This is a genomic window from Flavobacterium sp. PL02 (genome assembly GCF_035013205.1).
Taxonomy (GTDB): Bacteria; Bacteroidota; Bacteroidia; order Flavobacteriales; family Flavobacteriaceae; genus Flavobacterium.
The window spans coordinates 634,386-681,496 of record NZ_JAYGJP010000002.1 but is presented as its reverse complement, the minus strand read 5'-3'; the positions used below and the strand labels follow the sequence as shown (position 1 = coordinate 681,496).

The following is a 47,111-nucleotide window of genomic DNA, read 5'->3' as shown; positions in this document are numbered from 1 at the left end:
AGTGTTCTACTAAAAAATCAGGCAGCATAAATTTTAAAAGGTCTATAGGAGTCATCTCAAATTCTTAGATTACAAAGTTCTTATTTTATTTTGACATTCCTCCCCAGGTTTTGTTCTTGATCCTAAATAGGTAATGAAAACCAAATTTCAAATACGTTTATTCCAATTATGCGTTAAAAAGAGGATATCTGCCCTAGTATTATTTATATGATGGGAAAATAGTATTTTCTACTTTAATAGAAATCAATGGATTAAAAAAATAACGATTTTTTTTGTTTAAAAAACACGAAAAAAGCTTGTAGAATCACAACTTCTGTTGTACTTTTGCCCCACAATAAAGCGAGTTGGTTTGGTAGTTCAGTTGGTTAGAATACATGCCTGTCACGCATGGGGTCGCGGGTTCGAGTCCCGTCCAGACCGCAATATTAGAAAAAGCCTTTCTTAACGGAAAGGCTTTTTTATTTTATAGTAATTCCACTCCGCTTAATTATCTTCCTTATATTTATATATCGCAAAAAGTCTGTCGATATACACGTACTACAATGGAACATTCAATTCATAAAGAACATAAGTACTATATTAAAACGGTAGATACTGATAAAAAAAGTATTTATTGTTATCATGATTTGATGGGGGAATTATATGTTCCTACACATAAACATAATAAAGCACAATTTCTTTATACGGAAGGCGATGTTGTATTTGTAACAACTGAAACCAAAACGTATTTTTTACCAGCAAGACATTTTATATGGATTCCAAGTGGAATTGAACACAGCATTCATCCAAAGTCTGAAAACGTGATGATGCGAAATTTATACTTTCCTGTAGAGAAAGATGAAGATGTTTTTTATCAAAAAGAAGGTATCTATCCAGTTAATAATTTACTGCTTCAGATGATGCTTTTTACGAATCAATGGAATGGTGATCTTAAAAAGGGAAGCCCGAATTTTGTGATTGCTAAAGCTATCAAAGCAATATTACCTCAAATTTGTTTAACCAATTTACCACTAGAATTGCCTCTACCTAAAGATGCTCGCTTGAGTAAAATCTTGCGTTATGTTGAAAACAATTTAGGAGAAACGATTCTGTTTGGAGAAGTTGCACATCAATTTGGATATAGCGAGAAGTCTTTATATCGTTTGTTTCAGAAAGATTTAGGAATGTCTTTTATTCAATATTATACAATCAGAAGAGTATTAAAAGCAATTGAATTGTTGCTTGATCGAAAATTATCTGTAAAAGAAGTAGCTCAAGAAGTAGGATACAGTAGTGTGCCAACATTTAGCAATACGTTTTTTAAGATATTAGGACAGCGGCCTTCTGATTATCTTAATGGAGAAAACATTCTGAAAAAAGGGAAGTTGTAAAAGAAATCTACTTATGGGTATTGGTTTTTTTTAGCGAAATCAGTATGAGTAAAATGTTTTCACGCAGATTCTGCAGATTTAGCAGATTTTTGAATCGCAAACTTGTCTTTCTGAGGAACGAAGAATCACCACAAGAATATCCATAATCTTTGTCGAGCTACTAACGGAGATTCTTCGTTCCTCAGAAAGACAATATTGAGGCTTGTGCTACTAAATCCATATGAAAAACTCAATTGTTAAAATTTGTCCGAAATGAATATGTTATTGACTTTTTAGAATTATCAGGCAATTATAAAATGAAAGAACTTTGCAGTGAATAAATCACACTACTTTCATGTTCCTTAAAAAATGGTTTTCGATACAGTGTTATCGTCCAAAAAAAATAGCTTTAATCCTGATTTTATTTGGGATAACTACACTACAAGCTCAGCAAATAAATCCGATTTCATTACAAGAAGCGATTAAAATTGCAAAAGAAAACAACAAAAACATACTTAAATCTCGCATCGAAGTCGATATTTCTAAAGAGAATATCAAAGAAACCAAAGAACTTCGTTTGCCTGAAATAGATTTTAATGGAGGTTATTCTCGTGTTACAAACTTAACAGAGTTTAAAGGTGGGTTTCTAAAAGATAAAGATGTAACCCATACAATTCCAGAGATGTATAATATAGGAACGGCTATTAAAGTGCCACTATATGCTGGAAATAAGATAAACAATGCTATCGCAATTGCTAATCAGGAAAGTAAGATTGCTCAGGTAAAAAGCGAAAAAGCTGAAAATGATATTCAGTTAGAAGTGATTGCTACTTATTTGGGAATTCAGAAAATGATGGAACTTCAAAAAATCATTGATGAAAATATTAAAGAAGAACAAAGCCGACTTAAAGAAGTTCAATCCTTAAAGAACCACGGTACAATTACCAAGAATGAAGTTTTAAGAGCAGAGCTTCAACTTTCGGATCGTGAATTGAATGCCTTGACAAACTCTAAAAATATCAAAATAGCACTTCACGAATTAAAAACAATTCTTCAGTTACCCGAAGAACAAGAAATAGCGATTGATACAACTGCAAGTTTTAATGAAGATGTAAAGATGGATAATTACAATTTCTATTTAAATAATACACTTCAAAATGAAGAGATGCGAATTGCAAATCAGGAAATCGAAATCAAGAAGACAGAATTGAAATTGGCAAAAGGAAATTATTATCCAACGATAAATTTCTTTGGAGATTATAATTTAAAATATCCCAATTATATGTTCTTTCCACCAAATCCTTATTTGTATAGTCTAGGGCAAGTTGGTATCGAAGCTACATTTAGTTTGTCGGGATTATATAAAAATAAAACCAAAGTACATATTGCAAATTCTAGAATTGAATTACAGAAAACCCAATCGGAAATTGTAAAGAATAAAGTTCAGGATGAATTATTTAGAAATCATACGCAATATGAAGAAATCACGGAGAAGATTAAAGTTGTCGATAAAGCATTAAAATTAGCAACCGAGAATTATCGTATTGTTAAGTTAAAATACCTGAATCAATTGGTTCTGATCACCGAAATGGTCGATGCTGATAATGCGTTGCTGCAAGCAAAATATAATAAAATCGCAACGAGAATTGATGCTGAAATGAAACATTATGAATTGCTTCATACTGCAGGATTATTAAAATAATTGAATTTTAAAAAGAGAATAGAATTTTATGGTAAAGATAAAAAATGAAACAAGAGCTAGTAAGTCGTTTCATACATTGATAACTGTTATTGCATGTGTGCTTGTTTTAAGCGGAATCGTTTTGGGAATTTGGTTTTATGTTTTTAATAAAAATCACGAAGAAACCAATGATGCTCAGGTTGAACAATATGTTACACCTATTATGTCCAGGATTACTGGGTACGTTCAGGAAGTTCGCTATGAAGAAAATCAGTTTGTGCATAAAGGAGATACTTTATTAGTTATAGACAATCGCGAGTATAAATCAAGACTAGATGTGGCTTTGGCAGATGTAGAAAGTGCTAAAAGAAATAGCGTTGTTGTTGAGAAAAATGTGGCAACAACCGCAAGTGCAACTACAATTGGAAAGTCACAATTGGCTGCAGCCAAAACCAATCTTTGGAAAACACAATTAGAGTACCAACGATACAAAGCTTTGGTAAAAGAAGAAGCTGCAACCGAACAACAATTAGAGAAGGTAAAAGCAGATTACGAATCGGCTCAGGCACATTATCAGGAAATGAGTAACCGAATCGAATCATCGACTTTAAATACATCTCAAGCTGCAGCAAATGTACCTACTGCACAAACAGTAATTCAGTCCAAACAAGCTTTGGCAGACAATGCTGCTTTGTTTCTTTCGTACACAGTAATCACTGCGCCTTATGACGGATGGGTTGCTAAAAAAACAATTCAGCCAGGACAAATGATAAAAGAAGGACAGACTTTGTTGTCGATGGTGAGTAAAGAAAAATGGATTACAGCAAACTTTAAAGAAACTCAAGTTCAGTTCTTAACTATCGGTCAAGAGGTAGAGATACACGCAGATGCGATTAATGATAAAGAATTTGTAGGGGTAGTTACTTCATTATCTCCAGCCAGTGGCGCACGATTTTCGTTATTGCCGCCAGATAATGCCACGGGAAATTTTATCAAGATAGAACAAAGAATCCCAGTAAGAATAAAATTAAAAGACACAAGCGAGCAAACGGATTTCCTTCGTGCCGGAATGAATATAACTGTAGTAGCCGAACACAAATAACATAATGTTAGACAATACAAGCGTTTTTAAATCATGGGTTCCTAATTGGGCAATCATTGTAATCTTGTTTTTTTGCATGTTGCATTCCATGATTTTGTTGGGAGTTTACTCATCAAATGTTACTTATGCATCAAGTTTTCTAGATATAGAACCAGAGGACTTGCAATTCTCTATGTGCGTTACTTACGGGACTTTACTTGCCACAATATTAATAGAAAGCCGATTTTCTAAATTTTTCCCCACTAAAAAATATCTGATTGCGGTATTTTGTTTGGTAGCCATTACTATAATGTTGTCGGCTTATGTAAAGAACTTTTCATTGTTTATAATGATAAGAATGGCCGAAGGTTTCCTAATGGCATTACCTGGAGTTCCGTTAAGGCAGTTATTAATTACCAGATTTAAATCTAAAAATGCAATTATAATTGGCTTCACCTTTAATTATGGGGCGCTACTATTATCATCACCTTTTATAATGAATATTGCTGTTTGGCTTTTAGAAAATTACGATTGGAGATACATGGCGTATGGTTCGGCATTATTCCAGATTATTTGCGTTTTATTAATAATGATAACGTTTAATGATAGTCGTCTCCATCGAAAAATTCCTCTGTATCAAATAGACTGGACAAGTTTTGTTTTATTGCTGATTGCCATATTATGCGGAGCATATTTCTTTGTATATGCCGAGAAAAAATATTGGTTTGAATCTTTCGAAATCCGATTTGCATTAATTGCATCATTAATTTCGACCGGTTTATTTATTTTTAGACAATTGCACGTAAAACGACCTTGTTTTGATTTAAATGTTTTTCGATATGCCAATCTAAGAATCGGTTTCTTGTTGTTTTTCCTTTTTTATATCGGTAGAGCAACACTTAATATTTGTCATAGTACAATGTTTAGTGTTTGGAACTGGGAGCCATCGCGTGTGGCGCATATTCAGTTTCTTAATGTAATAGGTAATGTAATCGGGATGGTTTTGGCGGCAGTATTTCTTGCAAAAACAGTAGCTTCGAGATATATCTTTATGCTCGGGTTTTTTATTCTTGCTGTATTCCACTTATGGTTTACGTTTCTTTTTGTGTCCGATATTTCATTATCGGCAATGGCAATACCGTATATTTTGCAAGGAGTTGCAGTAGGAGTTTTGTTTGTGCCGTTGGTTTTATTTACAATGTCATCGGTTCCTACAGGTTTAGCGCCATATTCTGGAGCAATTGGAGTTTCAGGGCGTTTTTGGGGAAGTACAATTGGGTTTTGTATTATGCAAAATGCAGAGAAGTTTTTTCAGAAATCACACTTTACAAAACTGACACAGTTTATTGCGCCCGAAAATCCCGAAACGCAAAGCAGAATCGCACAAACAGCACAAAGCTTCCTGAGTAAAGGTTTTAATCCAGACGAGGCTAATCTTCTGGCGATGAAACAAATTTTAGGTTCAGTAACCAAGCAATCTATTCTGTTATCAAATATGGAGATTTTCACCGCTGTTGGGTACGGATTATTAATTGTTGTAGTCTTGTTAGGAATCAATCAGCATTTAAAACAAACATTTGATGTTTTTAAAAACCGAGTTTGGAATAGTTTCTAAATTCAGAACAGTCCAGCGCGATTTTGCCATACAATCGTAAGGAAAAGTCCGAAGAATATAATGCAAAGCATAAAGTTTATAAAACTCGATGCCAGAAAGCCAATAAAAGAGCCTGTTGCAGCTTTTAGCGCGCGATTATGATCTTTAGAATCGTAGATTAATTCTCCGATAAACGCTCCTGCAAATGGGCCAATAATAAAACCAAACGGAATTGGGGCAAAAATACCAACGACCAAACCGATATTAGTCCCCCAGACTCCATAAGTACTTCCGCCAAATTTCTTAGTTCCTTTGGCGGGAATGATATAGTTTAGGACAGAAATGATGATTGTTACAGCAAGTGTAATGCCTAAAACCCAATAATTCATTGAGACAACTTTTGTCATATAAAGCAATAATAAACCAATCCAACTAAGGCTTATTCCGGGTAAAACAGGTAAAAAACTACCTAAAATACCAACAATCATGTATATAAAGCCGAGTAACAATAATAGTGAATCCATATAAATTTTTTGTAATTTTGCGCCTACAATCCTTTAGTTAGATTCGTCCATGTTTAGATTTTTGCAATTTGTATTGTTTTGTTCCTTGATTTTTTCAATCAATACAAGTACGTATGCACAAACTAAAAAACTTTCAATAGACGATAGATTACTTCAGGATAGCATCTATAAAAGTAATAAGAAAAAAGTATTAAATTTTTCAATGAAAGATTTTGATGCACTTTTTTTTGATTTTTTTAAAACTAAAAGCAATCCAAATGTAGTTTTAACTAAAACACAGTTTTATAATTATACAGTACAAATTGCTACTTTCTCTGACCGATTGGCTAGTTTATATCCTGCTCAAAAGGAGATTGCGGCAAAAAATAAAGAAGAGTGGCTATCAGAAAGCTATGAAGATTATTTATTATACAAAGCTTCTCAAAAAAAATAATTGTATTTTTATAAATTAATAGTTTAATTCAAAATCAAATCCTTGAAGCAGTTTTCCCTTTTATTAATAATCTTTTTATTTAACTCTTGTCAATATTTTGAGAAGCAGGTTCCTTCTGAAAAAGAATTATTGCAAAAAGAGTTAAAATCGATTAACTGGAAAGAAGTCGATGAGTTTCCATCTGTGGTCGATTGCGAGAAAATTGAAAATAAAAAGCAACGTCAACAATGTTTCTTCGAGATAATGACACAACTTATCCAGCAAAAACTAAGCAGTGACACCCTTGCAATACTTTATCCAGAACTAGATACTATCGAAGTAAAAGTGACAATTTTTCCAAATGCCACAATGAAATTCGAACCTCAGTTCCCAAAAGATTCAGTGGCTTACGATACAGTAAAAATTGATAGCATTTTACGCGCCCGTTTAGTCGATTTTCCAAAAGTAAATCCAGCTATTAAACGCGGAATTCCTGTAAAAACACAATTTATACTACCTGTAATTCTAAAAGTAGAATAAGTAGTGCCATTTACTTTTTCGCACCCAGCTATTGTTCTGCCATTTTTAAAGAATAAAAAACTCTCAGCAACAGCTTTGGTAATTGGGTCTATGTCTCCCGATTTAGAATATTTTTTCAGAATGAAAATGCAAGGCGATATCGGGCATACTTTTTTAGGAGTGTTTCTGGTAGATATTCCTTTAGGTGTTTTAGTAGCATTCTTATTTCATCAAATAATAAAAAGACCATTAATAGCCAATTTGCCTGATTTTATTAAAGAAAGATTATATGTTCTTAAAGAAAGCAACTGGTTAAATTACTTTAAATCTAATATCTGGATTGTTATAGTCTCATTTATATTAGGAATTTTTTCTCATATATTTTGGGATTCATTCACACATATAAATGGGTATTTTGTACAAAGAATACACTTTTTGGGAGGAGAGTTATATTCAATTCCTGTTTATAAAATCGCTCAGCATTTAAGTTCTTTAATTGGGATGGTATTAATTCTTTTTTATATCTATAAATTGCCTGTACGAATTGAAGAACATAATAAAGTCAATCTTAAATATTGGTTTTCTGTAATAGGTATTGCGGTAATAATCCTAAGTATACGATTTGCATTAGGAATGACATTTAAACAAATAGGGAGTGTAGTTGTAAGTGCAATTTCCTCCATGTTTTTGGCGCTAACTTTTGCAGGATTGATTTTCAGAAACAGAAAAATTATTTAGAAGCTATTCCTGCTGTCCGCTATATCTTTTCATTTTTAAAGAAAAAATAAAAAGGATGCCGCTTCCATCAGGGCTAGAGCTGTCATTTTCATCAGAATATTACTTAGAGAACTGTCTTCCTTTCCATTCATAACTCCCTAATAAACTATATAAAGCAACACTAGTACTAAAAAACGGATACCATAAGTTCGAGAGAATAAAGAAACGCATTTGCTTTCCGGTCAAAAATGAATTGGTTTGATAAAGCAAGACCCAGTCTAGTATAAATTTCAGAATTAATATACTCAGAAGATGAATGTAGTTTATTTGAAGTGCTAGAAATATAATCCAAGTTATAATAACGCTTAAATTGGCAAGGAAAACAATAATACCCAATAATTTCCCGAACGTACTTTGGTACGAACCCGTTTTAGCTGCCCAACGAACCCGCTGATAAAACAAGCTTTCCCAATCGGGAGTTGGCTTTGTAATTATAATATTAGCTTCAGATTTTAAATAATGTACTTGTTCTGGAAACGCTGCAATTGCCTTTTGTAATAAAAAAACATCATCGCCACTGGCAATTTTGCTATTACCATCAAAACCATTTAGTTTTTCAAATAAGGATTTAGTATAAGCAAAATTAGCACCATTGCACATAAAACCTTTGTTTATACCAAAACTTCCAATTGTTGCACCTTGTAAACTCGTTAAATCCAATTGCTGGAAATGATCCAAAAATGAATTATCACATTCGTACGTAACCGCGCCAGCAATCATCGAAACATCATGAAGCTGGATATAATTGTCTAGAGTTTGTAGCCAGTTTTTAGGAACAATGCAATCGGCATCGGTTGTAATAATCCATTCCGTCGATGCATGTTGCATAGCTGTAGTAATAGCATCTTTTTTAGGAGAATTTGAAACACGAATATTCTCAATTATTCGAATACTAAATTTCTGAGACAGAATACAAAATGCTTCTTCAGAATCATCATCAACTAAAATCACTTCAAATAGTTCGATAGGATAATTTAATCTCGAAATACTATTTAAAAGAGTCGGTAAATTTTCTGTTTCGTTTCTAAAAGGAACAACAATCGTAAAACGTGTTTTAGGAGATAATTCGGCAGATTGATATTTCTTAATTTTGGTAAAACCATAACTAAGCCAAGCTATAACAAGACAATAGATTAGTATTATGGCATGCAGAATTACCATTATTTAGCGGTTTTAGTTTTAAAATTTAAGACATAATAACTTCCAATAACCACTGGTAAAACCACATTTAAAAACCACATTAAGGTGGATATAAAAATCACGATCCATTCGTTTACACCAAGAATTCCGAAGAAATATACAGCAACACTTCCTTTTACAGCAAAATCCAAAAACTGAAAGGTAGGCAGAGATGAAGCTAAGAAATAAACAGCCGAGATTGTAGCTATCATTGTAAAGTAAGGTAAGTCGACATCAAAAGCCAGAAACAAAAAATAATATTGATGTGAGAAAACAAGATAGCGACAGATTCCTAAAAGAATATTTCTTTGATGAATCGGTTTTGGAATTTCGTTAATCTTATGAATTAGCCTTTCGATAGAATATCCTTTGATTGTTATCTTTTTTAATAGAAAAACCACAAGAAATAGAATAAATAGAAGTCCGAAAAGTAAAGCAACCGTTGTTGGCGTAATCACATTGTATTTTGAGTTAAAATACATCAAGCCAAAAATACCAAATATAACCGTTAGAACCATTTGTATTCCGTTGCAAATCAGGTTTAAGAATACGACTTTTTTAGTGTCTTTTTTATCAAAAAACAATGCTTTTCCAGCATATTCCCCAATTCCGTTTGGCGTAAAAAGACCAGCTGTTAAAGCCCCAAGAACTTGTTTTGTAGCTTCAGATACCGATATTTTATGGATTACCTGAGCCAGGTTTTGCCATTTTAGGATTTCGAAATACCGATTTAAAACGCTAAACAATAAAATGAAAGCAATCCCCGAAACCGATTGGTTCTTTTTGAATAAAATTAGAAACTTTTGCCAATCTAGTTTGTCATTCTGTGCAAGTTGATTATAAATAAAGTAAAATGCGCCACCTACAATCAAAAGTTTGATTACAAGAACAAGGAATTGTTTAGCTTTGTGAGGAATTGAAATCATGCTGCAAAAGTAATCAATTTGAAAATGTGGCAATTTGAAAATTTGAAAATGAATGATATTCGTTTCAATGATTAAAACCGACAATTTTACGCCTCAAAATATGATAAAATTACCCCTTAAATTATTTCTATTATTACTTCTATTTAATTCATGTAATAAAGTTGATATTAAAAATCAACCTAAAATGTATGTTAGAATTATGGGAGAGAATTCTTGGGGATACAACGATGAAAAGGGAAACCCTATCATTCCGTTAGGAAAATATAAATTCTTAAATCCAATTGATGATAAAGGAATGATATTAGCTGAATTAAAAAATAAACATGGTTATATTGATATTCATGAAAACATAATTATTCCTTTTGAATATGATGATATAGGTGTTTTTTCACAAGAATTGGCTTTCGTAAAAAAAAATAATCAATTTGGATACGTTAATCGAAAAGGAAAAATTATAATTCCAATTCAATTTGATAATGAAAGTTATTTCCAAAAAACAGGATTAGCACTGGTTAAGAGAAATAATCTTTATGGTTTTATCTATAAAAATGGAAAAGAAATAATTCCGATAATTTATCAAAATGCTGATGAGGCTACATTTGACAGTTTAGTTACTTTGGAGAAAAAAGGAAAATGGGCTTTTTTTGATTATACTGGAAAACAAAAAACAGATTTTATATATGATGAAATCACTACATCCAAAATTAATTTAAACGGAGAAGATGGAAGTACTTTTTGGAAAAATGGATTAGTTTTAGTTAGGAAAAATGGGCAAACAGGATATTTAGATAAAAATTTAAAAGAACTCGTTCCTTTCGGGAAATATGATTATGGAGAGGGGTTCAATCAAAATAGATTAGCTATTGTGTCTAAAAAACATCATTACGGAATTATAAATGAATTTGGTAAGGAAATTATTAAAACAGAATATGATACAATAGAACATCCAACAGAATATTATAACGAATCAGATATTTTTGCTGGACAAAAAAATAATTATTTTGTACTATTTGATGAAAAAGGAAATAAAGTAGCAGACCAAATAAAAGATTTTCATTTTGATGGTTGTAAGTTAGAGAATAAATATAAAAAGATTTACCAGATTAAAAGTTTAAGTGGACTTTATGGTGTAATTGATAATGCTGGAAAAACATTGATTCCGAGTATTTACGATGAGATTCAGGATTTTCACGGAGATAATAATACTATTGTTAAATACAAAGGAAAATTTGGTATAATTGGTTCTAATAACAAGATTGTTTATCCTATTGATAATGACAATATATATACATGGAAAGATATAGATTACTTCATTATTAATAAAAATCAAAAAGCAGGAATACTTGATAAGAACTTGAGAATAGTATTAAAATTTGATTATCAAGATTTATCACCTTGCCATTATGATGCAAATAGATTTATCGCAAAGCAAAATGATAAATATGGTGTTATAGATAAAATGGGAAGAATTATTATTCCATTTGAGTACAGTGAAATGTCAAATTGGGTCGAATATGGTCCAGGTTCCAACTATCATTTTGTAACAAAAAACAATAAAAAAGGATTGATTACTAAAGAGGGAAAAGTAGTCATTCCAATTATTTACGATAGTTTATTTTACCACAACGATAATATAATTATTCTATCTAAGAGTGGTAAATATGGCGTAATAACTATTACAAACAAAACAATAATTCCTTTTGTTTATGAAAAAATCTATACAGATTTCAGCTTCTTCTCAAAAAAGAAAGAAACTGAATTTTATGTTTTGCAAAAGGGTAAATATTCGATAGTAAACAATAAAAATCAAATAATTAAAGAGAATATTTCTAAAGCTGAAGTTGAAAATAAATTCTCTTATTTGAATTGAAAAATAATGACAAAAGAACGCATCATATTAGGAATCGACCCAGGAACAACGATAATGGGTTTTGGATTGATAAAAATCGTCAATAAAAAAATGGAATTTTTGCAGCTTAACGAATTGCAATTGTCTAAATATGACAATCATTATCAGAAACTAAAAATCATTTTTGAACGTACCATCGAATTAATCGAAACGCATCATCCAGACGAAATCGCAATTGAAGCTCCTTTCTTTGGTAAAAACGTTCAGTCGATGCTTAAGTTAGGACGAGCACAAGGAGTTGCAATGGCAGCTGGACTTTCGAGAGATATTCCGATAACGGAATATGAACCTAAAAAAATAAAAATGGCAATTACTGGTAACGGAAATGCTAGTAAAGAGCAAGTTGCTAAAATGCTTCAGCAGCTTTTAGGATTAAAAGAATTGCCTAAAAATCTAGATAGTACTGATGGATTAGCTGCTGCCGTTTGTCATTTTTTCAACTCAGGAAAAGTAATCGGAACAAAGAGTTACACAGGTTGGGATGCATTTGTAAAACAAAATGAAGAACGAGTAAAAAAATGAGATAATGTGTTAATTAGAAAATTAGATAATTCTTGCATTACGAATATTTAATTTTCTAGTTTATTAACCTATTAGTGATTAACTATCACATTATCTAATTGACACATTATCCTAATTATCTAATATATGTCCGGTATCTACATTCATATTCCTTTTTGCAAGCAGGCTTGTAATTATTGTGACTTTCATTTTTCGACTTCGATGAAGAAGAAAGAAGACATGGTTTTGGCTATTGCCAAAGAAATAGCCATGCGCAAAAATGAGTTTGAACTTCTCGACTCCAAAGGAAATGAAAATCAAATTGAAACCATTTATTTCGGTGGCGGAACTCCTTCTGTTCTGAGTAATGACGAAATAAATTTTTTAATTTCAGAAGTTTATAAAAATTATAAAGTTGTCGATAACCCTGAGATTACACTCGAAGCAAATCCAGATGATTTATCGAAAGACAGAATAATAGAATTGTCTATAAGTCCGATAAACCGCTTGAGTATAGGGATTCAGTCTTTTTTTGAAGATGATTTGAAGATGATGAACCGTGCCCATAATTCGGTGGAAGCCAAAAAATGTCTGGAAGAAGCAACTAAATACTTCGATAATATTTCTTTGGATTTAATATACGGCGTTCCGGGAATGAGCAACGAAAAATGGAAACATAATATCGAAACGGCATTAAGTTTCGGAATCCCGCATATTTCGAGTTATGCTTTGACTGTTGAACCCAAAACAGCTTTGAGTAAATTAATACAAACAGGTAAAGTTGCTAAACCAAATGACGAAGTGGCTTCGGCTCATTTTATGATTTTGGTAGAAACGCTTGAAGCAAACGGTTTTATTCATTACGAATTATCAAACTTCGGAAAAGAGAATTACTTTTCTAAAAACAATTCGGCTTATTGGCTGGGTAAAAAATATATTGGTGTCGGGCCTTCGGCACACAGTTATGATGGGGTTTCCAGAAGTTGGAATATTTCTAACAATTCACTTTATCTCAAATCAATTCAGGATAATCAATTGCCAAATGAAGTAGAAGTTCTCTCGGTATCCGACCGTTATAATGAATATATTATGACCGGATTACGAACCATTTGGGGTGTTTCACTAGATAGAATCGAAAATGAATTTGGAACCGATTATCTAGTTTATCTAAAAAAACAAGCAGAGAAGTTTCTAAATGATGAATTGGTTTCAATTGAAAATAATATTCTAAAACCAACACCAAAAGGAAAATTCCTGACTGATGGAATTGCTAGTGATTTATTTTATTTAAATTTATATTAGAGATTTAACCGCAAAGGGCGCAAAGGTTTTACGCAAAGATCGCAAACGTTTTTAACTTAAAGGTTCACAATCCCGAAGCTTCGGGATACACAAATGTTACAACGCTTTATGTTTTTAACTGTTAGGCGCGCCTTATTGTAAGAATAGTTTTATTTTCAGCGATTTAAATATTAGATTTACGTTATCTAATATTAAGAAAATTGCGTATCCTAATCCCGAAATGTAGGGATGGGATTGTACCCTTTTCGGCTAAATAAAAACTTATGACAGAGAATGAATTGTCTAAAATTGTATTCGATTGCGCATTAAAAGTACATCAATCATTGGGTTCTGGACTTTTAGAAAGTGCTTATGAAGAGTGTTTGTTTTATGAATTGAAAAAAACAGGTTTAGTAGTTGAAAAACAAAAAGCATTACCTTTAATCTATGAAGAAGTTAAATTGGATATTGGTTATCGATTAGATATTATTGTAGAAAATAAATTAATTTTAGAGATAAAATCTGTAGATGCTTTAAATGATATTCACTTTGCTCAATTATTGACTTATTTAAAATTAACAAACTGTAAGTTAGGTTTACTTATAAATTTTAATGTTGTTTTAATAAAAAATGGAATCCGTAGAGTAGTAAATAATTTGCAATAGCCTAGCATTGTTAAACCTTGCGACCTTTGCGTAAAACCTTTGCGACCTTTGCGGTTAAATACAAATAAGATAATGAAAATTACCATATTAGATGATTATCAAAATGCAGTTGCAAAACTAGAATCTTTCAAAATGTTGAAAGGATTGGATGTTACAATTCTTAACCATACCGAAAAAGACAATTCAAAGTTGGCGGAGTTATTAAAAGACTCCGAAATTATAGTTTTAATTAGGGAAAGAACAGAGATTTCAGCCGACTTGCTTTCGAGATTACCTAAATTGAAACTCATAAGTCAGACAGGAAAAAAGTCCAATCACCTTGATATTGCTGCGTGTACAAAATATAAAGTCGCAGTTGCAGAAGGTATTGGTTCGCCTGTAGCTCCATCTGAACTTGCATGGGCATTAATAATGAATACAGTTCGTCAGATTCCGCAGGCTATTCAGGGAATGAAAGAAGGAAAATGGCAGACTAATATTGGTTCGACTATTAGAGGTAAAACAATTGGTATTTGGGGTTATGGAAAAATAGGCCAACAAATAGCTAAATATGCAAATGTATTTGGAGCAACGGTTTTGGTGTGGGGAAGTGAAAATTCAAGGAGCCAAGCTGTTGCTGATGGATTCCAGAAAGCAGATTCTAAAGCAGAATTTTTCTCGCAAAGTGACATCATCACATTACATCTTAGGCTTAATGAAAGTACCTTCGGGATTGTTAAGGAAACCGATTTAAGTTTAATGAAATCAAACGCAGCTTTAATTAATACTGCAAGAGCCGAATTAATAGAAAAAGGAGCTTTATTAAAATCGCTTAAAAACGGAAAACCAGGATTTGCAGGAATAGATGTTTATGAAGAAGAACCTATTTATGATGTAGATTTTGAATTGCTGAAAATGCCAAATGTTGTTTGTACGCCTCATATAGGTTATGTCGAGAAAAACAGCTACGAACTTTATTTTGAGAAAGCTTTTGAGAATGTAATTAATTATATCAATAGCAATCCAACAAATATTGCAAATCCCGAAGCATTGCTTTAAATTTGGATGATATGTTCAACCGCAAAGGTCGCTAAGTTTTACGCTATGAACGCAAAGAAACAAAACTTAGCGACCTTTGCGTAAAACCTTTGCGAACCTTGCGGTTAAAAAAAATGCTTAAGAATATGAAAGCACTCATTGACAATAAATATAAAATCGATTTATCAAAACCTATCGATATTTCGATTCCGCTTACAAATACAGATGAAAACCCGATTGCGTGGTATATCGAAAAACCAGTAATCGAGCCAGTAGTTTTTGGCGATTGGATAGGGAAGGTTTCGGAAGGGAAATCATCTACCAACTTTAATAATATTTTCTTTAATCCGCACGGACATGGTACTCATACCGAATGCCTGGGACATATTACACGAGAATTTTATAGTATTAATCAATCTCTAAAAACGTTTTTCTTTTTGGCCGAATTAGTTTCGGTTGAACCAGAAGTTCAAGGGGAAGATTTGGTGATTACTAAGGCGCAAGTTCGAAAAGCCATGATGATTTCTCCCGATAGCTATCGGGATTCGCTCAATGGGACAGCTCCGGAAGCAATAATTATCAGGACGAAACCAAACTCAAAGTCGAAAAAAGCTGCAAAATATTCGAATACGAATCCTCCTTATTTGTCGGAAGAGGCAGCGATTTTCATACGCGAAAGCGGAATACAACATTTGTTAATTGATTTGCCAAGTGTAGATAAAGAACATGATGAAGGGAAATTATTAGCACACAAAGCATTCTGGAATGTAAAAGACGTGAATAAACTTAATGCAGATGCAAGATTGAATGCTACAATTACCGAAATGATTTATGTTGATGACGAAATAAAGGACGGAAGTTATATATTGAATTTGCAAATTGCATCGTTTGAAAATGATGCAAGTCCATCCAAACCTATTTTATATAATTTAATCCGTTGATTGTAATTAATTTTAACACATAGGAACATAGATTTTGTATTCTCAAAAAAAGGCGTTTCACTTGTTTTAATGCGCAAAGCTAGCTATGTGAAAGAAATGTATTTCTTTTTATTCTCTTTTTTGCACATAAAATCTATGTTCCTATGTGTTAAATAAAAACTTTATGGATTACATCCAATGGGTTAATTTAATATTTTTGACTAAGGATCAAAGATTTCTTATCCTTCTAAAATCTAAAATCGTTAATTTAAAATCGACAATCAAAATGATTATAGTTAGCACTGATAAAAACAAATTAGACGTTCCGTTTATTCAGCATTTCTTAAAAGATATTTATTGGGCCGCGGGTCGTACAATGGAAGAAGTTCAGACTACGATTGACAATTCGTTTTGTTTTGGGATTTTTCTGGATGATAAACAAATCGGTTTTGCCCGTGTTATCACCGATTATGTGGTTTTTGCTTATGTAATGGATGTTTTTATTACCGAAGAACATCGAGGAAAAGGGTATTCGTCTGTTTTAATAGAACGAATGATAAATGAACCTGCATTAAAAGAGGTTAAAATATGGAGATTGGCAACGACAGATGCTCATTTTTTATATAAGAAATTTGGGTTTACAGCATTAAAAAGTCCTGAGAAAATGATGGAAAAAGTGGTATTATGAAAACAGTTATAAAACTAGAAGAGTTAGGCTTATTTGTTCTCGGAATATATTTGTTTAGCCTATTAGATTATCAGTGGTGGTGGTTTCTGGTATGGATTTTAGTGCCCGATTTTTCTATGCTAGGTTATGTAATAAATGCTAAAGTTGGTGCTTTTTTATATAATATATTCCATCATAGAGGAATTGCTGTTTTGGTTTATATTTTAGGCTGCTATTTAAAGTTAGAAGCGGTACAGCTTATTGGAGTTATTTTATTTTCTCATGCTTCGATGGATCGTATTTTTGGTTATGGATTAAAGTATGAAACAGGTTTTAAGTACACACATTTAGGTGAAACCCACAACAAAAAAGAGCTTTCTTCTGATGAGGTAAAAAGTGGGTTCCTGACAACCAAAATTTAAATATTTTTCGGAAGAAATTGGTAAATAAGAAATGATATGAATTTAGAAACGTATTATGAATATTGTCTTTCTAAAAAAGGAGCTACAGAGCATTTTCCTTTTGATGAAGAAACTTTGGTGTTTAAAGTTGGCGGAAAAATGTTTGCATTGTCCTCTTTGACCCAATGGGAAAAAAACATTCCTTCGGTAAATTTAAAATGTGATCCGGAGCGTGCTCAGGAATTGCGTGCCGAATATGATGATATAAAACCAGGGTATCATATGAGTAAAGTACACTGGAATACTATTACGATGAACGGAGATTTGCCTACGGCTTTTATAAAAGAACTTATAGACCATTCGTATGATTTGGTTTTCAAAAGTTTGACAAAGAAAATTCAGAATGAAATTATTGAATTAGAAAATTAGGCATTACATTTGCAACATAAGAGAAAAAACTAGCAACTCAGTTACTTTGTAACTTAGCAACTTATAAAATATGAAAGAACAATTTAAAAAGTTTTTAAACGAAGAACAAGACCCAAAAGCGATTGAAAAAATCACTTCTAAGCTCAATGATTTATTAATGAGAGGAGAAGAGATTGGATACATTGCAGTTCAAAAAAAACCGGCAATTACTGTTTTTCCTGATAGCATTGTAGTAACAAACAAACGAATCATTGTATGTAAGCCTAAAAATTTAGGGCTGTCAATGGATTTTACAGATTATACCTGGGATGATATCGTTGGGACTTTTGTAAAAGAAAATATTCTTGGATCAGAGTTTTCTTTTTCTACAAAAACAGATATTCAGTTTTCTATAGATTATATTCCTAAAATTCAGGCAAGAAAAATTTTCACTTACGCAAAAGAACAATTGGATATACTTAAAAACCCGGTTGTAGCTGCTCCAACTCCAGTTGCTGAGGTTGCAGAACCAGAAGAAGTTGAACCTGTAGAGGAAGAGGAAGTAGTAGAAGAAATCGAAACTGAAGAAGTAACGAACTATGCTGAGATTATGCCGGCAGCGCCGATTTATAACGAACCAATTCAAGAAACTTCATTCGCAACAGGCGAGAGAAGATTAAGTGATATGTCGCAAGATGAGCTTTTTGAAAAATTACAGAATTACAAGAAGTTATTAGACAACGGATTGATTATGCAAGGAGAATATGATGTATTCAAAAAAGAGATTTTGAGTTATATGTAGCATTTAACCGCGAAGTTCAGAAAGTCCCACGCAACGGGCGCAAAGAAAAAAAGCATAAAAAAACCAACATTATAAATGTTGGTTTTTTTATGAAATTTTGCGAACCTTGCGTTTTAAAGTCTTGCGATCTTTACGGTTAAACTCTTATAAAGTCGCTTTCTGCTTTTCTACAAAACTATGTGCTTGTAGTTCCAGGAGTTCGGTAGCTTTCTTTCGTTGTAGGTCGTATAACTGTTTATCTTGTGCTATATCTTCATAAACTTTGTCGTGCATTGCAGCGCTGGTTTTTACTAATAAACTACGTTGGTATTTATTTTGTTCCAGAGTAGCTTTTAATGCTGTTTCCAGCTCTTCCTGTTTAAAATCGTATTCTCCTCTCGGAGATAATAATTTGGCTATTATAGGAGATGTTTCTATGGCAAGGAACAAAAGCATAATAAAGAAAGATGGAATCCAAGGTAACTTGTTTAATGCGTTTATTCGCGCCATTAAGCCATCAAAACCATCAATGATAGGTTGTGTTTCAGTTACCTTTTTATCTACATCGGCTTGGAGTGTTTTTGCTACTTTTTCCTTTTCGGCTATTTTTGCCTCATTTTCGGTTTTTAGCGTAGCAAATTCTTTTAAAGCAGCATCGTGTTTGTCACGTTTCTCTTTATAAACAGGACCTTTTCCTAATCGTTTTGAGCCTGCTGTACCTTCGGCTTCAGTGATGTAAGTTGAGTATAAGTCATTTACCTCTTTTTCTTTTTTAAGGATATCGGCTTTTAATCCAGCTATTTCGGCTTTGTTCTTGTCTAAATCGGATTTATAATAATTACCAACTTCTTTTTTATTGGCAAGAGCCATAGCATTTTTCTCTTTTAATAAAACGGTGTTGATTTCCTTTTCAAAAATTTTAATTTCTAATGGTTTCGAAATTACGATTGCGATAATAACCGCCAGAATAATTCGAGGTGTCGCTTGCAGGAATTCATCCCAAACACGGTCTCTTTTTTTTATTGTAGATACAATAAAGCGGTCAAGGTTAAAAATAAGTAAACTCCACACAAATCCAAAAGCCATAGCAGGATATACAGAGTCAAAAACGGTAAATAAGGCATATGCACTTGCAATAAATGCCATTACTGCGGTAAAGAAAACGGTAGCTCCAATACCAACATATTTGGTTTGTTCACTTTCTGAACAGTCCTCGAGGAGATTTTTATCTGCTCCTGAGCAAAGGATAAAAAATTGTTTCAACATGATTGATTGTTTTTGATTGATTGATAAGGCAAATTTAACGCCAAAAAATTAATATTGAGGTAAATAGTTGATATGTTTTTGGTTATGTCACTATTTTAGTTTTTCAAATGTGGTTTTGATAGCACTTTCAACCGTTGGTAATGTTAATTTTAATCAATATTTTCAAGGGGCTATGTTATTTTTAAGTAAAAGAAATAGGCTTAAAAAGCAGAAGCATAACGATATGTTAAATTTTTCAGGAGGTATAGTTAATATGCAGCAACTAGTTTCGCATTATAGAAAAACAACCAAAACCAAAATGAAAAAAAATTGTTTAGTATTAGTTCTCTTTTTAATAACTTTAGTAGGTTATGCTCAAAAAGGAATTGTTTCTGGGAAAGTATTGGATGCAGACGACAAACTGCCTTTACCAGGAGCAATGATTGAAATTGTAGGTCAGAATAAATATACTATTTCTGATTATAACGGAAGATACGAATTGCTTAATGTAATGTCGGGATCTTATCAGGTAAAAGTAAAATACATGGGATATACAGAGAATATCCAAGATGTAGTTATTGCTGATGGGAAAAATGCTGTGATAGATTTTGCTCTTAAATCTTCGGGGACAGAATTAAACGAAGTTGTTGTAGGTGATATCCTGAAAGGACAAGCAAAAGCTTTAAACCAACAAAAAACGAATAAGAATATCGGAAATGTTATTTCGGCTGATCAAATGGGGCGTTTTCCTGATGCCAATGTTGGAGATGCCTTAAAGCGTGTACCAGGTATTACTATGCAGAATGATCAAGGTGAAGCAAGAAACATCATTATTAGAGGTTTGGCTCCTTCATTAAATTCTGTGACTTTAAACGGAGATCGTATTCCATCTGCCGAAGGCGATAACAGAAATGTACAAATGGATCTTATCCCATCGGATATGATTACGACAATCGAGGTGAATAAAACACTTACGCCAGATATGGATGCAGATGCTATCGGGGGTTCTGTAAACCTGATTACCAGAGCAACTCCTAATGGCGAAAGAATCTCGGCTACAGTAGCGGGAGGTTATGCGCCAATACGAGATAAACCTATTTATACAGCAGGATTAGTTTATGGAAATCGCTTTTTTGATGATAAACTTGGAGCAGTTGTAAGTGGTTCTTATAATAATGTAGATTATGGTTCGGATAATGTCGAAGCTGCTTGGACTAAAGATAAATTTGGGAATGAATTTTTGAGTAAATCAGAAATCAGAAAATATGATGTGCAGCGTATTCGCCGAAGTGCAGCTCTAGCTTTAGATTATAAATTTGATGAAAACAATACCATCTTTTTTAACGGAATTTATAACTGGAGAGATGATAGAGAGAATCGTTATAGAACGACTTATGATGATATGAAACCTATTTATAATGGTGAACAAATTACTGGTTTTACAGGGAGAGTAAAGCGCCAGACAAAAGGTGGTGTTGATAATAATCGCAATAAAAACAGAAGACTCGAAGATCAGCGTGTGCAGAACTATGCATTGCGTGGAGAACATTTAATAAATTCTAGTTTAGATCTTGATTGGTCAGCAAATTATTCGACAGCAAGAGAATACCGTCCTCAAGAACGTTATATCGAATACCGTCAGAAAGGATTGAATACAACACAAGATTTATCTGATTTAGAGTTCCCTTTGGTTACAGCAACTGGCGAAGCTTTAGATAAATTTAAATTTGATTCGACTACCGAAAATACAGATGAAACTAAGGAAAGTGAATTTGGAGCTAAAGTAAATATCAGGTTTCCTTTTTCAATTATCCCTTCGGAAAAAGGAAGATTAAGAACAGGACTTAGATTAAGAATGAAAGAGAAATCGAGAGATAATATTTTCTATTCTTACGAGCCAATAAGCGGAATGGAAACTTTGGCTGATGTTCAAACTAGTTATTATGACGGAAACGGATTTAATCCAGGGAGTAAATACGTACCGGGAACGTTTGTTTCTAATTCGTATTTGGGAGGTTTAGATTTAAATAATCCTGCTTTGTTTAATAAAGAATTAAATCCAGCTGAGTTTTTGACTGTAAATTACCAAGCCAAAGAAAATATTTATGCTGCTTATGTAAGATGGGATCAGGATTTTAATGATAAATTATCTATGATTTTAGGTTTCCGTGTAGAGAATACGCATATTGATTATACTGGTAATCGTGTTCTGGACGAAGAAGAGTTAGAAGGAAAGATAAACACGACAAATTCTTATACAAACGTAATGCCTGGGATTTCGTTTAAGTATAATGCGACCAAAGATTTAGTGTTGAGAGCTGCTGCTACAACAGCTTTAGCAAGACCAAATTATTATGCTTTGGCTCCTTATATCAATAATATTGCTGCCGATTCTCAGATATTAGCTGGTAATCCAGATCTTAAAGCGACTTATTCTTATAACTATGATTTCATGGCCGAGAATTATTTTAAATCGGTTGGTTTAATTTCTGCAGGTGTTTTCTATAAAAACCTAAATGATTTTATTTATACTTATAGTGATAATCAATATACAACTGCAAAGTTTGCTGCGGATTTTCCTAACCAACAAAATCCAATTCCAGCGGGAGATAATTGGACACTTATACAACAAAGAAATGGTGATAATGTAGATGTATTTGGATTTGAAGTAGCATTTCAGCGTCAGTTAGATTTCTTTACAAGTCCATTTTTAAAAGGATTCGGGATTTATTTAAACTATACTTACACAAAATCTACAGCCAAAGGTATTGCTGATGCAGAAGGAAATGAAAGACGTAATATAAGCCTTCCGGGAACATCTCCACATATGTTTAATGGATCATTGTCATGGGAAAACAAACGTTTTTCGGCTAGGGTTTCGACTAATTTCACTTCAGATTATTTAGATGAATTAGGTTCTAATGAATACAATGATAGTTATTATGATAAACAACTTTTTGTAGATGCTAATGCAGCATTTAAAATTACACCTAAGATTCGTGTTTTTGCAGAAGCAAATAATTTAACCAATCAGCCGTTACGTTATTATCAAGGTGTAGAGTCGCATACTAAACAGGTTGAGTATTACCAAGCGCGTTATAATTTAGGATTGAAATTTGATTTTTAATATAGAATGAATTAGTTAAAATTGGCAGGAATGCAATGTTCCTGTCAATTTTTTATAAAAATAGAACATGAAAAATAAATTTATATTACTCTTAGTGAGTGCCATTTTAGTTTCTTGCGATAGCAAGTTAGCGCCAGTTCGTAAAGATGCTATTAAACCAACAGCGGTAACAGAACCACTTCCGCATGATACCGATGATCCATCTATTTGGATACATCCTACAGATCCATCTAAAAGTGTTATTGTAGGTACAGATAAAGATACCGATGGAGGATTGTATGCTTTTGATTTAAAAGGTAAAATCATAACCAAGTCGGAAACATTAAAAAGACCTAACAATGTAGATATAGCTTATGGTTTAATTGTTAATGGAAAAAAAATAGATGTAGCAGTTACTACTGAAAGAGAAACTAATAAAATTAGGGTTTTTAGCTTGCCAGATTTAAAACCCATAGATAATGGTGGAATTTCTGTTTTTGATGGTGAGACATTACGTGATCCTATGGGAGTTGCTTTGTACACCCGACCAAGTGATAACGCAATATTTGCTATTGTAGGTAGAAAATCAGGAACTTCGGGTAGTTATTTGTGGCAATATCAGTTAACTGATGTTGGCAACGGAACAGTTGGTGGTAAAGTAGTTCGCAAGTTTGGTGCATATAGTGGGAAAAAAGAGATTGAAGCTATTGCTGTAGATAATGAGTTAGGAATGGTGTATTACTGCGATGAGCAATTTGGTATCAGGAAATATGTTGCTGATCCTGAGAGTAAGCAAAAAGATGTTGAGCTAGCTATTTTTGGAAAAGGAGAGTTTAAAGCAGATAATGAAGGAATTGCCATTTATAAAAAAACAGCAACAACGGGTTATATTTTAGTTTCTAACCAACAAGCTAATACGTTTATGGTTTATCCTAGAGAAGGGGCTAAAGGAGATCCGAATAAGTATCCTTTGCTTGCCGAGATTCCTACGTCGACAATTGAGTGCGATGGTGCCGATGTTACGAATGTAAATTTAGGAGGAGTTTTTAAAAATGGTCTTTTTGTGGCAATGAGCAACGGAATGACGTTTCATTATTATAGCTGGGATTCAGTACAAAAACGTATTGATGAGCAAGTGAAGAAATAAGTTTTCAGTATTTAGTTTTCAGTACCAGTATTCAGTATCAGTTTCCTGTTGCACTCTTAAGATACAATTGCTGTTTAAAAATAATAAGCACATTGAGAGTGAAGACTGACACTGCGTACTGGTACTGAATACTGTGACTAGAAACTGTAGCAAATAAAAAAGAGCTGTTCGATTGAACAGCTCTTTTTGTTTGAATTAGTAAAGACCTTATATTATGCTAATGGTGCTCCTGCCATAATTTCGGCATTGGCAAACTCTTCAAATTTTGCAAAGTTAGCTTTGAATTTCTCCGCTAGTTCTTTTGCTTTTACATCGTATAATTCTGGATTTGCCCAAGTGTTTCTAGGATTTAATATTTCGCTAGGTACATTAGGACAACTTTGTGGTTTTGCAATTCCAAAAACAACGTGGTTTTCGTATGCTACGTCGTCTAATTCTCCATTTAAAGCGGCAGTAATCATAGCACGAGTATATTTTAGTTTCATACGAGTTCCTGTTCCGTATGCTCCACCAGTCCATCCAGTATTAATAAGCCAAACTTTTACATCGGCATCTTTCATTTTTTTGCTCAACATTTCTGCGTAACGAGTTGGGTGTAACGGCATAAATGGCGCTCCAAAACAAGCAGAGAAATTAGGTTGAGGTTCGTCTACACCAGCTTCTGTTCCAGCAACTTTAGCAGTATAACCAGAAATAAAGTGATAAGCAGCTTGTCCAGGTGTAAGTCTCGAGATAGGAGGCAAAATACCAAAAGAATCGGCTGTTAAGAAGAAAATATTTTTAGGGTTTTTACCTATAGAACCTGGCTGAATATTATCAATGTGGGTAATAGGGTAACTAACTCTTGTGTTTGGTGTAATTGAGATATCATCATAATCTACCTCGTTTGTACCTGGTTTAAAAACAACATTCTCTAATAAAGCACCTTTTTTAATTGCTCTAAAAATGTCTGGTTCATTTTCTTCAGTAAGGTTAATTACTTTAGCATAACAACCACCTTCAAAATTAAATACTGTATTTTCATTAGTCCATCCGTGTTCATCATCACCGATTAATTTACGGTCTGGATCTGCAGATAAAGTTGTTTTTCCTGTTCCTGATAAACCAAAGAAAATAGCTGTATCGCCATCTTTACCAACATTAGCACTACAGTGCATTGGTAATGTGTTCTTAAATACTGGCAAGATGAAGTTTAAAGCCGAAAAAATTCCTTTTTTCATCTCTCCTGTATATCCTGTTCCGCCAATAAGAGCAATTTTTTTTGTAAAATCCAAAATTGCAAAATTGCTTTGTCTTGTTCCGTCTACAGCAGGATCTGCCATGAAGCTAGGAGCACAAATTACTGTCCATTCTGGAGTAAAGTTTGCTAATTCTTCTGCTTCTGGTCTCAAAAACATATTGTAACAAAACAAGTTAGACCATGCTGTCTCAGTAACAACACGTACATTTAATCTGTAATTAGGGTCTGAACAAACGTAAGAATCTCTAACAAATACTTCTTTGTTAGATAAATATTGAGTTACCTTGTTGTATAATTTTTCAAAGGCAGCTGGTTCAAAAGGAATGTTTACTTTTCCCCACCAAACTTGGTCTTCTGTAATACTATCCTTTACAATAAAACGATCTTGAGGCGAACGTCCTGTAAATGTACCAGTATTAATTGCTAATGCACCTGTTGAGTCCTCCACACCTTGACCTGATTGTATCGTAATGTTGTGTAATTCGTCAGCTGATAACTGATAATGAATTGTTGCATTTTTAATCCCTAACTCATTTAGCGAAATCGATTGCGTAGATAACGTTTGATTGTCCATAAATTTATAAGTTGTGTATGTTTTACTTTATAGACTGTAAAATTAGATATTATATTTCAGATAAAATTTTATATAACGAATTTTATGACTTTTGTTTAATAATTTTAACAAATAGCACAGTCCAAGCAAGAATTAATAGGAGTCCGCCTATTGGCGTTACGAATCCGATAATTTTGAAGTCAAATGTTGTAAGGTTATTCGTAGCAAGTAAGTATATTGAACCCGAAAATAATATAACACCAGCTACAGCAAGATTGTAAATAACCTTTAATGTCTTTTGTGAAAGTTCTTTTCTTGTGGCTACAAAGAATAAAAATAATGCATGGTACATTTGGTAACGTACACCAGTTTCAAAAGTTACAAGTTCTTCTATTGATAAAACTTTTTTTAGAGCATGAGCTCCAAAAGCTCCTAAAATGATAGCTAACATTCCGAAAAAAGCACCTGTTGCAATTATTTTTTTATCCATTACAATATTATTTTAGTTGTTACAAAAATAGGTTTAAAACTTTCATCATGAAAAAAAATTAAGAGAACTTTTGGAAATATTTAGCTTTCTTCAGGATAAATAAATTCTGCTTATTTTTGGTTTAAAATAATGTATAGTTCATTTTTTTAACATTTTTTAATTGTTATGAATATAACATTATTGTATGTTTGTGTTATATATGTAAAATATGAGAGTAGTTTTAGTCATTGGAGCAGGCAGATCAGCGTCGTCATTGATACGATATTTATTGGATAAGTCCGAAAAGGAGAACCTGCATCTTATTATAGGTGATTTGTCTTTGGCTCTTGCCGAAAAGAAAACGAATAAACATCCTAATGCAACTCCTATTGCATTGGATATTTTTGATGAAGAACAGCGAAAGCTTGCGATACAAAAGGCAGACATTGTAATATCGATGTTGCCGGCTCATTTACATGTAGAAGTTGCCAAAGATTGTTTGCTTTACCAAAAACATATGGTTACTGCATCTTATATAAGTGATGCGATGCAGGCATTGGACAAGGAAGCAAAAGCTAATAATTTGATTTTTATGAATGAAATTGGGCTTGATCCTGGTATCGATCATATGAGTGCCATGAAGGTAATCGATGAAATTAGGGAGAAAGGTGGTAATATGTTATTGTTCGAATCTTTTTGTGGCGGACTTGTAGCTCCTGAATCTGATAATAATTTATGGAATTATAAATTTAGTTGGTTACCGCGTAATGTGGTTTTAGCAGGGCAGGGAGGAGCAGCCAAATTTATACAGGAAGGAACTTATAAATATATCCCGTATTGTAATTTATTTCGCAGAACTGAATTTCTTGAAGTAGAAGGATATGGGAAGTTTGAAGCGTATTCTAATCGTGATTCTTTAAAATATAGATCTATTTATGGTCTTGAAGATATTCTTACTTTGTATCGTGGTACAATAAGAAGAGTTGGATTCTCGAAAGCTTGGAATATGTTTGTACAATTAGGAATGACAGATGATAGTTATGTAATGGAGAATTCCGAAAACATGAGTTATCGTCAGTTTGTGAATTCTTTTTTGCCTTATCACCCGACGGATTCTGTAGAAATAAAAATGCGTTTGATTCTTAAAATAGATCAGGATGATATAATGTGGGATAAACTTGTCGAGCTTGACTTGTTTAACGCGAATAAAATTGTTGGATTAAAAGATGCTACTCCAGCTCAAATACTTGAAAAAATACTTTCGGATAGTTGGACTTTAGAGCCACACGATAAAGATATGATAGTGATGTACCATAAATTTGGATACAAATTAAATGGTGTAGACACGCAAATAGACTCCAAAATGGTTTGCATTGGAGATGATCAAACGTATACTGCAATGGCAAAAACAGTTGGATTGCCTGTTGCAATGGCCACTTTATTGATATTGAATGGTAAGATTACAACGCCTGGAGTTCAGTTACCAATAAATAAAGAGGTGTATTTACCGATTTTAAAAGAATTAGAAGAATACGGAGTAGTATTTCATGAGCAGGTTATGCCTTATTTTGGATATAATCCCGATAAACTTCTTAATTAGTAGTTTTTGAAAATTTTTTTTAGAATTTTTTTTAGTTTTTTATTTGATCCGCTTCTTGAAAAAGAAGCGGATTTTTTTATTTGTTATTATTTATAGATAAAACAAGAAAACAATCCTATGGTTTAGTTGTAAAGTAGATTTCATGATTATATCTAAATATTATTTTCTAATAAAAAGAGCGTTTTTTAATCAGTACAGTCAATAGCTATTGGTAACGCAAATATTTGACTTATTGGTTTACCTTTATATAAAGCTGGAACCCAGTTAGGCAATTTTTTTAAAACGCGAACGGCTTCTTCTCCCAATCCGTAGCCTAAATCTTTGCTGACTTTAATATCTGATAAAGAACCATCTGTTTCTATGTTAAATGTAAGCATAAGTGTTCCTTTAACTTTGTTTTCGTATGCTGCATCAGTTACATTGAAGTGGGTGTAGAAAATCTTGTAAAAGCCTTTCATACCTGTCTGAAATTGAGCTTGTCTTTCAAATTTACTAGGATGAACAAGAGTCTCATTTTGTTCATCGTTTTCAATTGTTTGGGCGATACCTTCTGTATTAAAAACAAGCAGTACGGTAAAAAGAACAATAACTTTGTAATCTAGCTTTGTTATTAATTTCATATTTTTTTTCTAGCTAAATTACTTTTTTTATTTGTTTTCTTGTACCGTTATTGGTAATTTGTACATTACTCTCGCTGGTTCATTGTTTAATGTGCCTGGTTTCCATTTTGGAGATAGTTTTAATACGCGTATAACTTCATCGCCTAATCCGTAACCTAAGTCATGAGCTATTTTATAATCAGATAATGAACCGTCTTTTTCGACATAGAAATCGATGATTACTTTTCCTGATACTTTATTTTTAGAAGCATCTTTAGGGATTTTGAAGTTTTTACCAATGAATTTGTAAAATTCTGTCATTCCGCCTGGAAATTCTGGTTGCTGAATGTTTTCGGTAGAATCAGCGCGTAATGTTGGTGGTTCGTTCAGTGCTTTTCGATTGCTTCCTTGTGCAATTGTTGTTGTGTTAAAAGCAAAAAATAACGTGGCAAATGCAAAACCTACTATCGTAGTTTTTAATATTGCTCTTAATCGGGATTCTTTTTTTGTCATCATAAGTAAACGTTTTTTGGTTATTTGAAAATTAATAGAACTTGCAAGCGCAATTTGGCTTTGGTTTGAAGCCATTTTTAATAGTAAATTTTGATAATGAGAAACAGACTCTGATTGTGTTATTACGGCTTCATCGGCTAGAAATTCATGATTTAATTTGATAGCTCTTTTGTAAAGTATAAAGATTGGATTAAACCAGAATAGGATTTGTATAGCTTCAATAAGAATAATATCCAACGAATGTTTTTGCTTTATATGTGCCGTTTCGTGAGCAATAAGTTGTGTGTCGATTAGATTGTTTTTTAAATCACTTTCGTTTAAAAATATGGTGTTTAAAAAGGAATGTGGCAATATCGAATCTTCAATCAAAACCACTTTTTGGTTATTGATGATTTGTGATTTGTTGTATTTTATTTTTTTATGAATGGAATACAGATTCAACACAAAGCGGATGGTTAGTAAGAGCGCAATAATTAGATATAGAGCAAGTAAGCTATAAGTAATTGTCTGATTATTGGTTAGTGAATTTAGGTTTTGGGCATTGTTGTTAATTACTATTTCGGGTAATCGAATAGCGTTTATTGCCTTGGATATTTTTGTATCGAATGAAAATAACTGTAACGGAATGGTTAAGCCAAAAACTAAACTACTCAACAAATAGAATCTGTTGAAGCCATGCATTTTTTCGTTTTCTAACCAAAGTTTATATATTATAAACAGGATTATAAGTAGTAATGACGATTTTAGGATATAAGCTATCATTTTTTCTTTTTTTGAATTTGACTATCAATGATTTTTTTGAGTTCTTCTAATTCCGAAGTAGATAAATTAGTTTCGGTTGTAAAGAAAGAAGCAAATTGCGATGCCGAATTGTTAAAGAAATTACTAATCAATCCGTTTACGTGTTTAGAGAAATAATCGGTTTTCTTGACCAATGGATAATATTCTCTAGAGTTTCCAAATTCGTTGTAAGCAACAAATTTTTTGTCGATCATTCTTTTTAATAAAGTGGCAACGGTTGTTGTAGCCGGTTTTGGGTCAGGATATGCTTCGAGTAAATCCTTCATGAACGCCTTTTTTAGTTGCCAAAGGTGTTGCATTAATTGTTCTTCGGAGTTGGTTAGTTGCATTGTGGGTTATTTTTTAATTTTTTCTAATTTTTCTAACTCTGGTAATTCCTTTTTATAGGCTTCTACATCCCAAACAATTCCCCATTTTTGAGCATATTCGGCTATGGTTCCTAAGCCAACTTCTGCGCGTCTTTTGTCTACATTATCGGGGTCTTCTAGTGGTGAAATGTATTGCTTGTTTGTTGCTGGATTTTTGGCAAGTTGGCTTCCGTAAATTTGTTTTCTTCCTTCTCTTAGTGCGATGCGGTCTTCTAGTAATGCTAATGAACTTGCTTTTGCATTTCCTTTTTTGACAGCGTCTCTCATCATGGGTAAATATTTTTGTTGCGTTTCTAAGTCTGAATGCTGTATTACCAGAAACAAAGTTTGGTTTGCCTGACTGCCTACAACGTTTTCACCGACCCATCCTTTTTCATCAAGTATCTTGGATATTTTAATTAGGTTCAGGCTGTCTTTATAATTTATGATTTTACCAATGCTATCTATTTTTTTCTTATCATAATTTGGGCTTCTATATATTGTCATGAATACCTTTCTTATGTTTTGATCCTCTTCAAAAATAGAGAGTAATTCTTCTTGTAGAGGTTTGTCATAATTTGCTTCCATGATGTTAAGTTTCTTTTGAAGCTTGGTTATTATTTTTTGCCATTCTTTCTCGGGATGCAATATTGTTAAGTCGTTATCTTTTTTTAGATGGTATAAATTTTCATAACCATTATCGATTGCTAAGTTTAGCCATTCGAATGCTTTTTTAGTTTCTAATGACCTTGCTGCTGAGCATGCTCCATTGTATAATTGTGTCGAATTTTTATGCTCTAGTTTAAATGCCTTTTCGTAATATGTAACAGATGATTTGTAATCTTTTCCTTTGTAGCAGGAGTCAGCTTTTTGGATATATTCTTTGTAGGATTGTGCTTGTAAGGAAGTAATACCCAACAGGAATAAAAAAATGGCACTTATTTTTTTCATAATTTTTAAATAGAAATTTTGGTTATTTGTTTTTTGTAGTAGATGTTAACTCTCCGTTGTCGTATTTTTTTATTTCGATTAGTTTGCCTGTTGTGTCGTAATATTTCCAATCATTATAATAAAACCAATGTATTTGTTCTTGACTCTTTTCTAATTTAGTTTTTCCTTTTGATTGTAATTTTCCATTCGGATAATAATATTTGACTTTGCAACTGTTGCCTTGATGTTTTTCTGTTTTATATAGCGTATTGTTTACGTAAGATTTCCATTTTTTTACGGGTTCGTCTTTCCGGTAGTATTCAAATGATTTGTATGTAACACTATCTTGTGTATAAATGTCTATCCACACGCCTTCTTTCTTTTTGTCAATCTTCTGATTGATTGGATTGCTCTTGCATCCAGAAAGCAGTGTCATGTAAATTAATAATAGGATATATCTACTCATAAAACTTATTTTGCTCTACAAGATAACATCTTGCTCTACAAATATAGAGTTAATTTTTTAATTTCCAAAATTATTTTTTTGAGGGTCAAAGGTTTAGAGGTGCAAAGGGACAAAGGTAAAAGGAATAGAGGCTCAAAGGAGCTAAGAGGCAAAGGTATTGTGAGTACCAAAAATGGTAGAAATTTTAAATCCAGCTATTCAGTTCCGAACCTTTGGGACGATCGGAGAGAACGCCCATAAAAAAATCCGCTCATTGCTGAACGGATTTTGAGGTTTTATACCTAACAGATTTTAAAAACCTGATAGGAAAACTTTGCGAACTTAGCGAAAAGACTTTGCGCGCTTTGCGGTAAATCTTCACTTAGCAGTTAGCTTATTTTTTAGATAGCTCTACAAAATATTTGTAAAACAACGGAATAGTTTCGATTCCTTTTAGGTAATTGAAAATTCCGAAATGTTCGTTTGGTGAGTGAATCGCATCGCTATCAAGACCAAAGCCCATAAGGATTGTTTTGCTTTTTAATTCTTTTTCGAATAATGCTACAATCGGAATACTTCCACCTGAACGAACTGGAATTGCTGGAACTCCAAATGTTTCGGTGTAAGCCATATTTGCCGCTTTGTAACCAATACTATCTATTGGGGTTACATATCCCTGACCACCGTGATGTGGAGTAACTTTTACAGTTACGCCTGCTGGTGCAATGCTTGTAAAGTGTTTTGAGAATAACTCGGTAATGTGCTCCCAATCTTGGTTTGGAACTAAACGCATAGATATCTTTGCGAAAGCTTTGCTTGCAATAACCGTTTTAGCTCCTTCGCCTGTATATCCGCCCCAAATTCCGTTTACATCAAGTGTTGGTCTTATAGAGTTGCGTTCGTTGGTTACATATCCTTTTTCGCCATAAACATCGTTTAAGTCTAAGGCTTTTTTGTATTTCTCTAAGCTAAATGGTGCTTTTGCCATTTCGGCTCTTTCTTCTAATGTTAATTCTTCGACATTGTCGTAGAAACCAGGAATTGTAATATGGTTGTCTTCGTCATGTAATGAAGCAATCATTTTGGCAAGTACGTTAATAGGGTTTGCAACTGCACCACCGTATAAACCGGAATGTAAATCGCGGTTTGGTCCTGTAACTTCTACCTCTACATAACTTAAACCACGTAATCCTGTTGTGATAGATGGTTGCTGATTAGAAATCATTCCAGTGTCTGAAATTAATATCACATCGTTTTTAAGTTTTTCCTGATTGCGCTCTACAAACCAACCTAAACTTTTAGATCCTACTTCTTCTTCACCTTCTATCATGAATTTTACATTACAAGGCAATGTGTTGCTTTGTACCATATATTCTAATGCTTTTACGTGCATGTACATTTGCCCTTTGTCGTCGCAAGCACCACGAGCAAATATTGCTCCTTCTGGATGAATTTCGGTTTTTTTGATAACTGGTTCAAATGGGGGAGATGTCCATAATTCCATTGGATCTGGTGGCTGAACATCATAATGTCCGTAAACTAATACGGTAGGTAAATTTGGGTCGATTATTTTCTCTCCATAGACAATTGGGTACCCCGGAGTGTCGCAAATTTCGACAAAATCGCATCCCGCTTTCTCTAAACTTGCTTTTACAGCCTCGGATGTGTCAATTACGTCTTGAGAATATGCAGTATCGGCACTTACGGATGGAATTTTTAATAATTCGATTAACTCATTGATAAAGCGTTCTTTGTGTTCTTGAACGTATGCTTTTATAGTGTCCATTTAAATTGATTTTTATAGAATTTCAAAAATACGAAAAATAGAATTAATATTTTTTTTCAAAAAAGCTTTGAAAATTAGAAGTTATGATTATCTTTGCACCCACAATTGAGCGGATATGGTGAAATTGGTAGACATGCCAGACTTAGGATCTGGTGCCGCAAGGCGTGTAGGTTCGAGTCCTATTATCCGCACTACTTACTTTAAAAACCCTTAAAATATAGTTTTAAGGGTTTTTTTTATGTCTTTACTTTACTAAATTATTGGTTTTTATAGGTCAAGATTCAAAAGTTGGGGATTGAGTAAAAAAATTTACCGCAAAGTACACAAAGAGAAAAACGCAAAGGTTCGCAAAGTTTAATCAATAGCTTCAACTTAGTTTGTCCTTAAAAAAAGTAACGCTGATGAAACGGATTTACTCTGTAAAGACGCGGATTAACCACGGATTTTTTATTTAACATTATTAAATCCGTCTTTTTCTGCGTCTTCGCGATAGCGAATCCGTTTCATCAGCGTTCCATTTTTTGCGTAACAATTTGCACGGGCTGCGTTTTCCCGGTAGCGAATCCGTTTTATCAGCGTTCTATTTTATGCGTAACCAAACAAAGGTTTCAATTTCATTTAAGCGTGTTCAATTCTTTTCTTTATAATTTCCAGCAATTCTTCTTTTGTCATAAAAGTGTTTAGGAAATCTTCTAAGTTTCCTTGGTTAGAAACTTCTCTAAAAAAGACTTCGTGATCTGTGCCAAATAATGTTGGGTTTTCGGGATTGGGATCGGATAAAGCGATGTAATAATGGTCTGGAAAACCATAACTTGAAATAAGCAGAATAAAATCTAGCGAATGATCATTTGTTACTTTAATGATTTCGCTTAAATCTGTTTCATCATCTTTAAAATCATCGTTCCATTCGGCGTAATCTTCTGTGCCTTCTTTAAAGGGGGTAAAAGGTGAAACTTGCCAAAACATCTGACCGAATCCTTCATCTGTTAATCTGAAATATTTTTGAATTATTGCATCGTAAAAACCTTCTTTGTTTTCTCTAAAAAGTGCTTGGTTCTCGTTGATAAAATCGCCTATTCCGTAAATGGGTTCTTCTTCTTCGGCGGTTGCCCAAGGTGTATCTGTTGGTCGGCGATACAAAACGGTATCAAAAGTTATAGATTGTAAATCTTCCTGAAGTGATTTGCCTTTTACATTGTCGATATTTCCGCCTAATTTTTTGATTTGCTCCAGGATCTCTTTTTTCATCTTTTCATTTTTATTAAATATTATTTAAAAATAGGAATTCTTAGTGTATTAAAAAAGGAATGTGGATTTAGTGATGAAATTGTTAGGTTATTTATTATGAGGAACTTGGAATTGCGTGCGCAAATCGATAAAGATTGGTTTTTGTAGATAGCATTTGTATTGTGTCTTTTTTAGTGGGCACGGAAGGAATTTCCACGCTATCGGATTTTGAAAATTAGAAGTTATGATTATCTTTGCGCCCACAATTGAGCGGATATGGTGAAATTGGTAGACATGCCAGACTTAGGATCTGGTGCCGCAAGGCGTGTAGGTTCGAGTCCTATTATCCGCACTAAAAAAGCTTCTGAGAAATCAGAAGCTTTTTTGTTTTAAAATAAAAAATAATTGACATTATAGCGGGCGCGGAAGGAATTTTCACGCTATTTGGTTTGGAAGTTTTCTGTTTTATTACATTTTTTGTTGTTAAAGTTGTTGATAAAGATATTACTACAATATCATTTAAATGTTTTCTATTTTTACTTTTGAGTAATTATTAAGAATAATATTCGAAAAATAATGCGATTTCTTCTTCCTAAATAAATATTTAAAATGAAATTAAAAGTATTAGAGTTAAAATTATCTGATGTTGAAAAATCGGGTCTTGGTGAATTTTATTCAACTAAATTCAATACAACTATTGCATTAGTTGGAAAAAATGGATCAGGAAAGACTAGATACCTTAAAGCTATTGAAAATTATCTCCTTGGATGTGATGTGACTACTGATTTTTCAAACTGTTTTAGCAATTTTCCTCATGCATTCTTGAATATGCACGATGAATACAAAAAATACAAAGGAAAATTTGATTTATATAAAGAGTTTACATTATCCCAAAATTATTACAATAGTAATCCGAAGGATTTTGACGCTAAAGTTCGTTTGAACGAAGTAGCGACGAAATTTAATCAAGCTTCTGTAAATATGAATGAGATAAATAGAATAGATGATTATTCAAAAACAATCAAAAATGAGATTTCTAAGCGCCTTAAAGTGATTAATCCTGATGATTTACGAAAATTACAATCTAGTTTTAATGGAGAGGGTAAAGTTTCATTTCAAAACATTATTGATTCTACGTTAGAAAATGTTGATGTAAATGAATTTAATTTAATTTCCGAAAGCTCTTTAAGTTTTTTACAAAGGTTACCTCATAAACTAGCTTATGATGAAATTGACTGCAAAGGAGATGAAAAGAAATTTAGAGCAAGAGTTTCTTTTCAACGTTTTACTCTTTTAAATGGCTTAATCCAAGATTTTTTAGACAAAGAATTAAAATGGCATTCAAAGACAGCAGATGTAAGTGAACACGATGATCATGTAAATATCAAAACAACTGGGTATTGGACAATAGGTGGAAGAGAATTTAATTATAATGACTTTTCTGATGGTGAAAAAGTATTATTTACATATGCGCTTTTGCTCTTTTTACTTAATATAAATCCTAGAGTAAAATTTAAAGAATCAATAATTATTATTGATGAACCCGAACTGAACCTTCATCCAAGAGCTCAGATTAAGCTTATTCAAAGTTTAGAAAATTTAGTCGGCGAAAGCGGACAAATAATTATAGCTACACATTCATTGTCAATTGTAGCAAATTTGGACTATGGTTCAATTTTTTTAGTAAGAAAAAATAATCTTTTGACTCCTTCTTCTTCCGTTCCGTTTAATGCGATAGAAGATTTAATGGGTTTCGAAGAACACTACAAAAAAATTGTTGAATTTTTAGTATCAACTCCCTCTTGGGCAATGACAAATTTCATGGGACAATGTTTTGAAGATCCAGAAGTCTTTGAATCAGCTAATAAAAATGATCCACAACTGGAGATTTTTCAAAAATTAATCTTAGAAAAAGATAAAATTCGACTTCTAGATTTTGGTTCAGGAAAAGGTAGGCTTATTGATCGTATTAGAGAAAATGATGATTCTTGGAAAAGAATTGAAACCTATGATTGTTTTGATGTTGATGAATCATTTAATGAATTAGTAATATCTAAGGGAGCAACTTCAATAGTTAATAGTTTAAAAAAAATACCTGATAATTCGTATGATTTAATTATAATGGTAAACGTTCTCCATGAAATTCATATTACTCATTGGAAGGATAGTTTAGTTAAGGTAAAAAAAGCATTGTCTTTAAATGGCTACCTTGCTATTATAGAAGATATAGAACTTCCGGTTGGAGAGTTACCTAATGAGTTAGGTTTTTTATTATTAGGAAAAGAAGAAATGAAAATTTTATTGGGAGAAAAAATAAAATTTTTATCACCAACAGTCAACCGATATAAAAATCGTATAATATGTGGGATTATTGATAAGAAAAATTTAAATACAATAAACAAAAACTATTTAGTTAAATGTCTGGAAAATTTGAAGGCAAATTCTTTAGCAAGTATAAAAGAATATAGACAATTAAAAGATAATGATCTAGGATTAGGTAGATTATACGCTTTGAAATCTAATCTATATGTAAATAGTGAATTAGCTCTCGAATTTTTAGAAATGTAAGTTTTTGTAAAATAAAACTTAAGTAAAATTAATCTCGATAACTCGAAAATGCTTTCTGTACAAACCTTGTATATCCATAAAACTGCATTTCTAGCCCTGATAGAAGGGAAAATCCTTTTTTATTGTTTTTTACAATAAAAAAGATTGGAATGATAGCAGGAAATAGCTCCTAAAAAAAATCATTAGAGAATAAATTGTTTTCTTGATTGTCGAGTTACTGGCGGAGATTGCTTCGCCAGTTCACTATCGCTTGTGTCTTCGTTCCTCAGAAAGACAAGTTTGCGGTTATTTTATGTGTAAGCTGGGAGTTTTATGAGAAGCTAACACAAATTATTTCCTGATTGTCGAGCTACTAGCGAAGATTTCTCATTCTTCGAAATGACAAACTGGACGAAAAAACAAAACTTTCTTCACTCCACATCTAAATAAGGATCTAGAGCTTCGGCTAATTTGTTGAGCCAATAAAAATTATTTTCAATGTTTTTTATTTCGGATGCTGCAGTTTCGCATCCTCTCATTAAGCATAAAGCAAGCAAATGATTTACTTGGCGTATTGTTTTTGCCATGTCTTTGGGATCCATAACATCTATAAAAAAATATTTTAGCCTGATTTCAACCTCTTTTGGTAAGCCTTCTGTAATCATTGTCTTATTTTTTGGATTCATCAAATATAATAAATTGTAGGCAAATTTGCCTATATGTTCAAAATAAATCTTGTGACTTTTGAAATATGAATATTTCAGAAGAAACTTTTATTATAAATCTCGGAATTCACATCAGACAACTGCGTGAAAAGAAAGGCTTATCCCAACAAGGTTTAGCTGACGACTGTAATATTACAAAATCTCAAATAGCACGAATAGAAGTTGCTAAAATAAATACTGGGGTAAAAACTCTTGTAAAAATTGCGAATGCTCTAGATGTTGAACCTAAAGATTTACTAGATTTCTCCGTAAAATAGGAAAGGGGAGGAGTTACTTAAAAACAAAGAATCAAGAAACTATAACGCATAAAAAAAGACCTCAATTGAGGTCTTTTCTTTATTTAAATATATTGGGTTTATGCTTCTTTTGGTTCTGGAAACATAACCGAAAGTACAACTGATATTACTAAAACACCTGCAATAACAATTAACGAATACATTGATTCGATGTGGTAGAATGGCGAAATAATCATTTTTACTCCAATAAAAGCAAGGATTATTGCTAAGCCATATTGTAATTTGCTAAACAAATGGATGAAATTATCAAGTAAGAAGAATAATGCTCTTAAACCTAATATTGCAAAAATGTTTGATGTATAAAGAATAAACGGATCATTAGAGATTGCAAAAATCGCAGGGATTGAATCTACTGCAAAAAGTAAATCGGTAAATTCTATTACGGCTACAACTACTAAAAGTGGTGTTGCAAGTTTTTTTCCGTTTTCGTATGTAAAGAATTTATCTCCATCATACTTATCGCTTACGCTAAAGAATTTTCTAATTAATCTCGCTCCTCTTGTATTGTTGTAATCTTCGTCTTCGTCCTCGTTTCCTGATGACCATGATTTTATACCTGCATAAACTAAGAATAATCCAAAGGCTGTCATGATAAGGTTAATATCGTATTTAAATCCTTCGACACCAACTAGGCTTAAAAGCTTGTTTAAATAGGTTAATTCGATTAAAAAAGCTCCAGAGAATATAAATATAGCTCTTAGGACTAATGCTCCTATAATACCCCAAAATAGGACTTTGTGTTTGTTGGTATTTGGTACATCAAAAAACTTGAATACCAGTATAAACACAAATAGGTTATCTACAGAAAGTGCTTTCTCGATCCAATACGCCGATTGAAATTCGTAAAATTTAGCTGAACCTGCATAATAGTATACTAAACCACTAAAACCCATTGCTAAACTGATCCATACTAATGACCATGAAATAGCTTCTTTATTGGTTACGACATGACTTTTTTTGTTGAAAATACCTAAATCTAGTAATAGCATTATAACTACTGCGATTGCAAATATTGCTATTAATCCAGGATGTTCTGAGAAAATGGGATGTTCGTTCATTATTGTTTATTAAGTTGAGATTTATTATTTATTTAGATTTATTTGTTTCTTTATTTATAAATATGATTGAAGTATTCTTTGGGCTGTTTGTCCTAAGAAACTATCTTCGGTTGGGTCACCAATGGCACTAAATCTCCATTCGTTATCGCGTTTGTATAATTTCCCCATGATGATAGAACGTTTGTTTATGTATTGTCTATCTGCAGAAACGTTATAGGACGCAAATTCTGAAATTACTTTTGTTGGTGTTCCCTCATACATTCTTATTTTGGCATACGGTATTTGCGAAAAGTCTTCTTTTCCGGCATTATTCAAAAAGAAAAATATCTGAGTAACTTTTGCGTCAATTTTCGACAAATCTACGGTTATGATTTCATTATCCAAACCATCATCGCCACCTTTATCACCCGCAAGATCATCGCCAGTATGTTTTAATGCTCCATCGTTGCTTAATAATTTACCTTTGGATAAACCAAATTGCTGTAAAGCCTCAAGACGGTATAATGGAGAATATAAATGATCATAAAGTTTGTTTTGATCATCTATTAATATGCAGCTTAAATCAAGGTCAACATCTGTTACGTTTTTTGATAAACCTAAGAATCCTTTGGTTTCTATCGCTCCCCAGTTTACACCAACACAAAAGCTGGTTAATGATTCTCCGCTTGATTTTCTTAAATCAATTTTTTGTCCTTTGGTTAAATTAATTGCCATGTGCTTTTAATTGTATTTGTTTATATAATCCTGAAGACCACCTTTCATCCCGATTCCTACGGCTTCAAATTTCCACTCTTCATTTCTTTTGTAAATTCTTCCAAATTCTACGGCAGTTTCTATAGAGAAATCTTCGTCTAATTCGTATTTAACTAATTCTACATTCGATTGATCTAAAATTCTGATAAACGAATTACGTATTTGTCCAAAATTTTGTCTTCTTGTATCTGCGTGATGTATTGTAACTACAAATGAGATTTCGTTAACCTCAGGAGCTATTTTAGATAAATCTACTTGTATTTTTTCATCGTCTCCGTCGCCAGCACCAGTTAAATTATCTCCAGTATGAATTACTGCCTGATCTGGTGATTTTAGATTATTGTAATAAACAAAATGATTGTCGCTTGGAATTTTTCCATTTGCTCCAATTAAAAATATTGATGCATCTAAGTCAAAACTTTCTCCAGTGCTGCTAGAATTACTATCCCATCCTAATCCTACTGTAAACTTTGGAGCGTCGATGCTTTGTCTTTGTCCTTTTTCTAAATTAATTGCCATTCTATGTTCTTAATTAATATTAATATTTAACATTGTTTTTAAAATATTGGTCTGTTCATCTACATTTTGTAACTCATCAAGAAAATCTACAGATGAAATTTTGTCCAGATACTCTTTTAATACTTCTTGAACTGTATCTGGTAGTATTGTTTTTATTGTACTAAGCTCTAATTTTAAATCAGCATTTTTAGCTGTTAACTCCATTACGATTTGCTCTTTTGATGAGCTGTTTTTTGAGAAATCAATTCCTTTTGCTCTTTCGTGGTCTAGAAAATAGAATGATTTGTCTTTGGCAATAAAAATAAATTTATCGTTAGAATCTCTAAATTCATAAGCCTCGACAACTTCATTATTGTAAACCAGACCGCACATGAATTTAATTTTAAATTTAAGAATGTTTAATCTTCCTAAAAGTTTTCTTTCGAACTTAACAAACGAGTTTTCGTACAAACTATTGCTGGCTTGTGTGAGTTGCTCGTATTGTTGGGTATTTATTTCTCGATAATATTCGGATTGAACACTATCTGAAAAAATCGTAATCTCATTCCAGTTAAAAAAATCTTCTTTTTCTGTTGCAAATAATTGATAGAGCTGTTCAATTTTTTTAGACATATTTAGAGCATGCACTTGTGTTTGCTTAGCAAATTTGGCTTCTCCGATTTCGACTTTTAATTTAGAAACAATGTCATCATTAATATATATTTCATCAGTAATTAAAAGATACTGTTGCTCTTTTGATTTCTTGATTTTTTGAAACAAATCAATAAGACTATTTGTAAACTGAATGTGAAATAATTCTAATTTATTAATGTCTAATGTTCGGTTGTTTTGAAAAAGAGAGTGGATTATTTTTGTTTTGATCAAGGTATTAACAAGGTCCTTGTGATTAAAGAAATTGGCTAACAATTCTAAAATCACAAGTCTTCTGTTACTATCTTTTATTATTTGAACGAACCGTTCCTCTTCCTCTTGCATTTAATTGATTTCTTATTTTCAATTAGCTTATAACACCCTTTTTTAATTCAGTTTCAAGACTTTGTAAACCAGCGTCAAGTTGTCTTCTGGTTTCTGTACCTTGTTCGTGAATTTGTTTTACTTCTGTCAACGTGTCTATTAAAGATTTTGTTGTCATTTTCAATGTCTCTAAAGAAACAATTGTATTCTCATTTTCTCTGGCAACTTCTATGCTGTTTTGTTTAAGCATTTCGGCATTCTTTTGTAAAATGGTATTTGTTGTCTCAGATACTTTACGCTGAATTTCGATATTCTGTTTTTGTCTTTGTAAAGCAACGGCTAATGTAAGCTGGTTTTTCCAGACTGGCATTGTTGTCGTTAAGATAGATTGCGCTTTTTCGGCAATAGAGGTGTTGTTGTTTTGAACCACACGTATTTGCGCTAGAGATTGCAACATAATAAAACGAACAATTTTCATGTCGGCTAAACGCTTATCCAGACGATTGATGAAATTTCTTTTGTCAGAAATCTGATAATCTTGGTATTGTGCTGTATTAGCTTCCATTACTGCAAGTTCTTCGTTTAGTTCTTTAAAACGAATTTGTCCTGCAATAACGTGTTTTTCCATCTCTTTGATAAGTCCAACATTACCATCAAACATAGTTTGAAGTGCACTATTGTCTTTTACCGAATTGATCATTCCAGCTTTTACTTTATTACTGATTTTGTCAATGTTTACAGTAATTTTATCGTATTGCTGAAATAATTTTTTTACATCAGTAACTAATTTATTAAGAACTGGAATTTTTGAAAGAAATCTTTTAAACGGACCTTGATCTAATTGATCAATATCTACATAATTTAATTCTGTCAATAAATCGTTTATCAAAGTTCCTACTTCACCAGAGTTATATGTTCTAACGTTGGTTAAGAAAGTATCACTTTGTTTGGCGATAGAGTTTTGAATTTCGGCACCATAATTCAAGATAGAATTGGCGTCGTTTTCATTTAACTGATTTGAAATCGATTTGTAACTATTTACTTCAGCTTCGGTAATTGTAGCCAAGTTTACATTTCCATCTTTGTCAATTAACGCAAGATTTTCCTGTGTAACTAATTGATTATCTAGCATCTTATTTTATAAATGATTTTGTTGAATAGTAAGAATTGTTTCTTCTAGTTTTTTGTCTTTTGTTGGAGCTCCAATCGCACTAAATTTCCACTCATCGTTTCTTTTGTAAAAAACACCAAGAACCATCGATACATTACCAGAGAAAGAAGCATCGTTTGCAACGTCGTAACGAGCAAATTCCTGGCTAACTTTTGTTGGCGTTCCTTCGTAGATACGGATAGATGCAAAAGGAATGTCTTTAAAATCCTGACCTCTAAAACTATTGATAAAAAAAGCAACGTGATTTGCAGAAGGAGATAATCTAGAAAAATCCAGAGTAATAACTTCATTATCTAATCCGTCATCACCATTAATATCTCCAGTTAAATCATCACCACTATGTTTGATAGCTTGGTCGTTTGATTGTAATTTTCTGAAATTAACAGAGTCAATATGATTTTTTTTGTCATCGTAAACTGCGCAACTTGCATCTAGATCAACAGGTTCTTTCTTTGTTCCGAAAAGTCCCTTTTTTTCGATTGCACCCCAATTTACTCCTACACAAATGTTTTGTAATTTTGTACCGTTACTTTTTTCAAGATTGATACGTTGTCCTTTTTCTAAATTAATTGCCATAATCTTAGTTATATTTATTTAAGTAATCTTCTAATCCGCCTTTCATTCCTGCGCCAATAGCTTCAAATTTCCATTGTCCGTCTTTATTGTATATTCTTCCAAATTCAACAGCTGTTTCTATAGAGAAATCTTCTTCTAATTCGTATTTCAGCATTTCGGTATTATTGCTATCATCTACAATTCGGATGAAAGAATTACGAACTTGTCCAAAATTTTGTTTTCTTGTTATAGCATCGTGAATCGTAACTACAATGCAAACTTCTTTTACCGAAGCATCAATTTTAGTTAAGTCTATTTTTATTTGCTCATCATCTCCATCTCCATCTCCAGTTAAGTTATCTCCTGTATGTATTACAGCCTCGTCTGGTGATTTTAAATTGTTATAAAAGATAAAATGTGAGTCAGAAATTATTTTTTTGTTCTCACCCAATATAAACACAGAAGCATCAAGATCAAATCCAGATCCTGTTGAACTGCTGTTTGTATCCCATCCTAAACCAATTGTGAATTTTGGGGCATTTATGTTTTCTCTTTGCCCTTTTTGTAAATTGATAGCCATAGTTTAATCTATTTTTATTACGTTAATATTGTTCTTGTATTCTATAATCTGATGATAATTATTACTTATCGCAAGATGAAATAAATCGTTGCTTTTTTCAGTAGATATATTATTTACTAAATAGGCAAACTCATCTTCACTGAGACTTAATATAAACTTCACTATACGAGTGTTGTACTGAAAATGATCGCTGTTTATAATATTCGCTATATCCTCGACATTCTTAACCGAATAATAATTATAATGGTTCTCTATGTTCGGATGTATCTCTTTGTTTATTAATTCAGCAAAATACACAAATATAAAATCTCCATTTACATTATATTGATTTAGTATTTTATTTACCGTATGTTCATGACTTCCAGTTATCTTAATGTCATCTACGAAAATACAAAGTTTTCCATCAATAAAGTTTCTGTCGATATAATAAGTATCATTCGATATTAATTTTACTCTTTCTTCAAAATCTAAATTTCCATAATCGGTAACGTAGGTTTGATTTCTGAATATTTTAGATTCAATAGATGCTTTTTTGTTGTTTTTAAATAGGAAACTGTTCAGTTGTTTCTTAAAATAATAACATAAAAAGTTTGAAGCAGTAGGAATCGATAAAAATGGACTTGGCAGAATGACAATTTCCTGATTTGATAAAATTAAATCATGATATTGATCTACAAAGCCATCAAACAATTCTTTTGCAAATTTCTCTGCATAAAATTTATCCCCAAACTTAAATCGGCTGTATTCTTTTTCCTGAAACGGACAATTATCTTTCTCAAGAATTTTATGTAAACTATAGTTTCTATTCACTTTTATAATTTTAATAGATGTGCATCAAATCCAAAATTAATAGCTCCGTTGTAATCGGCGATAATATTGTCTCCTATATGCAGTATTTCTTTTTTGGTTATCGGTTTAATTTCATTTGCTTGGTTAAATACCAATTGAAATATTTCGTTATTAGGTTTTGAAAGTCCCACTTCATCTGAGTAAATCTGAAATTTAAAGTAAGATTCTAATTCATAATGAGAAAGTATCTTTCTTAATGTATTTCCTTTAATGAATGCTGTATTACTTAATAAGTTAATGGTTTTATCTTGTTGAGTAATCTCTTTAAAAAGTTGCGGGATATTAGCATAAAGAAGTTCAGGTTTGTATTTTAAAAATAACAACTCTGTCTCGTTATAAAATGATTTTAATTTAGTGGTGTCGATATCATTTATATTGACATTTAGTGCACTAAGAATTAGGTAATATATTTCGTAAGTGTCAATATTTAGCCCCGTTCTTTCGTTTATATTATTGCATAAAACATCATAATAGCGGACAACATCATTAACCTTCTCGATTGTAGCATCTACATCGAAAAAATCTTTGAATAATAAATTTCTTTTGCTTTTAAATTCGGGATTTGATTTTATTAGGGTTAGCCATAAATCAAAAGAAAGGTGACTGTGATTTTCGTAATTTATTTTCAAGCTTGTGATTTTAATTAAAACAAATTTATTTTAATGTTTCAAACAACTTCAATCGAGTTTCTTTGAATAGTAAAACAGTTTGTTTTTTGTAATTATTAATGAAACGAATGGATCTGATTAGGTATTAGAAATTATTTGATGATTTCGCCAGAATAATATTTTTCTAAAAAGTAACCTAAATCGGCTCTGTATCCTATTCCCGAAGCTTCAAATCTCCATTGTTCATTTCTTTTATAAAGCCTTCCAAATTCTATTCCTGTTTCTATCGAAAAGTCTTCGTCTAATTCATATTTTGCAATTTCTTCACGAGTCGAATTGTCAACGATTCTTATGTATGAGTTTCTAACTTGACCAAAGTTTTGTTTTTTTCTCTCGTAATCCTCAATTGTAACCACAAATAAAATTTCTTTTACCCTTGGGTCGACTTTTGTCAAGTCAATTTTTATAGCTTCATCATCATCGCCATCACTACTTTTTCCGTCGGGATCATCTCCTGAATGTTCTAGAGATCCGTCGGGAGATTTGAGATTGTTGTAGAAAACAAAATAATCTTCATCTAAAAGTTTTCTTTCAGAATTAATCATAATTGCTGAAGCGTCTAGATCAAAATTGTTTCCTGTGCCTTCATTTGGATCCCAACCTAAACCAATCGTTATATTTAATAAGCCAATATTTATTTTTTGCCCTTTCTGTAAGTTAATTGCCATAGTGTGGTATAAAGTGAAACCTATTTTAAAGGGTTAAAATTAAAATTTAATTTTGCATAAAACTATTTAAATATGCTAAAAACAGGTTTTTATTTCTATTATTTTGGTAAGTTATTTACAGCCTAGGGCTATTTTAGATAAAATCTCAGATTTAGTAAGCTTATCCTTAATGCTGAAAAAAAATCTACCTCTTGTTTTGTTTTGGAAAACTTAAATCCTGTAAAACTTAATTTTGGTTAGTTTGTTCTAATTGAATGTTTTGGCTTTTTTAGGTTTGTTTTAAATTCTGATTTTTCAGACGCTTACTATTTTTGGAACATTATGCCATTTAGAAATTAATTAAAGAAATAGATTTTTCTTAAACTGATCTCCAGAATAAGATATAAATGCATTGATGAATCTGGAAAAATGGAGTAGTATTTTTCGTCTAAATTTTGACTTCAGCCAGTTTTGTTATAATTAATTACAGGATTTGTTAACGCTTGTTTGTTTCTGAAAAAAGGAAAAAATAACTGCTGATTCGCTATATTATTATGTAAATTCTTAATTTTTTTTCGAGTTTTAGTTTGTATTGATATTTAGAGTATTAGCGGTTTTATTGGGTTTTAAGAAAAGGGATGGAATTAATGAGAAATTGAGAAGAAAAATTTTTAACGTTTTTTTTGGATATGTTATTATTTTACATACATTTATCACATAAACGATAAAATGCCACACTTTGTCGATTATTTATAATTGATATAAATTATTTTTAATTAAAAAATCCAGATTAATGAATCCAAATTTACAAATTGAACTTAGACGTTTTATTTCTTCAAATGTTGTTTCAAAACTGAATAAATTTTATTTTGAAAATGACGCCTTATTAATTAAAGCTATTGATGCTTCTATCGGAACTATCTTAATAGGAGTTTATAATAAAATACACGAAGTCAGTTTGTATAATGAGTTGGTAGAGATTGTTGGGAATACAGATTTTTATAAAGAAATAGATTTTGAATCCGGAAGACTATTATCAGTCGATGAATGTTATAAAGACGAAGGCAATAAATTATTAAAACGAATTTTTGATAACAAAAAGGGGCGAATTACCGAAATGGTCTCTAACGAAGTAGGTATTAAAAGCGAAACTGCTCGCGAAGTATTAAATTTTTCAGCACTATTAGTT

Annotated in this window: 47 protein-coding genes and 3 tRNA genes (1 of these 50 only partly in view); 26 read left to right on the top strand and 24 right to left on the bottom strand. The window is 32.2% G+C overall.

Annotated features, from left to right (window positions below; all coding sequences use genetic code 11):
* The first annotated feature begins 346 nt into the window (after window positions 1–346).
* The 5 genes from SHI72_RS10980 to SHI72_RS10960 all read left to right on the top strand — a co-directional run bounded on the left by SHI72_RS10980 (window position 347) and on the right by SHI72_RS10960 (window position 5,726).
* A tRNA-Asp gene (locus tag SHI72_RS10980) sits at window positions 347–420 on the top strand.
* Window positions 421–542: 122 nt separating this feature from the next.
* Entirely contained in the window at window positions 543–1,370 is an 828-nt protein-coding gene (locus SHI72_RS10975; protein ID WP_039116287.1) for a helix-turn-helix domain-containing protein, read from the top strand.
* A gap of 334 nt (window positions 1,371–1,704) precedes the next feature.
* On the top strand, window positions 1,705–3,051 hold the full coding sequence (locus SHI72_RS10970) for a TolC family protein (RefSeq protein WP_039116826.1): 1,347 nt from the start codon (window positions 1,705–1,707) through the stop codon (window positions 3,049–3,051).
* 28 nt (window positions 3,052–3,079) lie between these two features.
* Window positions 3,080–4,132: an HlyD family secretion protein gene (locus SHI72_RS10965; RefSeq protein WP_039116827.1), complete on the top strand. Its 1,053-nt coding sequence runs from the start codon at window positions 3,080–3,082 to the stop codon at window positions 4,130–4,132.
* A 4-nt stretch (window positions 4,133–4,136) separates the two neighbouring features.
* A complete protein-coding gene (locus SHI72_RS10960) occupies window positions 4,137–5,726 on the top strand; it encodes an MFS transporter (RefSeq protein ID WP_323489977.1) in 1,590 nt (529 codons plus the stop codon).
* A 2-nt stretch (window positions 5,727–5,728) separates the two neighbouring features.
* Here SHI72_RS10960 and SHI72_RS10955 read toward each other — a convergent pair whose 3' ends face one another.
* Window positions 5,729–6,229, bottom strand: a complete 501-nt coding sequence (locus SHI72_RS10955; RefSeq protein WP_323489976.1) for a DUF456 domain-containing protein — start codon at window positions 6,227–6,229, stop codon at window positions 5,729–5,731.
* Between the two features lie 85 nt (window positions 6,230–6,314).
* Between SHI72_RS10955 and SHI72_RS10950 the strand changes: the two genes are divergently transcribed.
* From SHI72_RS10950 to SHI72_RS10940, 3 genes are read left to right on the top strand one after another with little or no spacing between them, the layout of a single operon-like run.
* Complete coding sequence (locus SHI72_RS10950) at window positions 6,315–6,662, top strand: hypothetical protein (protein WP_323489975.1); 348 nt, start codon at window positions 6,315–6,317, stop codon at window positions 6,660–6,662.
* A 42-nt stretch (window positions 6,663–6,704) separates the two neighbouring features.
* Window positions 6,705–7,181 (top strand): hypothetical protein, encoded by a 477-nt coding sequence (locus SHI72_RS10945; protein ID WP_039116293.1) that lies wholly within the window; start codon window positions 6,705–6,707, stop codon window positions 7,179–7,181.
* 3 nt (window positions 7,182–7,184) lie between these two features.
* On the top strand, window positions 7,185–7,898 hold the full coding sequence (locus SHI72_RS10940; RefSeq protein WP_323489974.1) for a DUF4184 family protein: 714 nt from the start codon (window positions 7,185–7,187) through the stop codon (window positions 7,896–7,898).
* A 99-nt stretch (window positions 7,899–7,997) separates the two neighbouring features.
* On the opposite strand, the gene SHI72_RS10935 is transcribed toward SHI72_RS10940, so the two are convergent.
* Window positions 7,998–9,101: a glycosyltransferase family 2 protein gene (locus tag SHI72_RS10935; protein WP_416348473.1), complete on the bottom strand. Its 1,104-nt coding sequence runs from the start codon at window positions 9,099–9,101 to the stop codon at window positions 7,998–8,000.
* On the bottom strand, window positions 9,098–10,042 hold the full coding sequence (locus SHI72_RS10930; RefSeq protein WP_086895813.1) for a lysylphosphatidylglycerol synthase domain-containing protein: 945 nt from the start codon (window positions 10,040–10,042) through the stop codon (window positions 9,098–9,100). The genes SHI72_RS10935 and SHI72_RS10930 overlap by 4 nt, the downstream gene beginning before the upstream one ends.
* Window positions 10,043–10,226: 184 nt before the next feature.
* On the opposite strand from SHI72_RS10930, the gene SHI72_RS10925 reads away from it, so the two are divergent.
* The 10 genes from SHI72_RS10925 (at window position 10,227) to SHI72_RS10880 (ending at window position 18,613) form a co-directional block, all read left to right on the top strand.
* A complete protein-coding gene (locus SHI72_RS10925; RefSeq protein WP_323489972.1) occupies window positions 10,227–11,912 on the top strand; it encodes a WG repeat-containing protein in 1,686 nt (561 codons plus the stop codon).
* A gap of 6 nt (window positions 11,913–11,918) precedes the next feature.
* Window positions 11,919–12,473 (top strand): crossover junction endodeoxyribonuclease RuvC, encoded by a 555-nt coding sequence (ruvC, locus tag SHI72_RS10920; protein WP_039116297.1) that lies wholly within the window; start codon window positions 11,919–11,921, stop codon window positions 12,471–12,473.
* A gap of 126 nt (window positions 12,474–12,599) precedes the next feature.
* Window positions 12,600–13,754: a radical SAM family heme chaperone HemW gene (gene hemW, locus SHI72_RS10915; protein ID WP_323489971.1), complete on the top strand. Its 1,155-nt coding sequence runs from the start codon at window positions 12,600–12,602 to the stop codon at window positions 13,752–13,754.
* A 263-nt stretch (window positions 13,755–14,017) separates the two neighbouring features.
* Window positions 14,018–14,398, top strand: a complete 381-nt coding sequence (locus tag SHI72_RS10910; protein ID WP_323489970.1) for a GxxExxY protein — start codon at window positions 14,018–14,020, stop codon at window positions 14,396–14,398.
* 72 nt (window positions 14,399–14,470) lie between these two features.
* On the top strand, window positions 14,471–15,436 hold the full coding sequence (locus SHI72_RS10905) for a D-2-hydroxyacid dehydrogenase family protein (RefSeq protein WP_323489969.1): 966 nt from the start codon (window positions 14,471–14,473) through the stop codon (window positions 15,434–15,436).
* 125 nt (window positions 15,437–15,561) lie between these two features.
* Window positions 15,562–16,356, top strand: coding sequence for a cyclase family protein (locus SHI72_RS10900; RefSeq protein ID WP_323489968.1), 795 nt, complete (start codon window positions 15,562–15,564; stop codon window positions 16,354–16,356).
* 265 nt (window positions 16,357–16,621) lie between these two features.
* On the top strand, window positions 16,622–17,023 hold the full coding sequence (locus SHI72_RS10895; RefSeq protein ID WP_323489967.1) for a GNAT family N-acetyltransferase: 402 nt from the start codon (window positions 16,622–16,624) through the stop codon (window positions 17,021–17,023).
* Window positions 17,020–17,424 carry a DUF4260 domain-containing protein gene (locus tag SHI72_RS10890; RefSeq protein ID WP_323489966.1) on the top strand — a complete coding sequence of 135 codons (405 nt, stop codon included), beginning with the start codon at window positions 17,020–17,022 and terminating at the stop codon, window positions 17,422–17,424. Before SHI72_RS10895 ends, SHI72_RS10890 begins: the two co-directional genes overlap by 4 nt.
* A gap of 36 nt (window positions 17,425–17,460) precedes the next feature.
* Window positions 17,461–17,832, top strand: coding sequence for an MmcQ/YjbR family DNA-binding protein (locus tag SHI72_RS10885; protein ID WP_039116833.1), 372 nt, complete (start codon window positions 17,461–17,463; stop codon window positions 17,830–17,832).
* Between the two features lie 70 nt (window positions 17,833–17,902).
* Window positions 17,903–18,613, top strand: coding sequence for a PH domain-containing protein (locus tag SHI72_RS10880; protein ID WP_323489965.1), 711 nt, complete (start codon window positions 17,903–17,905; stop codon window positions 18,611–18,613).
* A gap of 144 nt (window positions 18,614–18,757) precedes the next feature.
* Here the strand turns inward: SHI72_RS10880 and SHI72_RS10875 are convergent, their stop codons facing one another.
* Complete coding sequence (locus tag SHI72_RS10875) at window positions 18,758–19,858, bottom strand: DUF4407 domain-containing protein (RefSeq protein ID WP_039116835.1); 1,101 nt, start codon at window positions 19,856–19,858, stop codon at window positions 18,758–18,760.
* Window positions 19,859–20,156: 298 nt separating this feature from the next.
* On the opposite strand from SHI72_RS10875, the gene SHI72_RS10870 reads away from it, so the two are divergent.
* Window positions 20,157–22,964 carry a TonB-dependent receptor gene (locus SHI72_RS10870; protein WP_323489964.1) on the top strand — a complete coding sequence of 936 codons (2,808 nt, stop codon included), beginning with the start codon at window positions 20,157–20,159 and terminating at the stop codon, window positions 22,962–22,964.
* A gap of 67 nt (window positions 22,965–23,031) precedes the next feature.
* The gene (locus SHI72_RS10865) at window positions 23,032–24,090 is read left to right on the top strand and encodes a phytase (protein ID WP_323489963.1); all 1,059 of its coding nucleotides are present in this window, start codon (window positions 23,032–23,034) and stop codon (window positions 24,088–24,090) included.
* A gap of 212 nt (window positions 24,091–24,302) precedes the next feature.
* Here the strand turns inward: SHI72_RS10865 and pckA are convergent, their stop codons facing one another.
* The gene (gene pckA, locus SHI72_RS10860; RefSeq protein ID WP_323489962.1) at window positions 24,303–25,904 is read right to left on the bottom strand and encodes a phosphoenolpyruvate carboxykinase (ATP); all 1,602 of its coding nucleotides are present in this window, start codon (window positions 25,902–25,904) and stop codon (window positions 24,303–24,305) included.
* A gap of 82 nt (window positions 25,905–25,986) precedes the next feature.
* Window positions 25,987–26,373: a DUF423 domain-containing protein gene (locus SHI72_RS10855; RefSeq protein ID WP_039116307.1), complete on the bottom strand. Its 387-nt coding sequence runs from the start codon at window positions 26,371–26,373 to the stop codon at window positions 25,987–25,989.
* Between the two features lie 208 nt (window positions 26,374–26,581).
* Between SHI72_RS10855 and SHI72_RS10850 the strand changes: the two genes are divergently transcribed.
* Window positions 26,582–27,952, top strand: coding sequence for a saccharopine dehydrogenase family protein (locus tag SHI72_RS10850; RefSeq protein WP_323489961.1), 1,371 nt, complete (start codon window positions 26,582–26,584; stop codon window positions 27,950–27,952).
* A gap of 185 nt (window positions 27,953–28,137) precedes the next feature.
* Here the strand turns inward: SHI72_RS10850 and SHI72_RS10845 are convergent, their stop codons facing one another.
* The 6 genes from SHI72_RS10845 to SHI72_RS10820 form a co-directional block, all read right to left on the bottom strand.
* Window positions 28,138–28,572: an energy transducer TonB gene (locus SHI72_RS10845; protein WP_323489960.1), complete on the bottom strand. Its 435-nt coding sequence runs from the start codon at window positions 28,570–28,572 to the stop codon at window positions 28,138–28,140.
* 27 nt (window positions 28,573–28,599) lie between these two features.
* Window positions 28,600–29,826 carry a M56 family metallopeptidase gene (locus SHI72_RS10840; RefSeq protein WP_323489959.1) on the bottom strand — a complete coding sequence of 409 codons (1,227 nt, stop codon included), beginning with the start codon at window positions 29,824–29,826 and terminating at the stop codon, window positions 28,600–28,602.
* Window positions 29,823–30,194: a BlaI/MecI/CopY family transcriptional regulator gene (locus tag SHI72_RS10835; RefSeq protein WP_039116310.1), complete on the bottom strand. Its 372-nt coding sequence runs from the start codon at window positions 30,192–30,194 to the stop codon at window positions 29,823–29,825. The genes SHI72_RS10840 and SHI72_RS10835 overlap by 4 nt, the downstream gene beginning before the upstream one ends.
* Window positions 30,195–30,200: 6 nt before the next feature.
* Window positions 30,201–31,163, bottom strand: a complete 963-nt coding sequence (locus SHI72_RS10830) for a DUF6624 domain-containing protein (protein ID WP_323489958.1) — start codon at window positions 31,161–31,163, stop codon at window positions 30,201–30,203.
* A gap of 22 nt (window positions 31,164–31,185) precedes the next feature.
* Window positions 31,186–31,608, bottom strand: a complete 423-nt coding sequence (locus tag SHI72_RS10825; RefSeq protein ID WP_323489957.1) for a hypothetical protein — start codon at window positions 31,606–31,608, stop codon at window positions 31,186–31,188.
* A gap of 373 nt (window positions 31,609–31,981) precedes the next feature.
* Window positions 31,982–33,373 carry a dipeptidase gene (locus tag SHI72_RS10820; protein WP_039116313.1) on the bottom strand — a complete coding sequence of 464 codons (1,392 nt, stop codon included), beginning with the start codon at window positions 33,371–33,373 and terminating at the stop codon, window positions 31,982–31,984.
* Window positions 33,374–33,482: 109 nt separating this feature from the next.
* On the opposite strand from SHI72_RS10820, the gene SHI72_RS10815 reads away from it, so the two are divergent.
* Window positions 33,483–33,564: transfer RNA gene (locus SHI72_RS10815), tRNA-Leu, on the top strand.
* A 427-nt stretch (window positions 33,565–33,991) separates the two neighbouring features.
* Here SHI72_RS10815 and SHI72_RS10810 read toward each other — a convergent pair.
* A complete protein-coding gene (locus SHI72_RS10810) occupies window positions 33,992–34,621 on the bottom strand; it encodes a hypothetical protein (protein ID WP_323489956.1) in 630 nt (209 codons plus the stop codon).
* Between the two features lie 249 nt (window positions 34,622–34,870).
* Here SHI72_RS10810 and SHI72_RS10805 point away from each other — a divergent pair.
* Together SHI72_RS10805 and SHI72_RS10800 are read left to right on the top strand one after the other, a co-directional pair.
* Window positions 34,871–34,952 (top strand) — tRNA-Leu (locus SHI72_RS10805).
* A 257-nt stretch (window positions 34,953–35,209) separates the two neighbouring features.
* Window positions 35,210–37,168 carry an AAA family ATPase gene (locus SHI72_RS10800; RefSeq protein WP_323489955.1) on the top strand — a complete coding sequence of 653 codons (1,959 nt, stop codon included), beginning with the start codon at window positions 35,210–35,212 and terminating at the stop codon, window positions 37,166–37,168.
* Between the two features lie 410 nt (window positions 37,169–37,578).
* Here SHI72_RS10800 and SHI72_RS10795 read toward each other — a convergent pair whose 3' ends face one another.
* On the bottom strand, window positions 37,579–37,812 hold the full coding sequence (locus tag SHI72_RS10795) for a hypothetical protein (RefSeq protein ID WP_323489954.1): 234 nt from the start codon (window positions 37,810–37,812) through the stop codon (window positions 37,579–37,581).
* An 86-nt stretch (window positions 37,813–37,898) separates the two neighbouring features.
* Here SHI72_RS10795 and SHI72_RS10790 point away from each other — a divergent pair, with 86 nt between their 5' ends.
* Complete coding sequence (locus tag SHI72_RS10790) at window positions 37,899–38,129, top strand: helix-turn-helix transcriptional regulator (protein WP_323489953.1); 231 nt, start codon at window positions 37,899–37,901, stop codon at window positions 38,127–38,129.
* Window positions 38,130–38,227: 98 nt separating this feature from the next.
* Here the strand turns inward: SHI72_RS10790 and SHI72_RS10785 are convergent, their stop codons facing one another.
* The 10 genes from SHI72_RS10785 to SHI72_RS10740 all read right to left on the bottom strand — a co-directional run bounded on the left by SHI72_RS10785 (window position 38,228) and on the right by SHI72_RS10740 (window position 45,943).
* Window positions 38,228–39,226, bottom strand: coding sequence for a TerC/Alx family metal homeostasis membrane protein (locus SHI72_RS10785; RefSeq protein WP_039112555.1), 999 nt, complete (start codon window positions 39,224–39,226; stop codon window positions 38,228–38,230).
* Between the two features lie 54 nt (window positions 39,227–39,280).
* Window positions 39,281–39,940: a TerD family protein gene (locus SHI72_RS10780; RefSeq protein ID WP_039112554.1), complete on the bottom strand. Its 660-nt coding sequence runs from the start codon at window positions 39,938–39,940 to the stop codon at window positions 39,281–39,283.
* A gap of 6 nt (window positions 39,941–39,946) precedes the next feature.
* The gene (locus SHI72_RS10775; RefSeq protein WP_039112553.1) at window positions 39,947–40,498 is read right to left on the bottom strand and encodes a TerD family protein; all 552 of its coding nucleotides are present in this window, start codon (window positions 40,496–40,498) and stop codon (window positions 39,947–39,949) included.
* 9 nt (window positions 40,499–40,507) lie between these two features.
* Entirely contained in the window at window positions 40,508–41,473 is a 966-nt protein-coding gene (locus SHI72_RS10770) for a hypothetical protein (protein ID WP_323489952.1), read from the bottom strand.
* A gap of 22 nt (window positions 41,474–41,495) precedes the next feature.
* The gene (locus tag SHI72_RS10765) at window positions 41,496–42,584 is read right to left on the bottom strand and encodes a toxic anion resistance protein (RefSeq protein ID WP_039116849.1); all 1,089 of its coding nucleotides are present in this window, start codon (window positions 42,582–42,584) and stop codon (window positions 41,496–41,498) included.
* Window positions 42,585–42,590: 6 nt separating this feature from the next.
* Window positions 42,591–43,199, bottom strand: a complete 609-nt coding sequence (locus SHI72_RS10760) for a TerD family protein (protein WP_039116850.1) — start codon at window positions 43,197–43,199, stop codon at window positions 42,591–42,593.
* Between the two features lie 4 nt (window positions 43,200–43,203).
* Window positions 43,204–43,758 carry a TerD family protein gene (locus tag SHI72_RS10755; RefSeq protein WP_323489951.1) on the bottom strand — a complete coding sequence of 185 codons (555 nt, stop codon included), beginning with the start codon at window positions 43,756–43,758 and terminating at the stop codon, window positions 43,204–43,206.
* Window positions 43,759–43,761: 3 nt separating this feature from the next.
* Window positions 43,762–44,568 (bottom strand): phosphoribosyltransferase family protein, encoded by an 807-nt coding sequence (locus SHI72_RS10750; protein ID WP_039112548.1) that lies wholly within the window; start codon window positions 44,566–44,568, stop codon window positions 43,762–43,764.
* Window positions 44,569–44,570: 2 nt separating this feature from the next.
* The gene (locus tag SHI72_RS10745) at window positions 44,571–45,236 is read right to left on the bottom strand and encodes an HAD family hydrolase (protein ID WP_039116852.1); all 666 of its coding nucleotides are present in this window, start codon (window positions 45,234–45,236) and stop codon (window positions 44,571–44,573) included.
* Between the two features lie 131 nt (window positions 45,237–45,367).
* The gene (locus SHI72_RS10740) at window positions 45,368–45,943 is read right to left on the bottom strand and encodes a TerD family protein (protein WP_323489950.1); all 576 of its coding nucleotides are present in this window, start codon (window positions 45,941–45,943) and stop codon (window positions 45,368–45,370) included.
* A 772-nt stretch (window positions 45,944–46,715) separates the two neighbouring features.
* Between SHI72_RS10740 and SHI72_RS10735 the strand changes: the two genes are divergently transcribed.
* Window positions 46,716–47,111: the 5' portion of a DUF937 domain-containing protein gene (locus tag SHI72_RS10735; RefSeq protein WP_039112545.1), read on the top strand. Its footprint extends 204 nt past the window's final position; the window shows 396 of its 600 coding nt (coding positions 1–396); it begins with the start codon at window positions 46,716–46,718; the stop codon falls past the right edge of the window.

Bases quoted from the DNA above. Each gene is read 5' to 3' on its own strand.
- SHI72_RS10975 (WP_039116287.1), top strand. From the start codon at position 543: ATGGAACATTCAATTCATAAAGAACATAAGTACTATATTAAAACGGTA.
- SHI72_RS10970 (WP_039116826.1), top strand. From the start codon at position 1,705: ATGTTCCTTAAAAAATGGTTTTCGATACAGTGTTATCGTCCAAAAAAA.
- SHI72_RS10965 (WP_039116827.1), top strand. From the start codon at position 3,080: ATGGTAAAGATAAAAAATGAAACAAGAGCTAGTAAGTCGTTTCATACA.
- SHI72_RS10960 (WP_323489977.1), top strand. From the start codon at position 4,137: ATGTTAGACAATACAAGCGTTTTTAAATCATGGGTTCCTAATTGGGCA.
- SHI72_RS10955 (WP_323489976.1), bottom strand. From the start codon at position 6,229: ATGGATTCACTATTATTGTTACTCGGCTTTATATACATGATTGTTGGT.
- SHI72_RS10930 (WP_086895813.1), bottom strand. From the start codon at position 10,042: ATGATTTCAATTCCTCACAAAGCTAAACAATTCCTTGTTCTTGTAATC.
- SHI72_RS10925 (WP_323489972.1), top strand. From the start codon at position 10,227: ATGTATGTTAGAATTATGGGAGAGAATTCTTGGGGATACAACGATGAA.
- ruvC (WP_039116297.1), top strand. From the start codon at position 11,919: ATGACAAAAGAACGCATCATATTAGGAATCGACCCAGGAACAACGATA.
- hemW (WP_323489971.1), top strand. From the start codon at position 12,600: ATGTCCGGTATCTACATTCATATTCCTTTTTGCAAGCAGGCTTGTAAT.
- SHI72_RS10910 (WP_323489970.1), top strand. From the start codon at position 14,018: ATGACAGAGAATGAATTGTCTAAAATTGTATTCGATTGCGCATTAAAA.
- SHI72_RS10905 (WP_323489969.1), top strand. From the start codon at position 14,471: ATGAAAATTACCATATTAGATGATTATCAAAATGCAGTTGCAAAACTA.
- SHI72_RS10900 (WP_323489968.1), top strand. From the start codon at position 15,562: ATGAAAGCACTCATTGACAATAAATATAAAATCGATTTATCAAAACCT.
- SHI72_RS10895 (WP_323489967.1), top strand. From the start codon at position 16,622: ATGATTATAGTTAGCACTGATAAAAACAAATTAGACGTTCCGTTTATT.
- SHI72_RS10890 (WP_323489966.1), top strand. From the start codon at position 17,020: ATGAAAACAGTTATAAAACTAGAAGAGTTAGGCTTATTTGTTCTCGGA.
- SHI72_RS10885 (WP_039116833.1), top strand. From the start codon at position 17,461: ATGAATTTAGAAACGTATTATGAATATTGTCTTTCTAAAAAAGGAGCT.
- SHI72_RS10880 (WP_323489965.1), top strand. From the start codon at position 17,903: ATGAAAGAACAATTTAAAAAGTTTTTAAACGAAGAACAAGACCCAAAA.
- SHI72_RS10875 (WP_039116835.1), bottom strand. From the start codon at position 19,858: ATGTTGAAACAATTTTTTATCCTTTGCTCAGGAGCAGATAAAAATCTC.
- SHI72_RS10870 (WP_323489964.1), top strand. From the start codon at position 20,157: ATGAAAAAAAATTGTTTAGTATTAGTTCTCTTTTTAATAACTTTAGTA.
- SHI72_RS10865 (WP_323489963.1), top strand. From the start codon at position 23,032: ATGAAAAATAAATTTATATTACTCTTAGTGAGTGCCATTTTAGTTTCT.
- pckA (WP_323489962.1), bottom strand. From the start codon at position 25,904: ATGGACAATCAAACGTTATCTACGCAATCGATTTCGCTAAATGAGTTA.
- SHI72_RS10855 (WP_039116307.1), bottom strand. From the start codon at position 26,373: ATGGATAAAAAAATAATTGCAACAGGTGCTTTTTTCGGAATGTTAGCT.
- SHI72_RS10850 (WP_323489961.1), top strand. From the start codon at position 26,582: ATGAGAGTAGTTTTAGTCATTGGAGCAGGCAGATCAGCGTCGTCATTG.
- SHI72_RS10845 (WP_323489960.1), bottom strand. From the start codon at position 28,572: ATGAAATTAATAACAAAGCTAGATTACAAAGTTATTGTTCTTTTTACC.
- SHI72_RS10840 (WP_323489959.1), bottom strand. From the start codon at position 29,826: ATGATAGCTTATATCCTAAAATCGTCATTACTACTTATAATCCTGTTT.
- SHI72_RS10835 (WP_039116310.1), bottom strand. From the start codon at position 30,194: ATGCAACTAACCAACTCCGAAGAACAATTAATGCAACACCTTTGGCAA.
- SHI72_RS10830 (WP_323489958.1), bottom strand. From the start codon at position 31,163: ATGAAAAAAATAAGTGCCATTTTTTTATTCCTGTTGGGTATTACTTCC.
- SHI72_RS10825 (WP_323489957.1), bottom strand. From the start codon at position 31,608: ATGAGTAGATATATCCTATTATTAATTTACATGACACTGCTTTCTGGA.
- SHI72_RS10820 (WP_039116313.1), bottom strand. From the start codon at position 33,373: ATGGACACTATAAAAGCATACGTTCAAGAACACAAAGAACGCTTTATC.
- SHI72_RS10810 (WP_323489956.1), bottom strand. From the start codon at position 34,621: ATGAAAAAAGAGATCCTGGAGCAAATCAAAAAATTAGGCGGAAATATC.
- SHI72_RS10800 (WP_323489955.1), top strand. From the start codon at position 35,210: ATGAAATTAAAAGTATTAGAGTTAAAATTATCTGATGTTGAAAAATCG.
- SHI72_RS10795 (WP_323489954.1), bottom strand. From the start codon at position 37,812: ATGATTACAGAAGGCTTACCAAAAGAGGTTGAAATCAGGCTAAAATAT.
- SHI72_RS10790 (WP_323489953.1), top strand. From the start codon at position 37,899: ATGAATATTTCAGAAGAAACTTTTATTATAAATCTCGGAATTCACATC.
- SHI72_RS10785 (WP_039112555.1), bottom strand. From the start codon at position 39,226: ATGAACGAACATCCCATTTTCTCAGAACATCCTGGATTAATAGCAATA.
- SHI72_RS10780 (WP_039112554.1), bottom strand. From the start codon at position 39,940: ATGGCAATTAATTTAACCAAAGGACAAAAAATTGATTTAAGAAAATCA.
- SHI72_RS10775 (WP_039112553.1), bottom strand. From the start codon at position 40,498: ATGGCAATTAATTTAGAAAAAGGACAAAGACAAAGCATCGACGCTCCA.
- SHI72_RS10770 (WP_323489952.1), bottom strand. From the start codon at position 41,473: ATGCAAGAGGAAGAGGAACGGTTCGTTCAAATAATAAAAGATAGTAAC.
- SHI72_RS10765 (WP_039116849.1), bottom strand. From the start codon at position 42,584: ATGCTAGATAATCAATTAGTTACACAGGAAAATCTTGCGTTAATTGAC.
- SHI72_RS10760 (WP_039116850.1), bottom strand. From the start codon at position 43,199: ATGGCAATTAATTTAGAAAAAGGACAACGTATCAATCTTGAAAAAAGT.
- SHI72_RS10755 (WP_323489951.1), bottom strand. From the start codon at position 43,758: ATGGCTATCAATTTACAAAAAGGGCAAAGAGAAAACATAAATGCCCCA.
- SHI72_RS10740 (WP_323489950.1), bottom strand. From the start codon at position 45,943: ATGGCAATTAACTTACAGAAAGGGCAAAAAATAAATATTGGCTTATTA.